Raw genomic sequence first — 54,436 nt, 5'->3', positions numbered from 1 at the left:
CGCAGCCGGATGTTTTTCGCCTCCGCCAGGGGCTCGTACTGAAGCTGCAGGTCGCGCACCACATCGGCGATCTGCACCGGCTCGACCGACAGCTGGACCTTGCCGCTGTCGAGCACCGACAGGTCGAACAGCGAATCGAACAGGTGGCTCACAGCGGCCGTGGCCTTGGCGATCTTGGGCGCCAGTTCGGCATGTGTCTCCGGGTTCTCCTTCAGGAAGTCGGCATAGAGCGCCAGGGCCGACACCGGCTGGCGCAGGTCGTGGGTCGCGGCGGCAAGAAAACGGTTCTTGGTGCTGACCGCCTCGGTCGCCTGGCGCTCCCTGAGGGCGAGGTCGTATTGAAGACCGAAGTGCTCTTCCTGGTTGGCGTGGATCGCCCTGCCGAGGCCGAGGATCACGACCCAGTGCAACAAGGTGAGCCCCACGAACCAGTAGTTGAGCGATCCCTGCATCGGCCCGAGGAACACGCCATACAGCACGCAAGCCAGCATCACGACGAAGAATCCGTTCATCGACCAGTAGAGCAGGAAGGGCACCAGCGCCAGGCGGGTGATCGGGCCGTAGACCACCAGTGTCAGGACCAGCCAGCAGCCGAACTGGTTCGCCTCAGGAATGCGAGCGAAGAACAGCAGCACCGAGACGCCCCAGAACGGGGCCTCGAGGATGAAGACCGGCGCCGCCCGGGCGAGAAAGAGATTGAGCGATTCGGAACTGGCGCCCTGGTGCTTGCCGGCATGGAGGCTCACCACGCGACGGCGCATGGCGGAGATCAGCAAGCCGACCGCCAGCCAGGCCGACACGGCCAGATGGCTGCCGCTGCCCCAGCACAGTGCGGCCATGGTCAGGATCAGCAGCAGCCCCAGCGGCTGGCGCACGCGCGATTGGCGCAAGAAGCTGCGCGTCAGCTGGCCCTGGATCCAGCGGGCGCGCAGGCCGGGCGCATCGTCCTCGATGTCACCGGGGGCCGGGTCGTGACCGGATCGGGCGTGCGCGGAGACTTGGGCGCGTGCGAATGCCGGGCTTGGGTGGAGCGACGCCTCGGAGGCCATCCCGGAGTCCAGAGTTTGAGAGTCTTGAAGACTCCCTGTTTGTCAACGACATCGCAACTCGGGATCACCCCGGGTTGTGTGCGTTATTGCCGCAATCGCCGGCCGAGCGAAGGTGATTCGATGGCCGCCTGCGCCGTCGAATCGCCACCGCGAAAAATCTGCCGCACATGAGGGCTTGTTCCTCTCGCGCTGGCGCCTGTTCGCGGGAATAATTTGATCGCCATGGGACAAGCGCTTTCTGACCACGAGACCGTTGCCGGCGTGCTGATGATGCTGGTTCGCCAACGGGCGGCCGCGTCGGGGGGCGGCAAGACCTCGCGCACCGGCCTGCAGGCCAGCGTGCCTGTCAACGAGCGGCCCGGCGTGCGACGCGGACTCGATGCCCTGATCGAGCACGGACTGCTCGTCATGAGCGGCGAAGATATCGGCCTGACCGCCAGGGGCAAGCTCTTCCTGGCCCATGTGCAGCGGGCGCGCGGCGAGACCCCGACCGCCTACGAGCACGACGACAAGAACCCCGCCTTGTTGTCGGCGACCCTGCAAGCGATCAATGCCGAGGAACGCCTCGGCCCGCAGGGGCCGATCGAAGACCTGCGCACCCTCCCCGCCCGGCTCGAAGGCTATCGCTCCGAACGTGCCTCTCGCTTCTCCAAGGCCAAGGGCCTGCTGGTGCTCGGTGGCTTGGCGGCCGCGGTGGCTGCCTTCAGGCTGCTGCGCTGACGCCTGGCTGTCGCACCGGGGCCTTCCCCCCGCCGAGTGTCATCCAATTGCCCGAGTTGCATTCGCGTCTTTCCTACGCGGAGTCGGGCTGTCGGCAGACGCGAGCCGGCCGCATCGGCCCGCATGCTCCCCCGACACCATCATTCGAGGAGCAAAAAATGATCAAGATCGGAATCGTGGACGACCATGCCATCGTTCGTTCGGGCCTGCGCGACTTCTTTTCGCAGCACGTGGACCTGCGCGTGGTCGGCGAAGCCGCCAGCGGGCGCGAAGCCATCGATCTGGTGCGCAATCACGAGATTGATGTCCTGGTGATGGATCTCTCGATGCCGGGCCAGAGCGGCATCGACGCCATCGCGATGGTGCGGGCGAAAGCGCCCGACACTGGCATCCTGATTCTGAGCGGCTATCCCGAGGAACACTACGCCATGAGCCTGATCCGCCAGGGCGCGAGTGGCTACCTCAACAAGGAATGCGACCCGAAGGAAATCGTCGAAGCGATCCGCACGATTTCGCTCGGTCGTCGCTACATCACGCCGGGCGTGGCCGAACTGCTGGCCCGCCAGCTCGACCGCAACACCGACACCGCGCCGCATGAGCAGCTCTCGGAGCGCGAGTTCCAGGTCTTCCTGAAGCTCGCCACCGGCGAGACCGCGGGCAGCATCGCCGAGCACCTGTCGCTGTCGGTCAAGACCGTGAGCACCTACCGCAGCCGGCTGATGGAGAAGATGAACCTGGCCTCTAACAGCGACCTCACCTACTACGCGCTCAAGAACCAGCTGATCAGCTGAGGCATCGGCGGCCGCCGGCTGCCTGGCAATCAAGCAAGACTTGTCTTAGTATCTGAATACCAAGACAAGTCTTTTCATTTTTGCGATGCAGCCTTCCTCTCCCGACGCGGCGCAATGCGCGCACCGCCTGCGCGGAGCCGTCACTCTGCTGTCCCGGCGGCTGCGGCCGGCCCTGCAGGATGCCGGCTTGAGCGTGGCCAAACTGAGCGTCATCGGCCGTCTCTACCGTACCGGCCCGATGACACCGACCGAGCTCGCCCAGCGCGAAGGCGTCATGCCCCAGTCGCTGACCCGCCTGCTGGCCGAACTCGAAGCCGATGGCTGGCTGGCCCGCAAGGCGGATGCCGCCGACGGGCGGCGATCGCTGCTGCGCCTGACCCGGTCGGGTGCCCGGCGACTGGTCACCGCGGTCCAGGCCGGTGAAGCTTCCCTGGCCGAGATCATCGACGCCCGCCTGAATCCGCAACAGCGTGCGCTGCTGCTCGAGGCCTGCGCCTTGCTCGACGACATCGCCGGCGTCCTCGACCCCGCGGCGGCCGCCGCACGGCGCGAATGAGCTTCACCGCGCTGGCCGCGCGCCTGCCCTTCGATGCCGAGCGGCGGCATCATGGGCTGCAACTGGCCGCGACGGTGCTGCTGGCCTCCGCGCTGTCGGCGCTGCTCGCCCTGCCCGAGCACCTGTGGGCCGTGATGAGCGCGCTGATCGTGCTGCGCCCGAGCAGCGGCGCGACCTGGGAGGCCAGTTGGGACCGCACGCGGGCCACGTTGATCGGTGCCGTGGCCGGCCTGCTCGGCGTCTTCCTGCAACACCATGGAAGCCATCCGCAGGCCACCTTGCTCGCCATCGTGGTCGGACTCGCCTTCGCGAGCGCCGCCAGCCCGGCCTTTCGAAGCGCGCCGGTGGCCGCCTTGATCATCCTGGCCGCCGGCGACCTCCCGGGCCATTCCGCCTTGCAGGTGGCGGCGCTGCGGGTGGCGCAGATCCTGATCGGCGTCGCGGTGGCCATGGCGGTCGCATTGGTTTCGTCGCGCTACCGCGCCGCCGATCGCTTCTGTGCCGGCTGCGCCGCGCTGCTGCGGCAGGTGGGGCGGCAATTCCAGCAGCCGCCGGCCGCCCGGACCGAGGCGCAGGCCGAGCAATCGGCCGCTGCCGTGCGCCATGCGCTCGCCCGGCTGAGCGTGCTGGCCGGCGGCGCCGACCATGAAGGACGCCCGTTCGGCCGCGCGCGCAACGCCCCCGGCGCCGATCGCCACCACCGCACGGCCGCGCTGACAGCCCGCATCGTGCAGGACGCGCTGCTGCTGAAGCGCCTGCTCCGCGCCGAGGCCGGTGCATCGCGCGACGCCGACAACCGCGAAGTGGCCCGCATCGCGGGTGCCGCGCTGGCGGCCATCGCCGCGCGCGTGGAGCGCCGTGGGCAGCCGGTCGACGACAGCGTCGCGGCGCCGACCCACGACGCGCCATCCGTCGCTGCCGGCTTGGCCGCCCCGCTGCGCCTGCTGCTCGACGACCTGCGGCAGCTCGATGACTTGTTCCGGCTTTCTGTGGATAACACTGTGTGAAGCGCCGGGACGGCCAGGCTCGAACCGTGGCCCCACGCGGGGTCCCGTCCCGTTGCCTGCAAAACAGGCAGCCCGCTGCGGCGCCCGGCGCCGGGCCGGATTGTTAAGCTCGGGGCCATGACGACCATCCAGTCCCGGCGCAAGCTCATCGTGATCATCCTCCTGTGCGTCGCCCTCGGAGGCGCGGCGATGCGGCAGCTCGCCGCGCCCGGCTCGACCCTGCGGGACATCGGCACCCTGCTGATGCTGTTGTGGGTGCCGATCATCGGCAACGTGATCTCGTGGCTGATCTCGCGCCTGCGCCGGCCGGCACCGATGGCGCCCTCCCCCTTCGACGAGCGGCCCGCCTTCGAGCCCCAGCTGCTGGTCGAACTCACGCTGCGTCCGCCGAAACTGCCGGCCGAAGACATCCCGGTGCCTGCCGGCGAGCATCGCTGCGCGCTGGTGGTCGGCAACGAGGCGTTCTCGGCCCGCTGGTGGGTTCCGGCGGACCGGTCGTTCCGGCGTGGCAGCCCGCAGGCGCTCGAAGTGGAGTTTCTGGCGCCCCAACTGGCGCTGCCCAAGTTTCAGGCCGAAGCCGGCTTCAGGATGCTGGTGGGCGAGTCGTTCATCGGCGATGGCCGCGTGCTGCGGCCGGTCGAGCCGGCCCGTCCCTAGCGCAGGTCGCGGCGCGCCAGCAGCACGTTGCCGCCGGTGGTGTTGAACGAAATGGTCGGCGCGCTGAAATCGCTGAGCGGCGCACCCAGGCCGATCTCGCCGCTGCCGTGCAGCACGCACTCGTCGCGCCGCAGCGCGATCTCGCCGCTGGCGCCGGCAGTGCCATGAAAGCGCACCCAGGTGCCGTAGGTGCTGACGTCGACCAGTACGCAACTGCCCTGGCGGGCCTCGATGCGCGCATGCAGCCGCGACACCCGCGGGTCGTTGACCACGAACTGGGCTTCGTCGACCCGGCCCAGATGGATCGGAAGTTCGTCGGCGCGGAACATCGAGCGGACGTCGAGCCAGGCCAGCTCGATCTGTCCGAAGGACGAATCGGGCCCGCGCGGCTGATGCACCAGCGAGGCCGGCATTGTGAGGAACTCGGACACCTCGTCCTGCCAGTCGACCCGGTGCACCACCGGCATCTCGTTCTTGCCGCGGATATTGATCGGCCCCAGGCTGCGGTGGCGGACCTCGCCGCCATGCAGCTGCTCGATCACCGACTCGGTCGCCCAGATCTGTCCCGGCCCGGCCAGGTCGCTCAGGCGCGAGGCCAGGTTGACCGCGTCGCCGTAACAATCGCCATCGACCTCCACCACTTCCCCGCTGGCGACGCCGATCTGCAGTTCCATACGCAGCGGCGCGGGCCACGTTTGCAGGCGCTTCTGGTGGTTGCGCTGCATTTCGAGCACGGCCCGGGTGGCGCTGATGCCTTCGGCGAATATCGCAAACACGCCATCGCCCAGCGATTTGACGACACGGCCCCCATGCGCTTCGCAGACGCCGCCGATCCACTGCGTCAGCCGCGTCACGGTTTCGGTGGCGCGCGCGTTCCCCATAGCCTCGAAGACTCTGGTACTTCCCGTCAGATCGGCAAATACGACAGTGGAATTGGCGCCCATGTTGTGCAGTTTTTGGTAGCTCTCGCCGTTCGATTATGGCAAAGCGGCGCCGAAACTCGGTCCCGGAAGCTCAAATCGGGCCGCTGGCGCACCAAGCTGTTGCTTTTTCATTTCGACACACGCTGTACGTTTCCTTTTCGCCTCGAAAGTAGAACTTAGGCATTAGTTCTTCAAGCGCTTCATGAGCAGTTTCGTGAAGTATGTTGTTTTTGAACATGAAATGTCGTGTCGATGCTTGTGCGGCTCCGGGGGCAGCCTTAACGTAGCACCTGTCCAGGTTTTGGCAATACGCCTTCCGTCCATGGTGTCACCCAGCAGTCTCCTTCGCTTTCTGAGCTTCCCCGGGTTCGGCTTTCGCCGTTCCGCGGATCGTCAGATGGGGCAGATCCGCACGGCGATGCTGTCATTGCTGCAGGTCCATGGCGGCCACACGATGCAGCGCGTGGCGCAGCGCGTGCGTTTCGCAGGCGACCTCGAAGCGCTCTGGTACCTGCGCCAGGACGTCCTGACCGCCCTCAGCGCGGTCGACGGCGAAGTCGCCGCCCGGCGCCAGATGCGCCAGATCAACCGCCTGTTCAAGGGCGGGCTTCCCGGCAGCATGGAGCCCCGGACCCACCACAGGGTCCACGGCTGACCCCCGCCATTGAGCGTGAGCGGCCCGCGCCAGCGGGCCCGCCCTGTTTTCAGTGAGGGTGAGGGTGCCGGTGGCCCCAGACCATGAAGACGTTCCGGCCGTCGGCGGCCACTTCCACCTTCGCGCCCACGGGCAGCAGCACCTTGGTCGGCACGTGCCCGAACGGCAGTCCGGTCAGCACCGGCGGTTTGATGAGGCCGCGCAGACGGGTGACGACCGCCTGCATGCCGAAGCCCCGATCGTGCGGAACCTTGCGGATTCCCGTGAACTGCCCCAGCACGATCGCCTTCTGGCGCCCCAGCACCCCCGCGTGACGCAACTGGTCGAGCATGCGCTCGACCCGGTAAGGATGTTCGTTGACGTCCTCCAGGAACAGCACGCCCTTGTCGATGGCGGGAAACCATGGCGTTGCGAGCAGGCTGGTCAGCACGCACAGGTTGCCGCCCCACAGCACCGCGTCGTGGATGGACCGGAACGCCGGCAGGTCGGCGCTGTCGCGCGCCGGCATGCGCCATCCGGTGCCCTCGCCCTGCCCGCCCAGCAGGTCGTCGAAGCAGGCTTCCATGATGTCGTCGGCACCGGCTTCGGCGCCGAAGTCCTCGCCGATCGCGGGCCCGGCCCAGGTGACGGCCCCGGTCTTGGCCAGCAGCGCGCTCTGGAAGGCAGTGAAGTCGCTGAGCCCGACGAACTCGGTGCCGCGATCGATCGCCTTGGCCACCGCCTTGTAGGGAATCTGGTCGAGGATGCGTGTGAGTCCGTAGCCGCCGCGCGAGATCAGCGCCACGTCGGCGCCGCTGGCCGCGGCGCGCGCAATGGCCGCCAGCCGCGTGGCGTCGTCGCCTGCGAAGCGCTGGTGGGTGGCAAGAACGGCCTCGTCGAGTTCGACCTCGTGGCCCAGGGCCTGGAGCCGCTTGACGCCGCGCTTGAAGGCGGCCTTGTCGCGCACGGCGCTGGAGGGCGAATAGATGTAGATGTGTTTTTTCACGGGCCGAAGTATCCCATTGCCTCGCGCACCCGCTGGGCCAGGGCGCTCGCCTGCGCCGGCGTCGGGCCGGAGGCGCGCTTCGGGATCGGGCCCAGGGCCCGCAGCGCGGCCTCGTGGCCGCGGTCGGGAAATGGAGCGTGCCAGGCGTCCGGCACCGGGGCGGCGCCGTCCGGCACGGCCATCACGGGCGCGAAGCGGGCTGGCAGGGTTTCGGCCAGCGATGCGGCCCAGGCGGCGGCGCCGGGGCTGTGCAGCAGCGCCAGCGGACCGGGCGGGAGCTGTTGCGTTCGTTCGAGCCACGCCAGCCATTCGGCCAGCAGGCGCCAGTGCCATTCGAGTTGGTGCACCGCTTCGCGCTTGGGCTTGTCGCTTTGTCCGAAGCCGATCAGGTCGGGCGCCAGCAGTCGCAATCCCGGTGCGCCCGTGAGGTGGCGGAAGAAGTAGCGCCACTCGCCCGGCCCGTGCAGGCAGAGACAGGTGCAGGGCGCATCCCGTGGGCCCTCGTCGAGGTAGCGCATCCGCCAGCCGCGCTGGCTCGGCAGCTCGCTCACCTGGCGCGGCGCGGGGCCCAGATCGGCCAGTCCGGCGAAGCGCTCGTCGGGCGTGCGCAAGGCGTCGTCGCGCAAGGGCTCGGCCGCCTCGCGCGCGGCGCAGCGACGGGCCTGGAAGAAGTTCTGGAGCAGCGCCTGCGATTCGGCGGCGAGCAATCCGCCCTGCACGGCCGTGCGGTGGTTGAGCCGGCTCTCGCGGAACAGGTCGATCACCGAGCCGGCGGCGCCGGTCTTGGGGTCGGCGGCGCCGAACACGACCCGCGCCAGCCGTGCATGCAGCATGGCGCCGGCGCACATCGCGCAGGGCTCCAGGGTCACGAACAACTCGCAGCCGTCGAGCCGGTAGTTGCCGAGCGCGGCCCCGCCGGCGCGCAGCGCATTGACCTCGGCATGCGCGCTCGGGTCGTGCAGCGCGATCGGCGCATTGCGTCCGCTGGCGACGAGCCGGCCGTCCTTGACCAGCACGGCGCCGATCGGCACTTCGCCGGCCTCCGCCGCCTGGCGCGCCTCGGCCAGCGCGAGCGCCATCCAGTCGGCGTCAGTTGTCATCGGGGACCGGCCGCGCCTGCATCGCGGCATCGAGCGACTGCTTGAACTGCTGCTGGATCTGCTGCGGGTTCGGCGCCCGTGCCTCACCCGCCCCAGCGCTGGCGGCCGGCAGCACCGGCGCGGCGACGCCGCCCAGTTGCTTCCTGGCCAGCAGCCCGACGACGACCAGCGCGACCAGCAATCCTGCCAACCCCAACATGCGCATCTCAGGCCTCCCCGGTGATGCCGAGCGTCCTCATCCAGTCCGCCAGCGCGCGCTCGTCGGGCGTGCCGTTGCGGTAGACCTCGTAGGTCGCGGCATGCGATTCCTTGCGATGCTGGTTGAGCTTGACCTTGCATTGCAGCGCGGTCACGGTCAGCTCGAAACCGACGATGCCGTTGAGCATCTTGTGCTGGAAGTCCTGGCCAAGGTCGCGCCATTGCTGCGCGTACGCGGGCTCGTGCTGGCCGATCAGGCGCTTGAGCAGCGCGTCCTTCTCGTCGGCGCCCTCGACCAGGCGCGCCTCGACCGTGCAGTGCACGGCCAGGTAGTTCCAGGTCGGCACCCGCGCCAGGTCGGGGTAGACCGAAGGCGACAGGTAGGCATGCGGGCCGAGAAAGCTCACCAGCGCCCGTGGCCGCGCCTGCAGGTAGCGCCACTGCGCATTGGGCTTGGCGCAGTGGCCCCAGAGCACGAAGTCGTCCGGGCCCCGTTCCTCCAGCACCAGCGGCAGGTGCGTGACGTAGGGCAGGCCCTGGTCGTCGTTCGAGATCAGGCTGGCGAATGGATGGTCGCGCATGAGCCGCGCGGCGATGGCGCGGTCGGTGACGTTGAATTGCGGAGGCATGTACATGGGGCTTGATCCTGCGATCCCTCAAAAGGACCGCCCGATTGTCCCCGAGCCGCCCCTATCTCGCGCCTGCGGCCCGCAGCTTTTCGACCATCGCGGTGTAGCCGCGCGCGGTCGCGAGCTGCAGCGGCGTATGGCCCTGGCGATCGGCCAGCTGCAGGTTGGTGCCGGCGTCGACCAGCGCAATGAGGGTGCGCTGGTGGCGCGGTCCGCCGTCGCCGAGCACGATGGCTTCGATCAGCGCGGTCCAGTGCAGGTTGTTGACATGGTCGAGCGGTGCGCCGGCCGCGATCAGCCGGCGCACCACCTCGTCGTGCCCGAGATGGGCCGCGGCGATCAGCGCCGTGCCGTCGTAGCGGCTGGTGGTCTGGCCGGGGTTGGCGCCGAGCGACAGCAGCAGCGCCAACGTGGGCACGTCGTCGGCGACCGCGGCGATGGTGACGGCGTCGTAGCGGTCGTTCTCGAACGCGTCGAGCCTGGCGCCGGCCCTGGCCAGCACGCCGATGGCCTCGCGTTGACGCGCGTAGGTGGCCACGTGGAGCGGCGTGCGGCCCATGGCGTCGCGCGCCTCGAGGTCGGCGCCGCCGGCGATCAGCGCCTTCAGCTGCGGCAGGTCGCCACGCCAGGCGGCGCGGTGCAGGCCCTGGTAGGCCTGCGCCTCGACGGCGGCCGGCGCCACCTGGGCCGCCGCCGGAGCGGCCAGCCCAGCGGCCAGCAGTGCCAGAGCGACAGCCACGGCCTTCATCGGAATCAACCCAGCTGGCCCTTGACCTTGTCGAGCGCCGCGTTGGCGCATTGCTCGTCGAGGTGGCCACCCGGCGCGCCGCCGACGCCGACGGCGCCGATGACCTCGTTGCCCGACTTGACCGGCACGCCGCCGCCCAGCAGCAGGAAGCCCGGGATGTTCACGAGGTTGGCGGCGGCGGGGTTCTTCTGGGCGTTTTCCATCATCGCCAGGGTCGGCGTCTTGGCCGAGGCCGAGGTCCAGGCCTTGCGCTCGCTGGCGCCGAGCGTGTGCGAGCCGGCGTTGTTGGCGCGCTGGACGGCACGCACGGTGCCGGCGCGATCGACCACGGTGGCCGCGACCGCGTAGCCGTTGGCCGCGCAAGCGGCCACCGCCGCACCGGCGATCTCGTTCGCCAGTTCGAGCGACATGTTCTTCTCGGCGCGCACGGCCGGGCTCGGCGCCGGTGCCGGCGTCGCGGTCTGGGCCTGGACGCCCAGGGCGGAAGCGGCGAGCAGGACGGCGAGGCTGCCGAGGCGAAGGGACGGGTTCATGGGGTTCTCCGGAAGGTTGGGATCGAATCGCGCCGGCACATCGCCGACGGTGGTGCAACTTTAGGAACTGCAGCCCCCGCCGCCCATTCGTACGGCTACCCTCGCCGCTCCGTAGAAATACGGAGCGGAACGATGACCGTTCAGCCAGTGGCTTCGACCAACCCCGCGTAGCGCCGGATCAGCTGCGCCAGCGAATCGCATTCGAGCTTGGCGAAGAGATTGGCCCGGTGGGTCTCGACGGTGCGCGGCGAAAGCGCCAGCGCGCGCGCGATCTCCTTGTTGGTGAGCCCGGCGACGATGAAACCCAGCACCTCGCGCTCGCGCTCGGACAGCTGCTGGTAGCGCTCGCGGGCGGCCTGGTCGGCTTGCGTGCGTTCGCGCGAATCGACGTGCCGGCGTACCGCCTGCTGCAGCGCTTCGAGCAATTGTTCGTCGTCGACCGGCTTCTCGAGGAACTCCGCCGCCCCGGCCTTGAAGGCGCGGCGGCACATCTCCACCGTGCCATGGCCGGTGAGCATGATCACCGGCTGGTCGACGCCCTGCCCGACCAGCGCATCGAGCAGGGCGAGCCCGCCGATGCCGGGCATGCGGACGTCGAGCACGATGGCGCCGATGCTCGCCCGGTCGAACTGGTCGAGGAAGGCTTGCGGATCGCCCCAGGTCTGGGTGCGCAGGCCGACCGTGCCGATCAGCAGCGCCAGGCTCTCGCGCACCGCGAGGTCGTCGTCGATCAGGTGGATCAGCGGGGACAAGGGTCCGCTCATCGATGCATCTCCTGGGCACTGCCGGCGGCGAGCGGCAGCCGCAGCGTGAAACGGGCGCCGCGCGGCTCGGCATGTGCCGCTTCGAGCGCGCCGCCCATTCCGCTCGCCAGTGTCTCGGACAGGCTCAGGCCGAGCCCGAGCCCGCCCTCGCGCGTGCTGAAGAAAGGCTCGAAGACGCGCGGCAGGGCCTCCGGCGACAACCCGGCGCCGTTGTCGCTGACGGCGAGCAGGCCGCGGCCGGCCTGGATGCCGATGGACAGCTGCAGGCGGCGCTCGCCGGCGGGCACCTCCTCGAGCGCCTGCAGCGCGTTCATCAGCAGGTTGTGGACGATCTGCTCGAGCGCGACCGGCTCGGCCAGCACCCAGACCGGCGCCGCCGTCGCGTCGTCGATGGACGGCGTCACGGTACGCCTGGCCATCTCGGGCGCCAGCAGGTGCAGCGCGCTGCGCAGCACCTCCTGCAGCGCCACGGGCCGCAGCTCGGCCTGCCGGTCGGGGCGCTCGATCACCCGCCGCAGACGGCCCACCACGTCGGCGGCCCGGCGCGCCTGTTCGGCCGCCTGCTTCATCGCCGAGCGCGCGGTCGCCAGTTCGGGCGGCTCCTCGGCCAGCAGCCGCTGGGCGGCCTGGGTGTTGGCCAGCACCGCGGTCAGCGGCTGGTTCAGCTCGTGGGCCATCCCGGCCGCCAGCTCGCCGAGCGCGTTGAGCCGCGCGACCTGCCCGAGCCGCAGCAGTTCCTCGGCGCGGCGCCGCGCGATGCGCTGGCGCCGCAGCGCGTAGGCGCCGCCCAGCGCGGCGGCCATGGCGAGCGACCATGCAGCCATCGCGGTCCAGGGCAGTCCGGTCCAGGGGACCCGCTGTTCGGCCAACAGCTCGAAGGCCTGGCTGTCCGAGGCGAGCACCTTGCGGAAGTCGAAATGCCAACCGCCCTCGGCGGCCGCGGCGCCCGGCTGGACCACGAAGCGCTGCCCCGCGTACTCGAGCGTCACCCGCACCGGGCTGGTCTTCGGGTCCATCGGCCAGTCGCGCCAGGGCACGGCCGTGGCGAGGTCGATGGCCAGCGCATAGCTGATCGGCAAGGCGCCGATCACGAGCCGGTAGCGCCCGCTCGCGAAGTCGTCGGCGACGAATTCGGGACGCTGCAACTGGCGCGAGCGGGCCTCGGCGGGGGCCAGCGACGGGTCCGGCCACGACCCGCCGGCCTCGCGCCGCTCGACATCGAGGATCGACGGGTAGACCGACGGCAGGCGACGCTCGGAGCGGGCCGCGCCCGGCGCCGGCTCCAGCAGCGCCAGCGTGGCCAGCACGGCGTCGTACTGCACCACCTGCTGGCTCATGAGCCGGTGGGCGATGCGGCCATTGACCTCGAAATCCTCGCGCAGCTGCCGGAGCTCGCCGCGCGCGAGCCAGACCGCGCCGGCGCCGGAGACCAGCAGCCATGCGAGCCACCAGCCCCCTTGCGTACGCAACCATTGCCTCATGGCGGGGGATTGTGCCCGGGCCCGCGGGGCCGGGTCCGGTGCTTGCGTCGGCTGCGGACCTGAGTCCACAATCCCAGGCGCCGTCCACCCTCCAGGCTCCGCATGTCAACACCTCCTCTACCCGCAGAACTGCCGGCGGCCCCGGAGACGCCGCAGCATTCGGCCACCCGGGTGGCCCGGCATGCCGCCCTGTCGCAGGGCCAGGACACCACGCGCCTGGTGCTGGGGCTGCTCAAGCCCTACCGCGGCTGGCTGGCGATCGTGCTGGTGGCGATGCTGGTCGAAATCGCGATGAGCCTGGCCGCACCCTGGCCGCTGAAGCTGGTGCTCGACGACGCGCTCGGCACGCACCACTTGCCGGCCTGGCTCGAATGGGCGCACGACTTGGGCATCGGCCGCCACACGCTCGGCGTCGCGCTGTTCGCGGGCATCGCGACGCTGGCGATCGCGGTCATCGGCGGCATCGCGACCTACATCGACAACTACTTCACGACCAGCATCGGGCAGTGGGTCGCCAACGACCTCCGGCTGCGCATCTACGAGCACCTGCACCGACTCTCGCTGGCTTTCTACGACACCGCCAAGACCGGCACCCTGATGTCGACCATCACCAGCGACGTGGCGACGGTACAGAGCTTCGCCTCGTCCTCGACGCTGTCGATCGTCGTCGACATCGTCACCATCGTCTTCATGCTGGGGCTGATGATCTGGCTCGACTGGGACTTCACGCTGATCGCGATCGCGGTGATGCCCTTCCTGCTGCTGTTCGTGTTCCGCTTCAAGAAGGCCGTGAAGGACGTGACGCGCGAGGTGCGCGTCAAGCAGAGCGAGATCGTCGCCGTGGTGCAGGAGGGCCTGGGCTCGGTGCGTGCGATCAAGGCCTTCGGCCGCCAGGATCTCGAGCTGACGCACATGACGGCGGCCAGCCACGCCAGCACCGAGGCCGCACTGAAGGCCCGGCGCATCAAGTCGCTGCTGTCGCCGGTGGTGGCGGTGGTGGTGGCGCTGTGCACCGGCATCGTGCTCTGGAAGGGCACCTCGCTGATCATCGCCGGCACCATGACGGCCGGCGCGCTGACCGTCTACCTCGCCTACCTGAGCAAGTTCTTCAAGCCGGTGAAGGACCTGGCCGGGATGGCCAGCACCATCGCGCAGACCACGGTGGCACTCGAGCGGATCCAGAAGATCCTCGGCGCCGACGACATCATCCGCGAGCATCCCGGCGCCACCGATCCGGGTCGCACGCGGGGCGAGATCAGTTTCGAGCACGTGGCCTTCGGCTACGGCAGCGAACCGCCGGTGCTGCGCGACGTCTCGTTCAACATCAAGCCGGGCCAGGTGGTCGGCATCGTCGGGCCCACGGGCAGCGGCAAGTCCACGGTCGTGAGCCTGATGCCGCGTTTCTACGATCCGAGCGGCGGCCGCGTGCTGATCGACGGCGTCGACATCGCGACCCACAAGCTCGCGGCGCTGCGCTCGCAGATCGGCTTCGTGCTGCAGGAGACGGTGCTGTTCCGAGGCACCATCGGGGAGAACATCGCCTACGGCAAACCCGGCGCGACCCGCGAGGAGATCGTCGCCGCAGCCAAGCTCGCCAACGCCGACGAGTTCATCGCCCGCATGCCGAACGGCTACGACTCGCTGGTCGGTGAGCGCGGCGACACGCTGTCGGGCGGTCAGCGCCAGCGCATCGGCATCGCGCGGGCGGTGATCCGCAACAGCCCGATCATGATCCTGGACGAACCTACGGCCGCCCTCGACACCGAATCCGAGCGCCTGGTGATCGAAGGCCTGGAGCGGCTGATGCAGGGCCGCACCGTGATCATGATCGCCCACCGCCTGAGCACCCTGCGCAACGCCGACAAGATCATCGTGCTGAAGGACGGCGTGGTGGTCGAGGAAGGCACCAACGACGAGCTGGTCGCCCTCGGCGGCGTCTATGCCGAGCTGCACCGCATCCAGTACGAAGACCCGGCGGCCCACGCGGCCGCCACCGCCTGAGGCCGCCATGTCCCACCGACTGATCGTTCTGCCCGACGACACCGCCAAGCCGATCCTGGACGCAATCAACGCGGCCAAGTCGGCGTTGAACATCCGGATGTTCCTGTTCACCGACGACACGCTGATCGGCGCGGTCATCGCCGCCAAGCAGCGCGGCGTCAAGGTGCGTGTAATGCTGAACCCGGCCCGCCGCAGCGGCGAGACCGAGAACGAGGCCGCGCGCCAGGCGCTTGTGGATGCGGGCATCGAGGTCCGCGACAGCAATCCGAAGTTCGACCTCACGCACCAGAAGTCGATGGTGGTCGACGACCAGGTGGGCTTCGTCGAATCGCTCAACTGGGAGCCCAAGGACCTGACCGAGACGCGCGACTACGCGGTCGTCACGACCCACGACCTCGAGACCCGCCAGATGGTCGACTGCTTCGACGCCGACTGGGCGCACGAAGACTTCACGCCGCATCCCGAGTCGCGCCTGATCTGGTGCCCCGACAACGGCCGCCAGCGCGTCGCCGCGTTCATCGATGGCGCCCGGGACTCGCTCTGGGTGCAGAACGAGCGCTACCAGGACATGGTCATCATCGAGCGGCTGGTGCGTGCGGCGAGCCGGGGCGTGAAGGTCCACATCCTGACCAAGCCGCCGCATTCGCTCAAGGCCGAGAAGCTGATCGAGGGCGTCGGCGGGCTGCGCATCCTGCAGGACGTCGGTGCCAAGGTGCACACCATGAAGCACCTCAAGCTCCACGCGAAGATGATGCTGGCCGACGGCCGGCGCGCCATCGTGGGCTCGATCAACCTGGCACCCGGCAGCTTCGACGGCCGGCGCGAACTGGCGATCGAGACCGACCACGAAGGCACCGTGCAGCGGCTGGCGGAGACCGCCCAGCGCGACTGGGCCGCCTCGCACAAGATCGACCTCAGCGATGCGGGCCTGCTGCACGACCTGCAGAAGCGGCGGCTGGATCCGAGCAAGCTGGTGCTCGACGGCGTCGACGAGCCGGCGCCGGACAAGCCGAAAAAGCACAAGTCGAAGGAGTGAGCGCACCATGAACAAGACCCTTGCTTCCGGCTGCGCAGCGGTGCTGGCCGCGCTGGCCATGCAGGCTGCGCAGGCGGCCGACACCTTCTCGGCGCCACCGACCTTGCAGCTGGCCGCCGCCCGATCGCAGATCGCAGCCAAGAACTGGCCGGCGGCGCTCGCCGAACTCGAGCGCGTCAAGGACACCCGCAGTGCCGACTGGAACAACCTCATGGGCTACACCGTGCGCAAGGGCCCCAACCCAGACTATGCGGCCGCCGGACGCTATTACGACGCCGCTCTGCGGATCGACCCGATGCACCGGGGCGCGCTCGAATACTCGGGTGAGCTGTTCCTGATCCTGGGCGACCTGCCGCGGGCCGAGGAGCGGCAGGCCAGACTGACCAAGATCTGCACCGTGCCCTGCGAGGAACTCGAAGACCTGCAGGCGGCGATCGCCCGCTACAAGGCGGCCGGCAACAAGTACGTGCCTCAGCCCTGACGCTGGGTGGCACTGGTCAAGCAGCAGCTTTCGGCCGCATAGTGCGCTGATGCTGTCTGTCTTCGACATCTTCAAGGTCGGCATCGGTCCGTCGAGTTCGCACACCGTCGGGCCGATGCGGGCAGCGCTGATGTTCGCCCGCGCGCTCGATGCCGAAGGACTGCTGGCGGCGACGGCCGGTGTGCGGGTCCGGCTCTACGGCTCGCTCGGTGCGACCGGGCACGGCCATGCGACGGACGTGGGCGCGATGCTCGGCTTGATGGGCGAGGCGCCGGACACCGTCGATCCGGCCACCGTCCGGCCGCGGCTCGATGCCATGCGCCGCAGCGGCCAGCTGACCCTGCTGGGCCGCCATCCGATCGGCTTCGAAGCGGGCCGCGACATCGCTTTCGTCGGCCGCGAATCGCTGGCCGAGCATCCCAACGGCATGCGGATGGTGGCGCTCGATGCCGCGGGCTCGGTGCTGGCCGACCGCTGCTATTTCTCGGTCGGCGGCGGCTTCGTGGTCGAAGGCGGGGTTGCCGTGGCGCCGGCCGATGCCTCGGCCGGCCTCGCATGGCCCCATCCATTCCGCACCGGCGACGAGCTCATCTCGCGCGCCAGCCAGCAGGGCCTGAGCGTGGCGCGGCTCATGCTGGAAAACGAAGGCACCTGGCGCGCCCCGGGCGAGGTCCGCGCCGGTATCCTGCGCATCTGGGAGGTCATGCAGCAGTGCGTGCGGCGCGGCCTCGGCATCGACAACGCCAGCGCTTCCGAGCGCCTGCCCGGCAACCTCAACATCCGCCGCCGGGCCCCGCAGCTTTACCGGGAACTGCTGGCGCGCGATGCGGGTGCCGCTGGCGCCGACCCGCTGGCCGCGATGGACTGGGTCAATGCCTTCGCGATGGCGGTCAACGAAGAAAACGCCGCCGGCGGCCGCGTGGTCACGGCGCCGACCAACGGCGCGGCGGGCGTGATTCCCGCGGTGCTGCACTACTACCGGAAGTTCTGCCCCGGCGCCTCGGACGATGGCGTGGTCGACTTCCTGCTCACCGCGGCCGCAATCGGCATGCTTTACAAGGCCAACGCGTCGATCTCGGGTGCCGAAGTCGGCTGCCAGGGCGAGGTCGGTGTCGCCTGTTCGATGGCCGCCGGGGCACTGGCGGCCGTGCTCGCCGGCACGCCGGCGCAAGTCGAGAACGCGGCCGAAATCGGCATGGAGCACAACCTGGGCCTGACCTGCGACCCGGTCGGCGGGCTGGTGCAGATCCCGTGCATCGAACGCAACGCCATGGGCGCGGTCAAGGCCATCAATGCGGCGCGGCTGGCGCTGCGCGGCGACGGCAGCCACTACGTGTCGCTCGACGCCGTCATCAAGACCATGATGCAGACCGGCGAGGACATGAAGTCGAAGTACAAGGAGACGTCGCTGGGGGGGCTGGCGGTGAACGTGGTGGAGTGCTGAGGTACGAAACCATCGTCGGAGATCACGATCCGAGCCCGCTCAGCCGAGCGGCCAGCAGGTCTGCTTGCTCGGCAAATTTCTTCGGATTAGTCTTCTGCAACTGCGCCAGGTTCTGCAGTTTCCACCGTACGCCCGGCAGGTGTTCGAGATTCGCGACGTCCAGCAACGCCCATTCGGGTGTGCCGGCCACCAGCGACAACAGGAAGCGCCGCTCACCTTCATCCAGTCCGCGCTGAACTTCCAGCAGCAGCCGCTCGCGTGCCGCGAGCAAGGATTCCAGCGGCACCGGCTCGGCCGTCATGCCCTGGAAGTTGTGCTCGAAGTCGTGCCGGATGTCGCGCAGCGGCGGAAACAAGACCTCGTTCACCGGCCGGTTGCTGCTGGCCAGGTAGACCACGAAGGCGCGCCGGATGCCAGGCGTGATCCCTTCGTGCGCGAACAGCTGCATCACGTCGAACAGGTCGCGCGGGTGCTGCCGATCCAGCGCCGCCACCGGCTTGCCGCCGTACACGTCCTCCAGCGACACCACGGGAATCTCCAGGTCGGCCATCAGCACGTCTCGCGCGGTCGGTGTGAGCGAGGCCTTGCGCACCGGCCGCACGGTGCCCCGCATCACGAAGTTCACTTCGACCTTCACCTGAACCGAGCCGCGGCGCACCAACAGCTTGGTCTCTCCCGCTGCCGCCATCGGCGCATGCGTCTGAAAGCCTCGCTTCTTCAGGCGCTCGGCCGACTGTCGGACGGCCTCGTTGATCCGCGCCAGCGCCGCGTCGCGCGGCAGCGTGTGGTCGGCAAAGACCAGATCGAGGTCCACCGACAAACGCGGCATGTCGCGCACGAAGAGATTGATCGCGGTTCCACCCTTCAGCGCGAACATGTCGTCCACGAACACCTGCGGCGCGACCGGGGTCAGCAGACGTGCGGTATCGAGGTAGATCTGGTTCATGCCTTGAGCACCAGCAAGCCATCGGCCGATCGGGACACCCAGGGCCGATCGCTGCCCGTCGGTAGCGTGGCCGAGTCGAGCTTGGCCACCCAGGGTAGCGATGCCTCGCGGCCGAGTTGCAGGCACAACCGCACGGTCTTGACGCTCGTGCAGCGCTGCAGCAGTTCACGCAGCACGTCGGCGCGCAGGTTGTAGGCGCTCTCCACGAGTTCGCGCGCTTCCTGCAGCGGCTGGCGCACGCCCACATCGCTCAGCAGTTCCAGCAGCGCGCGCTCCGGCGCCGATACCTGCGGTGCCCCGCTGCGCTTCTCGAAGGGCCCCGCATGCAGCAAGGCGTTGGGCTGCTCATCGAACAGCCGCTTGCGGTGGTATTCGGCCGGAAACCGCTCGGTGAACCACTCCGGCAGCTTGCCTGTCGTCCAGCCGTAGAGTCGGAGCACCCGCTGCTGCGCCAGGTACTGACGCACGCCGTACCAGTCCAGTGCCGATTTGCCGCCCACGTGCAGGCCTTCGAAGCGGCGCTGCAACAGAACCAGACTCGGATGCAAGGCCAGGATGTCATTGGGGCGGCAGAACACCCCGCGCGTCAAGCGCGTGAGCCAGCCTGCGCGCACGTAGTGCACGGCCAGATCCGCGGAGATGCCGAGACCTGCCAGGTCCTCCGAAGTGAGCGGAGCCCCTGGAGCCAGGCGGGTGTAGAGCATATTTAATTTGTTTGCTCCAGTCGTAATCATACTGCGATTCAACCATATTTTTCAAAATTTTGCGAGCTTGAAATAGACATTTGAATCGTAGCCAGGCTACGATAGAAATAACTTTTTCAAACTGCACAGTATGGCGCTTGGCTTGCTTCAACCGTTCAACGGCCAGCGCCCGAGCACCACATACTGCCCCTGGCCGACGAGGCTCTGGAGCAGGACGAATTCGCGGGCCTTCCAGGCCACGGGCCCCACCGACTGCTCAGGTACGGCACGCGCATCGCGAAGTAGCGTGAGGTGCGGGGTGAAGCTTCCAGTGTCGACATCCACCCCGTGCAGGGACAGCGCAACCCCCAGGGTGGACCGGAAATCCTGCAGCGGCTGCAGTGCTTCCCGGTTGAGCAGGACGAGCGGGCGCTTCTTCGCGCCGGACTTTAAGCTCGTGGCCATGTCGAAGCGAACTTCGAATGCCGGGCAGTCCAGGGTCGCGGCGGCACGCAGCGCGCGGGCCACGGTTTCTTCCCGCAGCGCGCCCAAGTGATGAAGCGTGACATGCAGTCGCTCCACGGCGGTCGCCGGGGTTTTCAGGCCATGGTCGACGCGCAGGCGTGCAGAAATATCCATGGCCCGGACAGCAGCAGGCGCGTCGGGCCGAAGCGCGAAGAAGAGGCTCGACGACATGAAGCATGCCCTGGGTATTGGCCCGCGTTCAATCTATCAAAGAGGGAACAACTTCTCGGCCATGAAGTCCACGAACCCGCGCAGCCGTGGTGACAAGTGGCGACTCGACGGCCACAGAATGCGGAAGGTCGTGCAGTCCTCGTTGAAGCCGTCGAGTACTGTCTCGAGAGAGCCGGCCTCGAGCTGGCGCCTGATGGCGATATCCGGGATGCACGCCACACCCAACCCCTGCTCCACGAAGGAGACGAGCGGATCGAGCGTGTTGGCCACCATGCCGAGGGCCAGTTCGGGCGCCCGTTCGCGTTGGCCTTGGCCAAGCGGCCAGTCATCCAGCTTCCCCGTGCTGGGATAACGATAGAGAAAGCAGGCATGCCGCTCGAGATCCTCCGGCTTGGAGGGGCGGCCGGTTCGTTCGAAGTAGTCCGGCGACCCGACGATCACGCGCCGATACGAACCGATGGCCCGAGCCATCAGCCTGGAGTCGGCCGGCGCGCCCGTGCGTATCACGGCATCGAATCCCTCTTCGATCACATCGACCAGCCGGTCGCTGCAATCGATGTCGAGCTCGACTTCGGGATACAGACGCTTGAATGCCGCCAGCGTGGGCAGGAAGAGCATGCCAACCGACGGAATGCTGACCCGAAGCCTCCCCCGAGGCGAACTCTGCGCCTGCGAGAGCTCGCCCTCCGCAGCCTCGATCTCGGCGAGTATCCGCCTGCAGCGCGCCAGGAAAAGGCCGCCCTCCGGCGTCAAGCTCACGGTGCGCGTCGACCGATGAAAGAGCCGCACGCCCAGCCGCTCCTCCAATCGAACGATGGCCTTGCTCACCGCCGATGATGAAATTCCAAGCTGCTGGCCGGCGATCGTGAAGCTACGGGCCTCGGATGCCCGCACAAAGACGTTCAACGCGCCCAATCTGTCCATTGCCACACCTCCATTGCTGACATGGCTGTCATCTGTGTTGTTCGCACCAGCCCATGGCCATGACCGGCGAATGCGGGAACCATGAATGCCCGCAACGCTGCGGAAGAAGAGTTCGCGCCAGTTGCAGCGCGAGCAGTCGAAACCGAACAAGGACACACACGCATGATTCACATCGCCAGCGACCGGGGCGCCAGCGCCCTTCCGATCGTCGCGCTCCTCGCACTCGCCATGACCGGATTCCTTGCGCTGCTCACTGAAACGATTCCCGCTGGCATGCTGTCACAGATCAGCCAGGGCATGAACGTCTCGGAGGCGCTTGCCGGCCAGTTCGTCACTCTCTATGCCATCGGCTCACTGGTGGCAGCGATCCCATTGATCGTCCTCACGCGCGGCTGGAAGCGCAGGCCACTACTGCTTGCGGCGTTGAGCGGCCTGCTCGTCTTCAATACCGTCACCGCAGTGACCTCCGACTATGCGATCGCATTGATCGCCCGCTGCCTGGCCGGCATGGCGGGCGGCCTCATCTGGGGAATGCTCGTGGGCTATGTGCGGCGGATGGTTCCGCCAGAACTCAAGGGACGCGCATTGGCGTTGGCCAGCATAGGCGCACCACTTGCGCTGTCATTGGGCGTTCCGGCCGGATCTTTCCTGGGAAGTCTCCTGGGTTGGCGCAGCACTTTCGGATTAATCTCTGTGCTGACCCTCGGCGTCATGATCCTGGTCCTGCGCCGAGTCCCCGACCAGTCCGGGCAAGAACCGGACAAGCGCCTTCCCATCCGGGCGGTTCTTGCGACTCCCGGGGTTCGCCCGGTCCTCGGCGTGCTGATCCTCTGGATACTTGCCCACAGCATCCTCTATACCTATATTGTCCCTTTCCTTGCACCTGCTGGCCTCTCCGACCGGGCCGATCTGGTACTGCTCGTCTTTGGCCTTTCGTCCCTGGCGGGCATTTGGATCACCGGCTTGCTGATCGACCGGAACCTGCGGCTCCTGGTGCTGACAAGCTTGGGATTCTTCGCCCTCGCATCACTCGCGCTCGGCATCGGCGGCAAGGAGATCGCGACCATCTACCTCGCTGTGATCGTGTGGGGCGTGACCTTCGGCGGATCGGCCGCGCAATTGCAGACCGCCACCGCCGATGCGGCCGGGTCCGGAGCCGATGTCGCGCAGTCCATCCTCGTGACGGTATGGAACATCGCCATTGCGGCCGGCGCCATCATCGGCGGGGTTCTGCTGGAGACCGTCGGGGTGGCCTCCTTCGCATGGGTCCTGTTCGCGTTGCTCGACGCCGCGGTCCTGATCACATGGGCTTCAAGGGAGCATGGGTTCCCCGGCATCACCCGGAAAGTCCCGACCTGACGCTGCAAGTGGCGCAAGGCCCGTTCGGCCATCACTCCCACTCGATGGTCGCCGGCGGCTTGCTGCTCACGTCGTAGGTCACGCGGTTGATCCCGCGCACCTCGTTGATGATCCGCCCCGACACCTTCTTCAGCAGCGCATAGGGCAGCTCGGCCCAGTCGGCGGTCATGAAGTCGCTGGTCTGCACCGCGCGCAGCGCCACCACGTAGTCGTAGGTGCGGCCATCGCCCATCACGCCGACGCTCTTCACCGGCAGGAACACCGTGAAGGCCTGGCTCGTGAGGTCGTACCAGCTCTTGCCGCTCGCCGGGTCGATGAAGTTGTGCAGTTCCTCGATGAAGATCGCGTCGGCGCGGCGCAGCAGGTCGGCGTATTCCTTCTTGACCTCGCCGAGGATGCGCACGCCCAGGCCCGGGCCCGGGAACGGATGGCGATACACCATGCCGGGCGGCAGGCCCAGTGCCACGCCGAGCTCGCGCACCTCGTCCTTGAACAGGTCGCGCAGCGGCTCCAGCAGCTTCAGGCCCAATTGCTCGGGCAAGCCGCCGACGTTGTGGTGGCTCTTGATCGTCACCGCCTTCTTGCTCTTGGCGCCGCCCGACTCGATCACGTCCGGATAGATGGTGCCCTGCGCCAGCCATTTCGCGCCCTTGGCGCCAGCGCTCGTGAGCTTGGCCGCCTCCTGCTTGAACACCGTGACGAACTCGCCGCCGATGATCTTGCGCTTGGCTTCGGGGTCGCTCACGCCGGCCAGCTTGCCGAGGAACAGCTCGCTGGCATCGACGCGGATCACCTTGGCATGCAACTGGCCGACGAACATGTCCATCACCATGTCGCCCTCGTTCAGCCGCAGCAGGCCGTGGTCGACGAAGACGCAGGTCAGCTGGTCGCCGATGGCGCGATGGATCAGCGCCGCGGCCACCGACGAGTCGACGCCGCCCGAGAGGCCGAGGATCACCTCCTCGTCGCCCACTTGGTGGCGGATCGACTCCACCGCCTCGGCGATGTGGTCGCGCATCACCCAGTCGCGCCGCGCCGCGCAGATGTCGACCACGAAGCGGTCGAGGATCGCCTTGCCCTGCTGCGTGTGCGTGACTTCGGGGTGGAACTGCACCGCATAGAAGTGCCGCGCCTCGTCGGCCATGCCGGCGATCGGGCAGCTCTCGGTCGACGCCATCAGCTTGAAGCCAGGCGGCAATTCGGTGACCTTGTCGCCGTGGCTCATCCAGACGTTGAGCATGCCGTGCCCGTCCTCGGTCGTGAAGTCGGCAATGTCGCGCAGCAGCTCGGTGTGGCCGCGCGCACGCACCGCCGCGAAACCGAACTCGCGCTTGTGGCCGCCCTCGACCTTGCCGCCCAGCTGGTGCGCCATGGTCTGCATGCCGTAGCAGATGCCGAGCACCGGCACGCCGAGCTCGAACACCGCCTGCGGCGCCTTGTCGGTGGTCTCCTCGTACACACTCGCATGGCTGCCCGAGAGGATCACGCCCTTCAGCGTGCCGTCCTTGGCGAACTCGCGCACCCATTCGTCGGTCACGTCGCAGGGATGGACTTCAGAGAACACATGCGCCTCGCGCACGCGGCGCGCGATCAGCTGGGTGACTTGCGAGCCGAAATCGAGGATGAGGATCTTGTCGTGTTGCATGGCGATGACTCAGAGCATTGAAATGTCGAAGAGGCGGACACCCGCTTGCGGCGCCGCCTGGATGAGTTGCGGGTCGAAGGTGGCGAGCGGAAGGTCGAGCGATCGGGCCAGCCAGAGATAGCCCGCATCGTATTGCGAGACACCGGCGTCGATGGCCACGGCGAGCACCGCCTTGTGCTGGGCCGGCGCCAGGTCATGGAGCTCGACGCGGTGCCGGATGGCGTCGAGGACGCTCCACAGCCCTTCGACCGCCGACGACGGGATGCGTCCGCTGCGCACGCCGTTGGCGAGGATGTTGGCGCACTCCCACTGCCAGACATTGGGCGCCTGCGGCTCGACCTCGTCGCGGCGGATCGCGGCGTAGAGCTTGCGGGTGTGTTCGCTGGCCTGGTCGGGCAGCAGCCAGGCCGCGGTGACCGATGCGTCCATGACGAAGGCCGTCATGACTGTCGCCCTTCATCGCGCAGGGCCCGGACCGCGGTGCCAGGCTTGATGGTGGCGTGCAGCGCATCGATCTGCCCCAGTTCGCGGGCGATCTGCTCGTCGGTGATGACCGGCTTGCGCCGCACCGGCAGCATGCGCACGACTTCCTTGCCGTGGCGCGTGATGCGCACTTCCTCGCCCTTCTCGACCAGGTCGATCAGGGCCGAGAAGTTGTTCTTGGCTTCGGAGATACCGAGGGATTGCATCGGGGCCAGAAAAAATAATCTGGCCCGAATTCTAGCGCGATCTGGCCCGATTTTCAGATTCGGGCCAGATTAGCCTCATTCGGCCCGGTAGTTCGGGGCTTCCTTGGTGATCTGCACGTCGTGAACATGGCTCTCGCGAATGCCCGCCGTGGTGATCTCGACGAACTCCGCCTTGTTCTTCATGTCGTCGATCGTCGCGCAGCCGCAGTAGCCCATGCTGGCGCGCAGGCCGCCGGACATCTGGTAGACGATCGAGACCATCGAGCCCTTGTACGGCACGCGGCCCTCGATGCCCTCGGGCACCAGCTTGTCGGCATTCGGATTGCCGGTGCTCGACTCCTGGAAGTAGCGGTCGGCGCTGCCCTGCTGCATCGCGCCGATCGAGCCCATGCCGCGGTAGCTCTTGTAGCTGCGGCCCTGGAACAGCACGATCTCGCCCGGCGCTTCTTCGGTGCCGGCGAACATGCCGCCCATCATCACGGTGCTGGCGCCGGCCGCGATCGCCTTGGCGATGTCGCCCGAATAGCGCACGCCGCCGTCGGCGATCAGCGGCACGCCCGTGCCCTGCAGTGCGGTGGCGACGTTGTCGATCGCCATGATCTGCGGCACGCCCACGCCGGCCACGATGCGGGTGGTGCAGATCGAGCCCGGGCCGATGCCGACCTTGACCGCGTCGGCGCCAGCATCGGCCAGCGCCCGGGCGGCGTCGCCGGTGGCGATGTTGCCGCCGATGACGTCGACCTGCGGATAGTTCTGCTTGACCCAGCGCACGCGCTCGATGACGCCGGCGCTGTGGCCGTGCGCGGTGTCGACCACGATGGCATCGACGCCGGCCCTGACCAGCGCCTCGACGCGCTCCTCGGTGCCCTCGCCCACGCCCACCGCCGCGCCCACGCGCAGGCGGCCGCTGGCGTCGCGCGCCGCGTTCGGGAAGCTGGTCTGCTTGGTGATGTCCTTGACGGTGATCAGGCCCTTGAGCTCCCAGGCCTCGTTGATGACCAGCAGCCGCTCGAGCTTGTGCTTGTTGAGCAGCGCCTTGGCATCGGCCAGCGTGGTGCCGTCGGGCACCGTGATGAGCCGGTCGCGCCGGGTCATGATCTCGCTCACCGGGACGTCGTAGCGGCTCTCGAAACGCAGGTCGCGGCCGGTGACGATGCCGACCACCTTGCCGGCGTCGCAGACCGGGAAACCCGAGATGCCCAATTGGTCGGACAGCGCCATCACCTGCCGCACGGTGTGGGTGGGGGTGATCACGACCGGATCGCGCAGCACGCCCGATTCGTAGCGCTTCACCTTGGCCACCTGCGCCGCCTGCTCGGTCGGCGTGAGGTTCTTGTGGACGATGCCGATGCCGCCTTCCTGTGCGATGGCGATCGCGAGGCGTGCCTCGGTCACGGTGTCCATCGCTGCCGACACGAGCGGCAGGTTGAGCGTGATGTTGCGGGAGAGCCGGGTGGCGAGGGAGGTGTCCTTGGGAAGGACCTGGGAGAACGCTGGCACCAGCAACACGTCGTCGAAGGTGAGCGCTTTGCCGAGAAGGCGCATGGGTGAAGCTCCAAAAGACGGATTGTAACGATGGCTCGGCGTCCGGGCAGGCGAAGGGACATGCCGTTTCCGCCACCCCCGACGCTCCGGGTGCGGCCAAATGCCGCGCAAGCGTTGCAAATACGCCAGCAAGCACGTTGCAAAACGTAAGGCGGCGCTAAACTTGGCGCATGAAGCTCGCGCAGTTGCTCGTCATCGGGTCGATTTTCCTGTTGCCCCTGGGTGCACACGCCCAGTGGCAATGGCTCGACAAGGACAACAAGAAGGTCTTCAGCGACCAGGCGCCACCACCGGACATCCCCGAAAAGAACATCCTGCGCCGGCCCAGCCCGCCGCCCAAGCGGCTGAACTTCAGCGCGCCGTCGGCAGCGGGCGACGCGACCGACACTGCGGCGGCCACGCCGCCAGCCGCCCCTGCGCCCGTCCCGGCTGGCCCGGCCAAGGGCGCCGGTGTCGACAAGGAGCTCGAAGAAAAGGCCCGCAAGGCCGAGGAGGCCGAGAAGGCCAAGCAGGCCGCCGAGGCGCAGAAGCTCGCCCAGGCCAAGGCCGAGAACTGCAGCCGGGCGCGCCAGGGCAAGGCGACCATGGACAGCGGCATCCGGGTCGCCCGCGTGAACGCCCAGGGCGAGCGCATCATCATGGACGACGAGGCGCGCGCCAGCGAGCAGAAGCGCCTCGATTCCGTCATCGCCGCCGACTGCAAGTAGCGGGCACTGCCCGGGGCGGCCGTTTCAGTACCCGGCCTTGCCGCCCTTGCGGCGGTTCGCGAAAAGCCCGGTGCCGCGCACGCCCTGCTGGCGAAAGCGCTCGCGGCGCGCCACTTTGGGGTCGACCGTGAGCGGGCGGCACAGCTCGACCCGGTCCAGGTCGCGCACGGCCTGATCCCATGCCACCGCGCGGCCCCAGATGCCCGGCGACAGCGAGGCCCAGTCGAGACCCGGCAGCGCCTGCGCCAGGCCGCTGGCCATGACGGCATCGCGCACGGTCGCGCCCGGCGCGACATCGAGGACCTGCTCGAAAACCTCGCGCGCTGCCGGCGAACAGGCCACCGTGACCCGCGGCATCACACGTCCCCGTAGACCTGCTCGGCGCGCTTCACGAAGGCCTCCACCAGGTTCGAGGCGACCTTGTCGAACACCGGGCCGACCAGCGCCTGCAGCGCGAAATTGCTGAAGCCGTAGCTCAGGTTGAGCTCGACCCGGCAGGCGCGTTCGCCCTCCTCGCCGACCGGCGTGAAGGTCCAGACGCCGTCGAGGCTGGAGAAGGGGCCGTCGACCAGCTTCAGGTGCACCTCGCGGCCCGGCACGTGGGTGTTGCGGGTCGTGAAGCTCTGGTGAAAACCGCTGAACGCGAGGCCGACCTCGGCCGTCATGCCGAGCTCGCTCTGCTCGATGACCTTGGAGCGGTCGCACCACGGCAGGAACTCGGGATACCTCGCCACGTCGGTGACGAGCGCGTACATCTCCTCGGCGCTGTACCAGATTAGAACGGACTTGTGGACTGTTTTCATAGAATCGGCACAGCGTGCGCGACGGATTGTATTGAAGCCATGCAGCCCTCACCTGAAACACCATGGCCACCAAAAAGAAGCAAGACCCCTCCTCCCGCATCGCCGACAACAAGAAGGCCGCGTACAACTACTTCTTCGAAGAGCGCTTCGAGGCCGGCATGGTGCTCGAAGGCTGGGAGGTCAAGTCGCTGCGCGAAGGCAAGGTGCAGCTGACCGACGGCTACGTCGTGATCCGCGAAGGCGAGCTCTACGTGATCGGCTGCCAGATCAATCCGCTCAAGTCGGCTTCGACCCACATCAATCCCGACTCGGTGCGCACCAAGAAGCTGCTGCTGCACAAGGAGCAGATCCGCCGCCTGATCGGAAAGGTCGAGCAGAAGGGCTACACGCTGGTGCCGCTCAACCTCCACTGGAAGGCCGGCAAGGTCAAGTGCGAGATCGCCCTGGCCAAGGGCAAGGCCGAGCACGACAAGCGCGACACCATCAAAGACCGCGAAGGCAAGCGCGAGGTCGAGCGCGCCATGAAGAGCCGCAGCCGTTGACGAAGAAGTTTTTTTCGCGGCCGGTGGAATAAACGGCGGCCCGGCGGCGTTCGTGCATCAGGTACACCCGACATGGATCCACGCGCCCTCGTCCCCCACATCCCGAGCCTGCGGCGCTACGCCCGCGCGCTGACCGGCGACGCCTGGGCGGCCGACGACCTGGTGCAGGACACGCTGGAGCGCGCCTGCAGCAAATGGCGGCTCTGGAGCCTGGGGACCGACCTGCGGGCCTGGCTGTTCACGGTCATGCACAACCAGTTCGCCAGCCAGATGCGGCGGGCGCCGCCGCGCGCCATGGTCGACATCGACGAGGCCGCGCATGAACTGCGCGCGGCAGACGGGCAACGCGACCAGGCGATCGACCTGCAGCGCTGCCTGCTGCTGCTGCCCGAAGACCAGCGCGCGGTGCTGCTCCTGGTCGCGCTCGAGGACCTGTCCTACGCCCAGGTGGCGAAGGTCCTCGGCATCCCGGCCGGAACAGTGATGTCGCGGCTGTCGCGGGCGCGCACCCGCCTGCAGGCCCTGATGGACGAGGCGCCGCCGGTTGCCGGCCGCACGGCCCTGCGCCGCCTCAAGTAACCGGCTGCTCGCCATGAATACCCCGCCTCCACCCCTCGACGACGATCCGAACGCCTGGCTGGCCCAGCGCGACGCCCTGCGCCACCTGCATCGCGAGGTGCTCGACGAGCCCGTGCCCGCGAACCTGCTGGCGGCAGCGGGCGCCGGGGGCGGGCCGCGACGCGCCGACGCCCCATGGCTGCGCTGGGGAGGCATGGCGGCTGCCGTGCTGATCGCCTTCGGCGCCGGCTGGATCGCCAATTCGCAGTGGCTGCGCGCCACCGGCAACAGCGCTCGGCTGGCCCGTGCCGTGCCGGCCGCGCAGGAGTTCGTGCACGCGGCAACGGTCGCGCATGCGGTCTACACGCCCGAGAAGCGGCATCCGGTGGAGGTCGCCGCGGCCGAGCAGCAGCACCTGCTCCAGTGGCTCTCCCGGCGGCTCGACCGGCCCTTGAGACTGCCCGATCTGTCGGCCCAGGGCTACACGCTCGTCGGCGGCCGCCTGCTGCCGGGCAGCCAGGGGCCCAGGGCACAGTTCATGTTCGAAGGTGCCGGCGGCGAACGCGTGACGCTGTACCTCGGCAGCCTCGACGGCGCTGCGGCGTCGGGGTCGGACGAAACCGCCTTCCGCTTCGCCACCGAGGGCCCGGTGCCGAGCTTCTACTGGGTCGATCGCGGCTTCGGCTACGCTCTGGCGGGCGCGCTTCCGCGCGATGCCTTGCTGGCCCTGGCGACCGCCGTGTACCGTCAACTCGAAAGTACCGGCGGCTAGACTGTCCGGGCTGCATTCCGATTTTTTTAACCGAAGGAGAAAACTTCATGAAACTGCTCAGCGCCTCGATTCTTGCCGCTGCCCTGCTCGCCGGTTGCGGCAGCATGTCCAGCAAGGCGCCGGACACTCCGACCCGCACCGCCGACGGCGTGCTGATCGGCCCCACCGGCATGACGCTCTACACCTTCGACCGCGACGTCGTCGGCAGCGGCAAGTCCGCCTGCAACGGCCCCTGCATCACCGCCTGGCCGGCACTCAAGGTGGCCGACACGGCCAAGCCGATGGGTGCCTACACCATCATCACGCGCGAGGACGGCACCAAGCAATGGGCCTACAAGGGCGCGCCGCTGTACTACTGGTCGAAGGACACCAAGACCGGCGACAAGACCGGCGACGGCTTCAACGGCGTCTGGAAGGTGGCCCGGCCCTGAGGCCGAAGACGCGCCTGAACGGCGTGTCGATGAAGAATGCCGGCGCTGGACGCCGGCATTTTTTTGCGCGTCATCGCGCCGCAGTCAGCGCCTGGCGCGAGGCGTCCCGCCGCTCCCTCAGACCCAGCAGTTCGTTGAAGACCAGGGCGCCGATGACCAGCGCGCCGCCCGTCAGCACGCTCGGCTCGGGCTCCTCGCCGGCGCCGATCCAGGCCAGCGCGATGCCGAAGATCACTTCTAGCAGCGCCAGCAGCGCCACTTCGGGCGCCTTCAGCACGCGCGCGCACAACACCGAGAGAACGCAGGGAATCGCCAGCTGGAACAGGCCCAGGAAGGCCAGCAGTCCGAGGTCGTGCGCATTGGCCTGGAACGGCCAGGCCAGCGGCAGCGTGACCAGCGTCGAGATCGCGGCCCCGATCAGCACGGCCGGCACCAGGTCGATGTCGTGCCCCTTGGCATGCGCATGCTGGACCACGGTCCAGTTGCAGGCGCCGGCCAGCGGCACGCAGAGCGCCACCAGGGTGCCGAGCAGTTGACCTTCGCCGAGCTGGGTGCCGTACATCCAGCCGATGCCGAGGCCCGCCACCACGATCGCCGCCCAGGTCCGCGCCGGCAGCTTGTGGCCGATGAAGATCCGGGCGCCGAGCGCCGTCAGCAATGGACCGAGCGCCATCGTGACCAGCACGTTGGCGACGCTGGTCAGGGTGAGCGCGACCATGAAGGCCGTGAACATCACGCTCCAGCAAACGCCGGAGATCCACAGTTCGCGCCCGCCCTGGCGAAGCTTCGCGAACACCGCGCGGCCCTGCCAGAGCGGCAGGATCACGACCAGCGAAACCAGCGTGAAGAAGCTGCGCCAGAACGTCACCTCGAAGCTGCGCGCGTGCTCCAGATGCCGCGTGACGACTCCGGCCGTGGCCCACATCAAGGTGACGCAGACCATCAGCCAGACGGCACGCCCGTGGGTCAGACCACGTCCGCTCATGGCCTTGTGGCGCTTACTCGCGCGAAGCGCGCTTGCGCTCGTGTTCCTTCAGGTAGCGCTTGCGCAGGCGCACGCTCTTGGGCGTGATCTCGACCAGTTCGTCGTCCTCGATGAACTCGACGCCGTATTCGAGCGTGAGCTCGATCGGGGGCGTGATCTTGATCGCGTCTTCCTTGCCCGAGACACGGAAGTTGGTCAGCTGCTTGGTGCGCGTGGCGTTGACCACCAGGTCGTTGTCGCGGCTGTGGATGCCGACGATCATGCCTTCGTACACCGGATCGTTGGCACGCACGAACATGCGGCCGCGGTCGTCCAGCTTGCCCAGCGCGTAGGTGAAGATCTCGCCGTCGTCCATCGAGATCAGCACGCCGTTCTTGCGGCTGCCGATCTCGCCCTTGAAGGGTTCGTAGCGGTCGAAGATGTTCGAGATCAGGCCCGAGCCGCGCGTCAGGTTCAGGAATTCGTTGGTGAAGCCGATCAGGCCGCGCGCCGGAATCCGGTACTCGAGGCGCACGCGGCCGCGGCCGTCCGGTTCCATGTTGACGAGTTCGCCCTTGCGCTCGCCCAGCGCCTGCATCACGCCGCCCTGGTGCTGGTCCTCGATGTCGGCCGTGACGAGCTCGATCGGCTCGTGCTTCTCGCCGTTGATCTCGCGGAACACCACGCGCGGCTTGGACACGGCCATTTCGAAGCCCTCGCGGCGCATGTTCTCCAGCAGGATGGTCAGGTGCAGTTCACCGCGGCCCATCACTTCGAAGATGCCTTCCTCGTCGGTCTCGCTCACGCGCAACGCCACGTTGTGCTGCAGTTCCTTTTGCAGGCGGTCCCAGATCTGGCGGCTGGTGACGTACTTGCCTTCGCGGCCGGCCAGCGGACTGGTGTTGACGCAGAAGTTCATGGTCAGGGTCGGCTCGTCGACCTTGAGCATCGGCAGCGGCGCCGGGTTCGTCGGGTCGGTCACGGTGACGCCGATGCCGATGTCGGAGATGCCGTTGATCAGCACGATCTCGCCCGGGCCGGCCTCGGTGGCCTGCACGCGCTCCAGGCCCTGGAAGGTCAGCACCTGGTTGACGCGGCCCTTGACGGTCTTGCCGTCCGGGCCTTCCATGACGACCACGTCCATCATGGGCTTGATGGTGCCCTGGCTGATGCGGCCCACGCCGATGCGGCCGACGAAGGTCGAGAAGTCGAGCGCCGAGATCTGCAGCTGCAGCGGCGCCTTCGGGTCGCCCTTCTGGGCCGGCACGTGCTTCAGGATGGTGTTGAACAGGGCCGACATGTCGGGGCCCCACTGCTCGCCCTGGCCGCCTTCTTCGAGCGACGACCAGCCGTTGATGCCCGAGGCATAGACCACCGGGAAGTCGAGCTGCTCGTCGGTTGCGCCGAGCTTGTCGAACAGGTCGAAGGCTGCGTTCACCACGTAGTCGGGACGCGCGCCCGGCTTGTCGACCTTGTTCACCACCAGGATCGGCTTCAGGCCCAGGGCCAGCGCCTTCTTGGTCACGAAGCGGGTCTGGGGCATCGGGCCTTCCTGGGCGTCGATCAGCAGCACCACACCGTCCACCATGCTCAGCGCACGCTCGACCTCGCCGCCGAAGTCCGCGTGGCCGGGGGTGTCGACGATGTTGATGTGCGTGCCTTCCCAGGTCACGGCGCAGTTCTTGGCCAGGATCGTGATGCCGCGCTCTTTTTCGATCGCGTTGTTGTCCATCACGGTGTCTACCACCTTCTCGTGCTCGGCGAAGGTGCCGGACTGGCGCAGCAGCTGGTCGACCATGGTGGTCTTGCCATGGTCCACGTGGGCGATGATGGCGATGTTGCGAATCTGTTGGGTCATGGTGTCGCTTCGGTCAAAAGTAATGTCTGCTGGATTTCGATGGGGCTCAGCAGCCGCCCCGGTATCAGTTCGCCGGCCTTCACGTGGGCCGTGCCAAGGAAGGCTTCGGGCTCGTTGCCGAACACCGCCACGGCGGGCGCGTCGGGCCAGGGGCCGCGCCGGCGCAGGCCGGAAAGGAAGCGCCCGGCATCTTCGGCGCCGAGCGTGACGCGCGTGTGATCGGCCACCAAGGCTTCGGTCGGCAGCAGGCAGGCCAGCCGCTCGTCCTCGGACATGGCTTCGAGGGCCTCGAGCGTGATGCACTGCGAGACATCGAAACCGCCGGTGGCGGTGCGGCGCAGCGAAGTGAGGTGGGCGCCGCAGCCGAGGGCCTCGCCGATGTCCTCGCCGAGCGTCCGGATGTAGGTGCCCTTGCTGACGGACGCCTCGATGCGGATGTCGATGTCCGAGAGCGCCGCCAGCGCGAGCTTGTAGATCACGACGTCGCGCGGCGCGCGCTCGACCTCGATGCCCTCGCGGGCGTATTCGTAGAGCGCCTTGCCGTCCTTCTTGAGCGCGCTGTGCATCGGCGGCACCTGGCGGATCGGGCCGGTGAACTGCGACTGCACGCGCGCCAGGTCGTCGGCGGCGACGGCCACCGGCCGTTCGGCGATCACATCGCCCTCGGCATCGCCGGTGGCGGTCTTCACGCCCAGGCGGGCGCGCGCCTCATAGGTCTTGTCGGCGTCGAGGTGGAGCTGGCTGAACTTGGTGGCCGAGCCGAAGCACAACGGCAGCACGCCGGTCGCGAGCGGATCGAGCGTGCCGGTGTGGCCGGCTTTTTCGGCGCGCAGCAACCACTTGGCCTTCTGCAAGGCCTGGTTGCTGGAGAGACCCAGCGGTTTGTCGAGCAGCAACACCCCATGCACAGGGCGCCGCTGCACCCTTGTGCGTGGCGCGTTCATCTTCAGTCGTCTTTCGAGCGAGAAGCGACGGCCTGCGCGATCAGCGCATTCATGTCGGCCGCACGCTCGGTGGTGCGGTCGAACTGGAAATGCAGGGTCGGCACGGTGTGGATGTGCAGGCGCTTGAACAGGCCGTTGCGCAGGAAGCCCGCGGCCTGGTTCAAGGCTTCGGTGGTCTCGACCGGATCGCCCACGAGCAGGCTGAAGAAGACCTTCGCATGCGCGTAGTCGGGCGTGACCTCGACCGCCTGGATCGTGACCATGCCCACCCGCGGGTCCTTGAGTTCGCGCGCGATCAATTCCGTCAGATCGCGCTGGATCTGGTCGGCGACCTTGAAGGCGCGGTTCGGGGCTGCGGCTTTGCGTTTGGGCATGGCGGGGGTCGCTTCGGTCGCTTACAGCGTCCGGGCGATTTCCTTGATCTCGAAGAACTCCAGCTGATCACCTTCTTTGATGTCGTTGTAGTTCTTGAGCTTGATACCGCACTCGAAGCCTTCGCGGACTTCGCGGACGTCGTCCTTGAGGCGCTTGATCGAGTCGACTTCGCCGGTATAGATCACCACGTTGTCGCGCAGCAGGCGGAAATGCGCGCTGCGGTTGACCGAGCCGGCGGTGACCATACAACCCGCGACCGTACCGATCTTGGAGGCCACGAACACGGTGCGGATCTCGGCCGAGCCGATGATCTCTTCGCGCCGCTCGGGAGCCAGCATGCCGGACATGGCGACCTTGATGTCGTCCACAGCGTCGTAGATGATGCTGTAGTAGTGCAGCTGGACGCCGTTGCTTTCGGCCAGCTTGCGCGCACCGGCATCGGCCCGCACGTTGAAGCCGATCACGATGGCCTTCGAGGCGATCGCCAGGTTGATGTCGCTTTCGCTGATGCCGCCGACCCCGGCGTACACCATCTGCACCTTGACTTCCTCGGTCGCCAGCTTGAGCAGCGACTGCGCCAGTGCTTCCTGCGAGCCCTGGACGTCGGCCTTGATGATGATCCGCAGCGTCTGGACTTCGCCGGCCGAGAGGTCGGTGAACATGTTCTGCAGGTTCGCCGCCTGGGCCTTCGCCAACTTGGTGTTGCGGAACTTGCCGGCACGGTAGGTGGCGATCTCGCGCGCCCGGCGCTCGTCGGCCATCACCATGAACTCGTCGCCCGCTTGCGGCACTTCGGTCAGGCCCTGGATCTCGACCGGGATCGACGGACCCGCGGACTTGATGGTCTTGCCGTCCTCGTCGATCATGGCGCGCACGCGGCCATAGGTCGAGCCGGCCAGCACCACGTCGCCGGTCTTGAGCGTGCCGGACTGCACCAGCACCGTCGCCACCGGGCCGCGGCCCTTGTCGAGCTGGGCTTCGATGACCAGGCCCTTGGCGGCGGCATCGACCGGCGCCTTGAGTTCCAGCACTTCGGCCTGCAGCAGCACTTGTTCGAGCAGGTCGTCGACGCCCTGCCCCGTCTTGGCCGAGACCGGCACGAACGGCACGTCGCCGCCGTACTCTTCGGGCACGACTTCTTCCGCCACCAGTTCCTGCTTGACGCGGTCGAGGTTGGCATCGGGCTTGTCGATCTTGTTGATCGCGACCACGATCGGCACACCCGCCGCCTTCGCGTGCTTGATGGCTTCCTTGGTCTGCGGCATGACGCCGTCATCGGCCGCCACCACCAGGATCACGATGTCGGTGGCCTGCGCACCGCGGGCCCGCATGGCGGTGAACGCCTCGTGGCCCGGGGTGTCCAGGAAGGACACCATGCCGCGAGCGGTCTGGACGTGGTACGCCCCGATGTGCTGCGTGATGCCGCCGGCTTCGCCCGCGGCGACCTTGGCGCGGCGGATGTAGTCCAGCAGCGAGGTCTTGCCGTGGTCGACGTGGCCCATGACGGTCACGACCGGTGCGCGCGGCAGCGCTTCGGCCTGCGTCGCCGAGACGTCGTCGTCGGTGAAGGCTTCCGGATCGTCCAGCGCGGCGACCACGGCCGTGTGGCCCATGTCTTCCACGATGATCATCGCGGTGTCCTGGTCGAGCGACTGGTTGATGGTCGCCATCTGGCCGAGCTTCATCAGTTGCTTGATGACTTCCGACGCCTTGACAGCCATCTTGTGCGCGAGCTCCGCCACCGTGATGGTCTCGGGCACGTGCACTTCGAGCACGCGCGCCTCGACCGGTGCCGCCGGCATGCGCTCCTCGTGGCCGCCACGGTCGTTGCCACGGCGCCCACGCGGGCCTCCGCGCCAGTTGCCGCGGCCGACACCCCCGCTGGCATCGCCGCGGGTCTTGATTTCCTTCTTCTTGGCCGTGTCGCCAGCCCAGCTCGACGAGAGCTTGGCCGACTTGACTTCCTTGCCGGCGCCGGGAGCGGCCGCGGCGCCTGGCGCAGCGGGCGCACCGGGGCGCGCCGGCGGTGCGGTCGGCTTGTGCAGCGTGCCCTTGACCGCCGCCTTTTCGGGCGCCGGCTTCTCGGGCGCCTTGTGCGGCACCAGCACGCGGGCCGGCGCGTTCATCATGGCGCGGATGGCTTCGGCTTCGGCCAGCGCCTTGCGGCGGCGCTCGTCGAGGTCCTTGGCGCGGGCGGCTTCCTCGTCGGCGCGGGCCTTCGATTCGGCGGCGGCCTTGGCCTTGGCATCGTCCTTGGCTTGCGCCGCGGCGGCTTCGGCGGCGACCTTGCGGTCGGTCACGGCCGGGGCTTCCTCGGGCGCTTCGGGCGCGCCTTCGGTCACCGGGGTCGCGGCTTCGGCGGCCTTCTTGCGGGCGGCCTTGGCCTCCTTCTCGGCCTGCTCGGCCTGCTCGGCGCGCTCAGCCTTCTCGCGTTCGCGGGCTTCGGCTTCTTCGCGCAGGCGGCGCTTCTCGACCAGTTCTTCTTCCTGGCGGCGGATCAGCTCGGCCTGGCGGCGTGCGTCCTCCTCGCGGCGGGCGAGTTCGGCCTCGTCGATCCGGGGCGCTGCGGGCGCGGCGGCGGCAACCGGTGCCTCGGCCTCGGCGGCGGCGGTCGCCTCGGACACGGCGGGATGGCCTTCATCACGCTGGATGAAGGTGCGCTTCTTGCGCACCTCGACCTGGATGGTGCGGGCGCGGCCGGTGGCGTCGGCCTGCTTGATCTCGCTGGTCGACTTCTTCGTCAGCGTGATCTTCTTGCGCTCGGGCTCGACCGTGCCGTGGCTGGCTTTGAGGAAGCCGAGCAGGCGCTGCTTGTCGGCCTCGCTCAGCGCATCGGTGACGGCCTGCTTGGGCACGCCTGCGCTCTTGAGCTGGTCAAGCAAGGTTTCGGGAGTCTTCTTGAGTTCGTTCGCGAACTCGGCGACAGTGGTACTGGACATATTGGTTTCGTGCCTCCATGACCGTCACTCTTGGCCGGCGAACCAATGTTCGCGGGCTTTCAAGATCAGGTTCTTGGCCTCATCGGCGCTCTGGCCGGTGATTTCGGTGAGTTCATCGACCGCGAGGTCGGCCAGGTCGTCACGGGTATGCACACCCGCCTCGGCCAATTTGGGAATCAGGGCCGGGTCGAGGCCGGCGAGGTCGCGCAGATCCTGCGAAACGCTCTCGACGTCCTCTTCACGGGCGATCTCCGCCGTCAACAACGCATCCTTGGCGCGCGAACGCAACTCGTTGATGGTGTCTTCGTCGAAGCTCTCGATCTCGAGCAGCTCGGAGATCGGCACGTAGGCCACTTCCTCGAGGCTGGTGAAACCCTCGGAGATCAGGATATCGGCGATTTCCTCGTCGACGTCGAGCTTCTCCATGAACAGCTTGCGGCTGGCGTCGGTTTCGGTCGCCTGCTTCTGGGCCGACTCGTTGGCGTCCATGATATTGATCTTCCAGCCGGTCAGGTCGGAGGCGAGCCTCACGTTCTGGCCGCCACGGCCGATCGCGATCGCGAGGTTTTCCTCGTCGACCACCACGTCCATTGCATGCTTTTCTTCGTCGACCACGATCGACGACACATTGGCCGGCGCCAGGGCGCCGATCACGAACTGGGCCGGGTCCTCGCTCCACAGCACGATGTCGACGCGCTCGCCGGCGAGTTCGTTGGTGACCGCGTTGACCCGGGTGCCGCGCACGCCGACGCAGGTGCCGATCGGATCGACCCGCTTGTCGTGCGACAGCACCGCGATCTTGGCGCGCGAACCGGGGTCGCGGGCGCAGCTCTTGATTTCGAGCAGGCCCTGCTCGATCTCGGGCACTTCCTGGCGGAACAGCTCGATCATGAACTCCGGGGCCGAGCGCGAGAGGATGATCGGCGCCCCGCGCAGCGTGAGGTCGACCTCCATGATCATGGCCCGCACGCGGTCGCCGTTGCGCAGGTTTTCCTTGGCGATCATCTCGCTGCGGCGCAGGCGGCCTTCGACCCGGCCCGCTTCCACGATGATGTCGCCCTTGTCCAGGCGCTTGACGGTGCCGGTGAAGATCTTCTCGCCACGCGACATGAAGTCGTTGAGCAGCATCTCGCGCTCGGCGTCGCGGATCTTCTGCAGGATCACCTGCTTGGCGGCCATGGCGCCGATGCGGCCGATCGGCACCGAGTCCACCGCTTCCTCGATGTACTCGTCGACCTCGATGTCGGGCATTTCTTCCTTGGCCTCGAACAGCAGGATTTCCTGGTCGGGCAGCTGCAGGCCGGCTTCGTCCGGAACGACATGCCAGCGGCGGAAGGTCTCGTAGTCGCCGCTGTCGCGGTCGACGGCGACGCGAATGTCCACGTCGCCCTGATAGAGCTTCTTGGTGGCTTGCGCCAGGGCGGATTCGACTGCGCCGAAGACGACGTCGCGTTCGACGTTCTTCTCGCGCGAGATCGCATCCACCAACATCAACATTTCGCGATTCATGCCACCACTCTCCTCATTCAGTCCGACACCGCGGTGCCGGGTTTTGGCCTGCGCCCATTGAAATCCACTATCGGGGCCAGCCGCGCCTCGCGCAGCTCGTCCAATGCAAAACCGAGTGCCTGCAGGGGGGCAGGCACGCGCTTCTTGCTGATCTTCTGGCCGGGCTTCGCGGCCGGCTCCTCGCTCCAGACGATCTGCCATCCGGGCTTACCGTCTGCGTCTGCGACACGCTCCAGCGTGCCGCGAAATTTCTTGCGGTTGGCGGACACCTGGCCCGCCGCGGCCGCGCCCATCGGGGCCTTCAGCGTGATGTCGATCACCTCGCCGGCAAAACGCTCGAAATCCTGTTGGTTGCGCAACGGCCGATCGATGCCCGGCGATGACACCTCGAGCCGCTTGTACTCGGCGCCGTCGACCTCCAGCGCGAACTGCAGCTGGCGCGTGACCTTTTCGCAATCCTCGACCGTGATGAAGGGCTCGGGCGCCCCGGCGGCGGCAGCTTCTGAGTTGGGGCCGGTCCAGGGCAAATCAATCGTGACGCGCAGCAGTCCTCCGGCCGAGCGTTCAATCTCGACCAGGTCGTAGCCGAGGCCGGCCACGGTTTGTTCCACTGTCTGCTGCAATGCCACGTGTCTTTGTTCGCCTTTGAGTTCACACGATGCCGCCGGGTTTCCCACTCGCCCTGGGGCGCCGGCCGCATCGAAAATGCTTCGACCAATAAAAAACGGGCGGTTGGTACCCGCCCGTTTGGTCGTGAGCCTCGAATTATATGCCAAATGCGTTACAGAAACAGGGGTTTCTACGGCTTTTGGACCGCTTTGGCCCTTGCCGAGCGCCACCAAACCATTGCAAAAAGCAACGCTCCCGCCGTCAGGACCGCCGCGGCGACCCACAGGGGCACCGCGAACGATCCCGTGCGCTGCGCCAGCGGCGCCGCAAACAAGGGGCCAAGGATCTGGCCGACGCCGTAAGAAGCGGTCGCGTAGCCGATCAGGCCCGCCGATGCGTTCCCGCGCAGCCGGCGCGCATCCCGCATTGCAAAAAGGGTGATGGCGGTGAAAGGCATGCCCAGCAGCAGGCTGCCGAGGCCGAAACCCCAGATCGTCGGCCAGGCCACCGAGAGCACGACGCCGACGGCCTGCAGCGCATAGGCGCCGGCCAGCAGCAGCCGGTTGTCCCAGTGGGGCGGCGCCCGGGCGCCGATCAGCGCGCCCGGCACGATGGCCAACCCGAACAGCGGCCAGAAGAAGTCCGGCCAGGGCGAACCCGGCAGCGCCTGGCGGGCGATCACCGGCAGGAAAGTCGCGGTGATGATGTAGCCGAAGCCCGCCAGCCCGTAGAGCCCGACCAGCCAGCGCGCGTCGCTGCGCGCGGCCGCCGATGCGCTGGCCGACGGCGGGGCCGCCGCGGGCGCCAGGGCCCCGGCGTCGGCGTGTTCGCCGTCGCCGAAGATGCGCCAGATGGCTGCGATCAGCACCAGCGACAGCAATCCGAAGCCGATCCAGCCGGCCTCGGAGCCCCAGCGTCCGAGTGCACCGCCCAGCAGGCCGGTGGCGGCGATGCCGATGCCGGGGCCGGTGTAAATCACGCCGGCGAGCGCCGGCGCGCCGGTCTCCGCCAGCCGCCGCAGGCCCCAGCCGGAGGCGAAGACGAAGGTCCAGGCACTCATCACGCCGGCCGCGGTCCGCAGCACGCCCCAGGCGCTGAAGCCCTGCAGCAGGCCCATGCCGAGCAGCAGCACGGCGGTGGCCACCAGGCCGCCGCGCACCATGTGCGCGGGCTTGGCCCGGATCGCGGCGCAGCTCAGCGCGCCCAGGAAATAACCGAGGTAGTTGAGCGAAGCCAGCACGCCGCCGGCCTGCAGGTCGAGCTTGCCCTCGTGCAGCATGACCGGCAGCATCGGCGTGAAGGCGAAACGCCCCAGGCCCATGGCCACCGCCAGCGTCACCATGCAGGCCAGCGCCGCGCGCCAGGCCGCGCGCCTGTCGTAGATAGACATGACGATTTTTTCTAGTCAGTTGGGGACAGAGCAAGAACTGCTGCGCAGTTTCTTGGTCTGTCCCGCAAGGTTTCAGGTTGCAGCTGCCGCCACCAGCTTCTGCGTATAGGGATGGACGGGCGCATCGAGCACGCGTCCGACCGGACCCGATTCGAGGATCGCGCCGTCCTTCATGACGATGACCTGGTGCGCCATGGCGCGGATCACCTCGACGTCGTGGGTGATCAGCAGGTAGCTCAGCCCGCGCTCGCGCTGCAGCCGCTGCAGCAGGCCCAGCACCTGCTTCTGGATCGTGACGTCGAGGGCGCTGGTCGGCTCGTCGAGCACCAGCAGCTTGGGCTCGACGATCAAGGCCCGCGCGATCGCCAGGCGCTGCCGCTGGCCGCCGGAGAATTCGTGCGGATAGCGCTCGAGCAGGGCCGGGAACTGGTCCTCGGTCAGGCCGACGTCGGCCAGCGCCGCGAGCGAGCGCGCGCGGCGCGCGCGGACGTCGAGTTCAGGCGCGTGCACCGTCAGGCCTTCGCCGACGATCTGCTCGACCGTCATGCGCGGCGACAGGGACGAGAACGGGTCCTGGAAGACGACCTGCATCAGGCGCCGCAGGCCACGGTCGCTAGCCCCGCCCGCGGCCCATTGCCGGCCGGCGACGTCGAGTTGCCCCTGGTGCTTCAGCAGCCCGAGCGCCGCCAGCGCCAGCGTCGACTTGCCCGAGCCGGACTCGCCGACCACGCCCAGGGTCTGGCCCGGTGCGATGCGGAAGTCGGCGCCCTGGACCGCGACGAACTCGCCCTTGGTGAACCATCCCTTGATGCCGGGCCGCGGCACCGGGTAGATCACGCGCAGCCCGCTGGCCGCGACCACCGGCAGCGCCGCCGGATCGACCGGCACGGGCGCCACGTCGCGCGTCGGGCGGCTGTCGATCAGCCGGCGCGTGTAGGGATGCCGCGGTGCGCCGAAGACCGTCGCCACGGGGCCGTGCTCGACCAGATGGCCGTTCTCCATCACCGCCACCCGGTCGGCGAATCGCCGCACCAGGTTCAGGTCGTGGGTGATCAGCAGCACCGCCATGCCGTGCTGGCGCTGGAGGTCGGCCAGCAGGTCGAGGATCTGCCCGCGCACCGTGACGTCGAGCGCGGTGGTCGGCTCGTCGGCCAGCAGCAGCCGCGGCTTGCAGGCCAGGGCCATCGCGATCATCGCGCGCTGGCGCTGGCCGCCCGAGAGCTGGTGCGGGAACGCCCTCGCCCGCCGCGCCGGTTCCGGAATGCCGGTGTCGGCCAGCAGTTGCACCGCTGCCTCGTGCGCCGCCTGCGCCGACAAGCCCTGGTGCAGCTCGAGCACTTCCGCGATCTGGTCGCCGACCGCGTAGAGCGCATTGAGCGCGGTCATGGGCTCCTGGAAGATCATCGCGATCTCCTTGCCGCGGATGCCGCGCAGCGTGCGTTCGGGCAGCGACAGCAGATCGCGCGCCGCCGCGCCCGCTTTGTCGTGCTCGAAGCGCGCCGTGCCGGAGATGTCGGCGTTCTGCACCAGCCGCAGCAGGCTCAGCGCGGTGACTGTCTTGCCCGAGCCCGACTCGCCGACCAGCGCCAGCTTCTCGCCTGGCGCGATGTCGAAGTCGATGCCGTGCACGACTTCCTTGTCGCCGAAGGCGACGCGCAGGCCCTGGACTTTCAGCAATGCCGGGGTCATTGAGGTGCCCCTGGCCCTGCCAACGATCCACTCTTGTGCGGAGATTTTTTCGTTACTACAATAAATTCTTGTTCACCGTCGTCGAGACCCCCACGTTCCGACGCCTCGCGGACGAAATATGGGACGAGGAAGAGCGGATGGACTTCGTCACATGGATAGCCGCAAATGCCGAGGCCGGTGACGTCATCAAGGGAGCCGGCGGCCTGCGGAAAGTGCGCTGGACGTGTTCTGGGATGGGCAAGCGTGGCGGAGCCCGCGTGATCTATTTCGTCCGCAATGACAAAGGAGATCTTGTTCTGCTGCTCGTCTACGTGAAGGCAAAGTTCGACAACATCCCTATCGATACTCTCAGGAAGCTCAAGGAGGCCATCGGTGCCTAAGGCCAAAGTTCCGGAAGCGGCGCAGTTCGAACGCGATCTGCTCCAGTCCATCGAAGAAATGAAGCGCGGCGAGTCGGCCGCGATCCATACGCCCGCGCAGATCGCAGCGCGCAAGCGGGGTCGCCCTGCCGGCAGCGTGAAGCCGAATGCAAAGGTGTCGACCACCATCCGGCTGTCACCCGAAGTGCTGGCGTTCTTTCGCGCAGCGGGCGATGGCTGGCAATCGCGCGTGGATGGAGCGCTCAAGGAGTATGTAGCGCAGCACTCGCGCAAGTAATTCATTGGTCGGCCTTCCGCGGATCGAGCGCATCGCGCAAGGCATCGCCCATGAAGGTCAGCAGCATCAAGGTGACCACCAGCACGCCGAAGGTCGACATCGAGATCCACCAGGCGTCGATGTTGGCCTTGCCCTGGCTCAGCAGTTCGCCGAGCGAAGGCGTGCCCGGCGGCACGCCGAGGCCGAGGAAGTCGAGCGAGGTCAGCGCCAGGATGGCGGCGCTCATGCGAAACGGCAGGAAGGTGACGACCGGCGTCATGCTGTTGGGGAGGATGTGCTTCCACATGATCTGCAGGTTGCCGACGCCGAGGGCGCGCGCGGCGCGCACGTAGTCCATCTGCCGGTTGCGCAGGAACTCGGCCCGCACGTAGTCCGACAGGCCCATCCAGCCGAACAGGCTGAGCAGGATCAGCAGCAGCGCGACGCTGGGCGCGAAGACGGCACTGAAGATGATCAGCAGGTACAGCTCGGGCATCGAGCCCCAGATCTCGATGAAGCGCTGGAAGGCCAGGTCGGTCTTGCCGGCGAAGAAGCCCTGGACCGCGCCCGTGACGATGCCCAGCACGGTGCCGATCGCCGTCAGCGCCAGCGCGAACAGCACGCTGACCCGGAAACCGTAGATCAGCTGCGCCAGCAGGTCCCGGCCACGGTCGTCGCTGCCCAGCAGGTTCTGGGCCGAAGGCGCCGCCGGATTGGGGGACTTGGCGAAGTAGTTGAGCGTCTTGGGCCCGTAGGGATTCGGCGCGTAGACCGCCCAGTTGCCGCCCGAGGTGATCCGCTCGCGGATGAACGGGTCGAGGTAGTCGGCCGGGGTCTCGAAGTCGCCGCCGAAAGTTTTCTCGGAATAGTCGCGCAGCACCGGAAAGTAGGTCTGGCCGTCGTAGCGCACCACCAGCGGCTTGTCGGTGGAGAGCAGCTCGGCGAACAGGCTGAGCACCACCAGCAGCGTGAACAGGACGAGGCTCCAGTAGCCGATGCGGTTGCGCCTGAAGCGCAGCCAGGCGCGGCGCCCGGGCGACACGGTGACGCCGCCGCTAGTCAAACTTAACCCTCGGATCCACCATCACGTAGCAGAGATCGCTGATCAGCTTGGTCAGCAGGCCGATCAATGTGAACAAATAGAGCGTGCCCAGCACCACCGGATAGTCGCGGCGGATCACGCTCTCGTAGCTCAGCAGGCCCAGGCCGTCGAGCGAGAACAAGGTCTCGATCAGCAGCGAGCCCGTGAAGAAGGCGCCGATGAAGGCCGCCGGGAAACCGGTGACGATCGGGATCAGCGCGTTGCGGAAGACGTGCTTCCACAGCACGTCGCGTTCGCTCAGCCCCTTGGCGCGCGCGGTCAGCACGTACTGCTTGCGGATCTCCTCGAGGAAGGAGTTCTTGGTCAGCATGGCCGTGACCGCGAAGCTGCCGAGCACCATCGCCGTCACCGGCAGCGCGATGTGCCAGAGGTAGTCGACGATCCGCGCGCCCCACCCCATCGATTCCCAATTCGGCGAGGTCAGGCCGCGCAGCGGGAACCACTGCAGCTGGCCGCCGAAGATCACGAGCAGCGCGACGCCGAGCACGAAGCCAGGGATCGCATAGCCGACCAACACCACCAGCGTGGTCAGGAAGTCGAAGCGGGTGCCGGCCCGCACCGCCTTCGCGACGCCCAGAGGCACGGCGATCAGGTAGCTGATGAAGAAGGTCCAGAGCCCGAGGCTGATCGACACCGGCATCTTTTCCTTGACCAGGTCCCAGACCGCCTTGCGCTGGTAGAAGCTGGTGCCGAGGTCGAAGCGCGCATAGGACTTCAGCATCTGCCAGAAGCGCGCCAACGGCGGCTTGTCGAAGCCGTAGAGCTGCTTGATCTCCTCGATGCGCTGCGGATCGAGCCCTTGCCGGCCACGGTAGCCCGCACCGCTCGTGGCCGCGCGCTCGCCGCCGGAATCGCGCCCCTGCAGCTGGGACACCATCTGCTCGACCGGGCCGCCCGGCACGAACTGGATCACGACGAAAGTCAGCAGCAGCACGCCGAACAGCGTGGGCACCATCAGCAGCAGGCGTTTGAGGATGTAGCTGGCCATGGCCTTCCTATTTGTTGGCGGGCGATGCCCACCAGGTGCTCATGGCCCAGCCATCCGCATCGTAGTAGGGCGGAATCACGTCGGGCAGGACGAAGGGCTTCGGACGGTAGCCGATCAGGAACGCACCGCCGTAGTACTGCGGGATCGAGTAGTAGCCATGCGACAGCACGCGGTCCAGGGCCCGCATCGCGGCACTGAGCTCGGGCCGGGTCGTGGCGCTCACGACCTTCTGCACCAGCGCGTCGACGGCGGGGTCGGAAATGCCCCAGATGTTGCGCGACCCCGGCGTGGTGGCCGCCTCGGAGCCGAACAACTCGAGCAGTTCGCCGCCGGGCGCCGTACTGCCCGGCAGCCGCACGGTCGTCATCTCGAAATCGAAGTTGTCCATGCGCTGCTGGGCGAGCGAAAAATCGACCGTGCGGAAGGTCATCTGGATGCCGAGCTTCTGCAGCGCGGTCTGGAACGGCGTCGCGACGCGGATCAGCGACGGCTGGTCGTTCAGGAACTCGATCGTAAACGGTTCGCCCTTGTCGTTGCGCAAGGCGCCGTCGCGGTAGGTCCATCCGGCCTGCGCGAGCAAGTCGCGTGCCTTTCGCAGGTTGTCGCGCAGGCTGCCCGGCGGCGCCGTGCTCGGCGACACCACGGCCGGACCGAAGACCTCGGGCCGCAGCTTGTCGCGCAAGGGTTCGAGGAGCGCCAGTTCTTCGGGCGACGGCAGGCCTTCGGCATGGAACTCGCTGTTCGGGAAATAGCCCTCGACCCGCTTGTACAGCCCATAGAACAGCTGCCGGTTGAGCCATTCGAAGTCCACCGCCAGCCCGATCGCCTGGCGCACCCGGATGTCCTTGAACTTCGGATTGCGCGCATTGAACACGTAGCCCTGGAAATCGCCAGGATTCTTGTTCTCGAAGGCCCGCTTCACGATCTCGCCCGAATCGAACTGCTTGCCCTTGTACTGCCGCGCCCAGTTGCGCGAAGTGAACTCGCGCATGTAGTCGAACTCGCCGGCCTTGAGTCCTTCGAACTTGGCGGTCTCGTCCAGGTAGATGCGGTAGGTCACACGATCGAAATTGAAGAAGCCCTTGCGCACCGGCAGGTCGGCGCCCCAGTAGTTCGGATCGCGGGTGTAGGTGATGTCCCGTCCCATGCGCGGGTTGACCAGCTTGTAGGGGCCCGAGCCGATCGGCACGTCGGTGGTGATCTGGTCGAAAGGCTTGCCGCCGCCCCAGGCCCGGCTGAACACCGGCATGCCGCCGACCACCAGCGGCAACTCGGGGTTGGGGTTCTTGAAATCGAAGCGCACGGTGCGTTCGCCGACCGCCGTGACGCCTTTGACTTCGGCGTAGATCGTCTTGAACTGGGGGGCCGCCAGCTTGCCGGTGAGCGTCGTGAACGAATGGACCACGTCGGCCGCCAGCACCGGGCTGCCGTCGTTGAAGCGGGCCTTGGGGTTGATCCTGAAGGTGGCCGATTTCTTGTCGGCAGCCACCTCGACATCGTCGGCGAGGAGGCCGTAGGCCGTCGTCGGCTCCTCCGAATTGCCAGTCAGCAGGCTCTCGAACATCAGGCCGCCGATGCCGAACGGCGCCGTGCCCTTGAGCGTGAAAGGATTGAACTTGTCGAAGTTGGTCGGCCGCGTCGGCGGCACCATGCGGATCTCCCCGCCCTTGGGGGCCTGGGGATTGACGTAGTCGAAATGGGTGAAGCCCGGCGGGTACTTGATGTCGCCGAACTGGGCGTAGGCATGCGCCGCCCAGGTGGGACCGACCCACAACGCCAACACGAAAAGAAGCCAGGCTCGCATGCGAGAATTCTGCCCAAGATTTACACGAGGTCGTCCCATGGGCTTTCTTTCCGGCAAAAAACTTCTGATCACGGGCGTTCTGAGCAACCGCTCGATCGCCTACGGCATCGCCAGGGCCTGTCACGCGCAAGGCGCTGAACTGGCCTTCAGCTACGTGGGCGAGCGCTTCAAGGACCGGATCACCGAGTTCGCGGCCGATTTCGGCTCCAAGCTGGTGTTCGACTGCGATGTCGGCGACGACGCCCAGATCGAGAAGCTGTTCGCCGACCTGGCGCAGACCTGGCCCACCTTCGACGGCTTCGTCCACAGCATCGGCTTCGCGCCGCGCGAGGCCATCGCCGGCGACTTCCTCGAGGGCCTGTCGCGCGAAGGCTTCAAGATCGCGCACGACATCAGCGCCTACAGCTTTCCGGCGATGGCCAAGGCGGCCCTGCCCTATCTCAACGACAAGTCGGCCCTTCTCACGCTGACCTACCTGGGCGCCATCCGTGCGCTGCCCAACTACAACACCATGGGCCTGGCCAAGGCCTCGCTCGAGGCCTCGGTGCGCTACCTGGCCGAGTCGCTGGGCCCCAAGGGCATGCGCGTCAACGGCATCAGCGCCGGCCCGATCAAGACGCTGGCGGCCAGCGGCATCAAGGACTTCGGCAAGCTCTTGTCGGCGATCTCCAAGGTGGCGCCGATGCGCCGCAACGTGACCATCGACGAGGTCGGCAACGTGGCCGCCTTCCTGCTGAGCGACCTGGCCAGCGGCGTGACCGCCGAGATCACCTACGTCGACGGCGGCTTCAGCCAGGTCGTGGGCGGCGTGTCGGAAGGCTAGCGGGAGTTCGGGCCCGGAGACGCAAGATGGATCGACGGGCTTTCGTTCTCGCGGCGCTGGCTTTGCTGGCGCCCGCGGCAATGGCCGGCAAGGCGCCGCCGTTGATGCTGGCCGAGGTGTACCGCCGCGGCTTGCCGCTGGCGGACTACTGGGTCAGCGAGAAATACGACGGTGTCCGTGGCTACTGGGACGGCAAGCAGCTGTGGACCCGCGGCGGCGAGCGGATCGCGGCCCCGGCCTGGTTCACCGCGGCACTGCCGGCAATCCCGATGGATGGCGAGCTGTGGGCGGGTCGTGGCCGCTTCGCCCACGCGGTCTCGACCGCGCGCAGCGACAAGCCGGTCGATGCCGCCTGGCGCGAGATGCGCTTCATGGTGTTCGACCTGCCCGCGTCGCCCGGCGACTTCACGACCCGGCTCGCGGCCTTGCGCAAGCTGCTGCCGATCACCGAGGCGCCCTGGATCGTGGCGGTACCGCAACTGCGCGCGACCACCGACGAAGACCTGCAGGCGCTGCTCGACAAGACGGTGCGCATGGGCGGCGAAGGCCTGATGCTGCACCGCGGCGGGTCGCTCTACCGCGCCGAACGCAACAACGACCTGGTCAAGGTCAAGCCCTTCGAGGACGCCGATGCGCGGGTCGTTTCCTATGTGCCGGGCCGCGGCAAGCATGCGGGCCGGATGGGCGCGATGTGGGTCGAGACCGAGGACGGCAAGCGCTTCAAGCTCGGCACCGGCTTCAGCGACGCCGAACGCGAGAAGCCGCCGGCGATCGGCAGTTGGGTGAGCTACCGCTACAACGGCACCAACCCGAGCGGGCTGCCGCGCTTCGCGCGTTTCTTGCGCGAGCGCCCGGACCTGGGCGACTGAGCTCAGGGCGAGAGGCCCTGTCCCAGCCTGGCTTCGATGGCGTCCAGCACTGGCAGCAGGTCGGCCACGCTGTCGACCACGTAGTGCGCGCCCGAGGCCTTCAGCCTGGCCGTGGCCGCGGCACGCAGTTCCTGCTGCCGGCCGGGGTCGAGGGCCTGCCAGTCGGCCAGCGGCAGGCCGACCGCGTTGCCGCTGACGGCCAGCCCGACGGTCCAGGTGCCGGCGTTCACGCCCTCTTCGATGCCGACGCCGGTGTCGTCCACCTTGACGACCGTGGACGGCGGCCAGACGCCGAGATCGGCGAAGGTGCGATACATCATCAACGGGCTCGGCCGGCCCGCGGCGAGGTCGCCGGCGCACACCAGGTTGTCAGGCACGTAGCCGCCGGCGGCCGCGATCGGGGTCACGATGTCCATGATCGGGCGGTTGTAGCCGGTGGTCGAACCGATCCTCAGGCCGCGCGCGCGCAGGGTGTCGACCACCTCGACGGCGCCCGGGATGAAGTCGGCGAAGTCGGCCACGATGGCCGCATTCATCGGCGTGAAGATCTCGTAGAGCCGGTCGACGTCGGCATCGCTGAAAGGCTTGCCGTGGCGTTCGGCCCATTGGGCCGCGACATGCGGCAGCGAACCCAGCGCCTTGATGTGGTCCCACTTGGCGACGCCCATCGGCCCGCGTGCATCCTCGATCGTGATCGCGATGTCGAACTGGCTGAACAGTTTCACGAAGGCGCCCATCGGGGCGCAGGAGCCGAAATCGATGATGGTGCCGGCCCAGTCGAAGACGACGGCGCGGAGGCTGGATGCGGAAGAAGTCATGGTCTCTTTTGTTTCGGCGAATGGCCTACCAGCGCGCGAACACGTCCTCGGCGATGCCGAAGGCGGTACTGGCGCCGGTGCCGCTGGTGACCAGCACCAGCCGCGTGGCATCGTCAGGGGCGTCGATCAGGCAATCGGTGCTGGCCGACGAGGGATAGAGTCCGACCCAGCGTTCGCTCACGCGGGCCTGCCGGAGCTGCAGCGCGCGATGCAGGTGTTCGAGGATCAGCTCGTCGACACGCTGGTCGGCAAAGGGTCCGGGCGCGGCGCCATAGTGGTGCGAATCGCCGACCACCAGCGAGCCGTCGGCGCTCTGCACCACGATCAGGTGGATGCCGCTGGCGAGCGACTCGGCCTCCTCCCGGCGAAACTGCTCGAGCAGGGCGGCCGCGGCCGGCAGCTTGCTGTAGCCGTGATAGCGCACCAGGCTCAGGTCGGCCATCACCGAGCCGGGCAGCCTGAAGCCCGGCTCGGGCTGCACCCGCAGCATGTGCAACTGGCACAGCTGCAGCCCGTGCGGCGCCAATCGCTCGGCGAACAGGCCGTTGAGATCGGTGTTGGTGCAGACTGCGACCCGCTCGCCGTGCAGCACGGCGCGCGCGGTGCGAACGCGCGGCGCCGCCACTTCCAGGACGGCCTCGCCGAAACGGAACACCACGCCCATGGCCTCGGCCAGCCAGCGCGCCATCAGCCCGATCGCGGTGCGCGACTCGACCCGCATCTCGTGCGGGCTATAGAGCACGCCGTGGGCGCCGTCGAGGCGCAGCACCGGCGCCCGCAAGGCCGCCTCGGCGACCTCGAGCAGCTCGCAGCCCTCGCCCATCGGCGTGGCCATGAACTCCTTCAGGACTTCCAGCGCCTGCGGCCGGAAGGCCGTCAGCCAGAGCCCGTGGTGCAGGGCCTCGATGCCCGCAGCAGGGGCGATCTCGCCCCAGATCTCGCGCGCCCGCCGGGCCCGGCGCCAGGTGTCGCCGGCGCCCTGCCCGGTCACGGTGATGAAGCCGAAATTGCGAATCGAGGCGCCGACGCAGGCCGCGTCGCGCTCGACCACGCAGACCTTGAGTCCGCGCCGCGCGGCGGTGTAGGCGTGGGCCAGGCCGACGATGCCGGCGCCGACGACCACGAGGTCGAAATGGGTGGAGGTGTCTGTCATGGAGCCTTCGTGGATGCGCTCAGCGCGCAGGCGCGCGCCAAGCCTGGGTGCGCCGATCGACGAGTCTGCCAAGCGCGAAATACAGCAATGTGACAAGCGTCGACGCGGCGGTCGGAGATCTGGAATCCGATATTGCAAATCGTAGACAATCTGCAAGGTGTGACCTACGATCGAAGCATGTCCCCGACGCTCTCGACCCGGGATGCCATCGCACAACTGCGGGGCAACTCGCTCGCCAACCTGGTGCAGGCCGAGATCGAACGCATGATCCTGGACGGCGAGATCGGCCCCGGTGAAAAGCTCACCGAAGCCGCGTTGGCCGACCCGCTCGGGGTTTCTCGCGGGCCCGTGCGCGAGGCCTTCCGGATGCTCGAGGAGGCCGGGCTGGTGCGCACCGAGAAGAACCGCGGCGTCTTCGTGCGCGACGTACCGATCGAGGAAGCACTCGAGATCTTCGAGGTCCGTGCCGCCATGGACCTGTATGTCGGGCGCAAGCTCGCCCAGACTCTCCGGCCGGCCGAGGTGCGCGAGCTGCGCCAGCTTGCCGATGCGATGGACCGCTCGGCCAAGGCCGGCAACGCGCCCGACTACCATCGGGTCAACCTGCAGTTCCACGATCGGCTGCTGGCCCTGGCGGGCAATGCCAAGCTGGTCGCCACCTACCGCAAGTTGATCAAGGAGCTGTCGCTGTTCCGGCGCAAGAACCTCACCGGCGAATCGATGATCGTCTCTGCACGCGAGCACCGCCAGATCGTCAAGGCGATCGCCGCGGGCGATGCCGAGGCCGCGGGCCGGGCGATGTACCAGCACGTGATGAACAGCCGCGAACGCACCCTGCGCAACCACGAGAAGAGCAAGATCCCAGCTTGAGGAAACCCTGTGGCATTGAACCTGGAAGATATCGAGACCCTGTTCGCGCGCCGTGGCGGCGAGCAGTACAGCGGCGAGCCGGTCACCCAGCTCGAGCATGCGCTGCAGACCGCGCTGCGTGCCGAACGCGACGGCGCCGACGACGAACTGGTCACGGCGGCGCTGCTGCACGACCTTGGCCACCTGCTCAACGAGCAGGGTGAATCGCCCAGCCTGCGCGGCATCGACGACCTGCACCAGTACTACGCCCTGCCCTTCCTGCGCGGCGTGTTCAGCGACCGGGTGCTGACGCCGATCCAGTGGCACGTGGATGCCAAGCGCTACCTCTGCGCCACCCGCGAGCACTACTGGGCCGGCCTGTCGGCCGACTCGAAGCGCAGCCTCGAACTGCAGGGCGGCGTCTTCTCCGCCGACCAGGCCGAGCGCTTCATCGGCCAGCCCCATGCCGCCGAGGCGGTCCGGCTGCGCTTGTGGGACGACCTCGCCAAGGAAGCCGACTGCCCCACGCCGCCGCTCGCGCACTTCCTGGCGCGCGCGCAGCGCTGCATGCTCAAGTGACGCTGGGCGCCTCGATCGTCGGCGCCGTGCTGTTCGGCGCGCTGCTGCATGCGGGCTGGAACGCGCTCATCAAGTCGGGCGGCGACAAGTCGCTCGACACCGCGCTGATCCATAGCCTGGGCTTCTTCATCTCCGTTCCGCTGCTGTATCACACCGGCCTGCCGGCGCCGGCCGCCTGGCCCTACATGGCGGCCTCGCTGGTGATCCATCTCGGCTACTACATCGCGCTCGCCGGAGCCTACAAGCACGGCGACCTCGGGCTCACCTATCCGGTGATGCGCGGCTGCGCGCCGCTGCTGGTGGCGATGGGCAGCCTGCCCTTCATCGGTGAAGGCATCTCGCTGGCGGGCTGGGCCGGCGTGGTCGTGATCTGCGCCGGCGTGGTGACCTTGGGCCTGTCGCGCTCGGCGCTGCGCGACAGCGACGAAAGGCAGCGCCGCAAGGCGCTCGGCTTCGCGCTGGCGAACGCCGCGATCATCGCGCTCTACACCGTGGTCGACGGCATCGGCGTGCGCGCCTCGGGCGACGCCCTCGCCTACGTGGCCGGCCTGTTCGTGTTCGACGGCCTGCCCTACCTGCTGCTGGTGCTGTGGCGGCGCCCGGGCCGGCGGCGCGCCGCGCTGGCCTACATGGCGGGGCGCTGGAAGATCGCGCTGGTCGGCACGGCGGCGTCGCTGGGCAGCTACGGCATCGCGCTGTGGGCGATGACCCAGGCGCCGGTCGCCGTCGTCGCGGCGCTGCGCGAGACCTCGGTGCTGTTCGCCGCGGTCATCGGCACCCTCTTCCTGCGCGAGCCCTTCGGCTGGCAGCGTGCCATCGGCACCGTGGTCATCGTCGCGGGCGTGATGACTTTGCGGCTGGCTTGACGCTGGCCACCACCACCGGCGGCTCGGCCCGCACGCAGTCGGCGTAGTAGCGCTTCTTGCCGGTCGTCTCGTCGATGCGCCCGACCAGCCCGTGGATGTCGGTCTCGAAGCCCGGGCATTCGGTGTTGAACTCGCGCGCGAACTTGAGGTAGTCGACGATCTTCTTGTTGAAGACCTCGCCCGGGATCAGCAACGGAATGCCCGGCGGGTACGGCGTGATCAGGCTGGTCGTGATGCGGCCTTCGAGATGGTCGATCTCGACCCGCTCGGTCTTGCGGTGCGCGATGTGGGCGAAGGCATCGCTCGGCTTCATCGCCGGCGTCAGGTCGCTCAGGTACATCTCGGTGGTCAGGCGCGCGACGTCGAAGCGCGCATAGAGCTCGTGGATGTGGTGGCACAGGTCGCGCAGGCCGAGACGCTCGTACTTGGGATGCGCCTGGCAGAACTCCGGCATGATCCGCCACATCGGCTGGTTGCGCGCGTAGTCGTCCTTGAACTGCTGCAGCGCCGTCAACAGCGTGTTCCAGCGGCCCTTGGTGATGCCGATCGTGAACATGATGAAGAAGCTGTAGAGCCCGGTCTTCTCGACGATCACGCCGTGCTCGGCCAGGAACTTGGTGACGATGCTGGCCGGGATGCCGGTCTTGGCGAACTTGCCGTTGAGATCGAGCCCCGGAGTCACGATGGTCGACTTGATCGGGTCGAGCATGTTGAAGCCGTCCGCCAGCTTGCCGAAGCCGTGCCACTTGGCGGTGCGCGACTCGCCCTTGATGATCCAGTCGTCGGCGCGGCCGATGCCCTCGTCGACCAGCTTCTCGGGGCCCCAGACCTTGAACCACCACTCGTCCTTGCCGAACTCGGCCTCGACCTTGCGCATGGCGCGGCGGAAGTCGAGCGCCTCGAGGATGCTCTCCTCGACCAGCGCGGTGCCGCCGGGCGGCTCCATCATCGCGGCGGCGACGTCGCAGCTGGCGATGATCGCGTACTGCGGGCTGGTCGACGAATGCATCAGGTAGGCCTCGTTGAACAGGTCGCGGTCGAGCGCCCGGTTCTGCGAATCCTGGACCAGCACGTGGCTGGCCTGGCTGATGCCGGCCAAGAGCTTGTGCGTCGACTGGGTCGCGAACACCAGCGAGTCCCGCGGCCGGACCCGGCGCTTGCCCATCGCGTGGTAGGCGCCGTAGAACGGGTGGAAGGCCGCGTGCGGCAGCCAGGCCTCGTCGAAGTGCAGCGTGTCGACGTAGCCGTCGAGCATGTTCTTGATGGTCTCGGTGTTGTAGATCACGCCGTCGTAGGTCGACTGCGTGAGCGTCATCACGCGCGGCTTGACCTTGTTGGCGTCGACGTGCGAGAGCAGCGGGTTGGCTGCGATCTTGGCCTTGATCGCCGCCGGCTCGAACTCGCTCTTCGGGATCGGGCCGATGATGCCGAAGTGGTTGCGCGTCGGCTTCATGAAGACCGGAATCGCGCCGGTCATGATGATCGCGTGCAGGATCGACTTGTGGCAGTTGCGGTCGACCACCACCACGTCGTCCGGCGCCACGGTGTGGTGCCAGACCATCTTGTTGCTGGTGCTGGTGCCGTTGGTGACGAAGAAGCAGTGGTCGGCGTTGA

General features: G+C 67.9%; 58 protein-coding genes (2 of these 58 running past the window's edge). 23 read left to right on the top strand and 35 right to left on the bottom strand.

The window, feature by feature from the left end; genetic code table 11:
* Window positions 1-1,049 carry the 5' portion of a sensor histidine kinase gene (locus tag QZH52_RS21860; protein WP_301812685.1) on the bottom strand. It extends 400 nt beyond the left edge of the window, so 1,049 of the gene's 1,449 nt are visible here — the first part of the coding sequence; it begins with the start codon at window positions 1,047-1,049; its stop codon lies beyond the left edge, outside the window.
* A gap of 222 nt (window positions 1,050-1,271) precedes the next feature.
* Between QZH52_RS21860 and QZH52_RS21855 the strand changes: the two genes are divergently transcribed.
* The 5 genes from QZH52_RS21855 (at window position 1,272) to QZH52_RS21835 (ending at window position 4,780) form a co-directional block, all read left to right on the top strand.
* Window positions 1,272-1,769: a hypothetical protein gene (locus tag QZH52_RS21855; protein ID WP_301812684.1), complete on the top strand. Its 498-nt coding sequence runs from the start codon at window positions 1,272-1,274 to the stop codon at window positions 1,767-1,769.
* A 158-nt stretch (window positions 1,770-1,927) separates the two neighbouring features.
* Window positions 1,928-2,560: a response regulator gene (locus tag QZH52_RS21850; protein ID WP_286504479.1), complete on the top strand. Its 633-nt coding sequence runs from the start codon at window positions 1,928-1,930 to the stop codon at window positions 2,558-2,560.
* Between the two features lie 193 nt (window positions 2,561-2,753).
* On the top strand, window positions 2,754-3,116 hold the full coding sequence (locus tag QZH52_RS21845; protein WP_301812706.1) for a MarR family transcriptional regulator: 363 nt from the start codon (window positions 2,754-2,756) through the stop codon (window positions 3,114-3,116).
* Window positions 3,113-4,123: an FUSC family protein gene (locus tag QZH52_RS21840; RefSeq protein WP_301812683.1), complete on the top strand. Its 1,011-nt coding sequence runs from the start codon at window positions 3,113-3,115 to the stop codon at window positions 4,121-4,123. The genes QZH52_RS21845 and QZH52_RS21840 overlap by 4 nt, the downstream gene beginning before the upstream one ends.
* 117 nt (window positions 4,124-4,240) lie before the next feature.
* Window positions 4,241-4,780 carry a hypothetical protein gene (locus tag QZH52_RS21835; RefSeq protein ID WP_301812682.1) on the top strand — a complete coding sequence of 180 codons (540 nt, stop codon included), beginning with the start codon at window positions 4,241-4,243 and terminating at the stop codon, window positions 4,778-4,780.
* Here QZH52_RS21835 and QZH52_RS21830 read toward each other — a convergent pair.
* Window positions 4,777-5,724, bottom strand: coding sequence for an adenylate/guanylate cyclase domain-containing protein (locus QZH52_RS21830; RefSeq protein WP_301812681.1), 948 nt, complete (start codon window positions 5,722-5,724; stop codon window positions 4,777-4,779). The genes QZH52_RS21835 and QZH52_RS21830 overlap by 4 nt on opposite strands.
* Window positions 5,725-6,100: 376 nt before the next feature.
* On the opposite strand from QZH52_RS21830, the gene QZH52_RS21825 reads away from it, so the two are divergent.
* Window positions 6,101-6,358 carry a hypothetical protein gene (locus QZH52_RS21825; RefSeq protein WP_286504476.1) on the top strand — a complete coding sequence of 86 codons (258 nt, stop codon included), beginning with the start codon at window positions 6,101-6,103 and terminating at the stop codon, window positions 6,356-6,358.
* Window positions 6,359-6,407: 49 nt separating this feature from the next.
* On the opposite strand, the gene QZH52_RS21820 is transcribed toward QZH52_RS21825, so the two are convergent.
* From QZH52_RS21820 to QZH52_RS21785, 8 genes are all read right to left on the bottom strand, one after another.
* Entirely contained in the window at window positions 6,408-7,343 is a 936-nt protein-coding gene (locus QZH52_RS21820) for an LD-carboxypeptidase (RefSeq protein WP_301812680.1), read from the bottom strand.
* Window positions 7,340-8,443 carry a tRNA adenosine(34) deaminase TadA gene (tadA, locus tag QZH52_RS21815; RefSeq protein WP_301812679.1) on the bottom strand — a complete coding sequence of 368 codons (1,104 nt, stop codon included), beginning with the start codon at window positions 8,441-8,443 and terminating at the stop codon, window positions 7,340-7,342. Before tadA ends, QZH52_RS21820 begins: the two co-directional genes overlap by 4 nt.
* Window positions 8,433-8,642 carry a hypothetical protein gene (locus QZH52_RS21810; protein ID WP_436411617.1) on the bottom strand — a complete coding sequence of 70 codons (210 nt, stop codon included), beginning with the start codon at window positions 8,640-8,642 and terminating at the stop codon, window positions 8,433-8,435. The genes tadA and QZH52_RS21810 overlap by 11 nt, the downstream gene beginning before the upstream one ends.
* Before the next feature lie 7 nt (window positions 8,643-8,649).
* Window positions 8,650-9,276: an FMN-binding negative transcriptional regulator gene (locus QZH52_RS21805; protein ID WP_301812678.1), complete on the bottom strand. Its 627-nt coding sequence runs from the start codon at window positions 9,274-9,276 to the stop codon at window positions 8,650-8,652.
* 55 nt (window positions 9,277-9,331) lie between these two features.
* Window positions 9,332-10,018 (bottom strand): ankyrin repeat domain-containing protein, encoded by a 687-nt coding sequence (locus tag QZH52_RS21800; RefSeq protein ID WP_301812677.1) that lies wholly within the window; start codon window positions 10,016-10,018, stop codon window positions 9,332-9,334.
* Between the two features lie 5 nt (window positions 10,019-10,023).
* Entirely contained in the window at window positions 10,024-10,551 is a 528-nt protein-coding gene (locus tag QZH52_RS21795; RefSeq protein WP_286528996.1) for a GlcG/HbpS family heme-binding protein, read from the bottom strand.
* Window positions 10,552-10,691: 140 nt separating this feature from the next.
* Complete coding sequence (locus QZH52_RS21790; RefSeq protein ID WP_286531849.1) at window positions 10,692-11,315, bottom strand: response regulator transcription factor; 624 nt, start codon at window positions 11,313-11,315, stop codon at window positions 10,692-10,694.
* Complete coding sequence (locus QZH52_RS21785) at window positions 11,312-12,796, bottom strand: sensor histidine kinase (protein ID WP_301812676.1); 1,485 nt, start codon at window positions 12,794-12,796, stop codon at window positions 11,312-11,314. The genes QZH52_RS21790 and QZH52_RS21785 overlap by 4 nt, the downstream gene beginning before the upstream one ends.
* 102 nt (window positions 12,797-12,898) lie before the next feature.
* Here QZH52_RS21785 and QZH52_RS21780 point away from each other — a divergent pair, with 102 nt between their 5' ends.
* From QZH52_RS21780 to QZH52_RS21765, 4 genes are read left to right on the top strand one after another with little or no spacing between them, the layout of a single operon-like run.
* Window positions 12,899-14,797 carry an ABC transporter ATP-binding protein gene (locus QZH52_RS21780; protein WP_301812675.1) on the top strand — a complete coding sequence of 633 codons (1,899 nt, stop codon included), beginning with the start codon at window positions 12,899-12,901 and terminating at the stop codon, window positions 14,795-14,797.
* A 7-nt stretch (window positions 14,798-14,804) separates the two neighbouring features.
* Entirely contained in the window at window positions 14,805-15,833 is a 1,029-nt protein-coding gene (locus QZH52_RS21775) for a phospholipase D-like domain-containing protein (protein WP_301812674.1), read from the top strand.
* Window positions 15,834-15,840: 7 nt separating this feature from the next.
* Window positions 15,841-16,314 carry a tetratricopeptide repeat protein gene (locus tag QZH52_RS21770; protein ID WP_301812673.1) on the top strand — a complete coding sequence of 158 codons (474 nt, stop codon included), beginning with the start codon at window positions 15,841-15,843 and terminating at the stop codon, window positions 16,312-16,314.
* A 46-nt stretch (window positions 16,315-16,360) separates the two neighbouring features.
* Window positions 16,361-17,758 carry an L-serine ammonia-lyase gene (locus QZH52_RS21765; RefSeq protein ID WP_301812705.1) on the top strand — a complete coding sequence of 466 codons (1,398 nt, stop codon included), beginning with the start codon at window positions 16,361-16,363 and terminating at the stop codon, window positions 17,756-17,758.
* Window positions 17,759-17,780: 22 nt separating this feature from the next.
* On the opposite strand, the gene QZH52_RS21760 is transcribed toward QZH52_RS21765, so the two are convergent.
* The 4 genes from QZH52_RS21760 to QZH52_RS21745 form a co-directional block, all read right to left on the bottom strand.
* Window positions 17,781-18,704 (bottom strand): nucleotidyl transferase AbiEii/AbiGii toxin family protein, encoded by a 924-nt coding sequence (locus tag QZH52_RS21760; protein ID WP_301812672.1) that lies wholly within the window; start codon window positions 18,702-18,704, stop codon window positions 17,781-17,783.
* A complete protein-coding gene (locus tag QZH52_RS21755; RefSeq protein WP_301812671.1) occupies window positions 18,701-19,438 on the bottom strand; it encodes a type IV toxin-antitoxin system AbiEi family antitoxin in 738 nt (245 codons plus the stop codon). Before QZH52_RS21755 ends, QZH52_RS21760 begins: the two co-directional genes overlap by 4 nt.
* A 117-nt stretch (window positions 19,439-19,555) precedes the next feature.
* Complete coding sequence (locus tag QZH52_RS21750) at window positions 19,556-20,083, bottom strand: 2'-5' RNA ligase family protein (protein WP_301812670.1); 528 nt, start codon at window positions 20,081-20,083, stop codon at window positions 19,556-19,558.
* A gap of 36 nt (window positions 20,084-20,119) precedes the next feature.
* Complete coding sequence (locus QZH52_RS21745) at window positions 20,120-21,007, bottom strand: LysR family transcriptional regulator (protein ID WP_301812669.1); 888 nt, start codon at window positions 21,005-21,007, stop codon at window positions 20,120-20,122.
* A 162-nt stretch (window positions 21,008-21,169) separates the two neighbouring features.
* On the opposite strand from QZH52_RS21745, the gene QZH52_RS21740 reads away from it, so the two are divergent.
* Entirely contained in the window at window positions 21,170-22,366 is a 1,197-nt protein-coding gene (locus QZH52_RS21740; RefSeq protein ID WP_301812704.1) for an MFS transporter, read from the top strand.
* A 31-nt stretch (window positions 22,367-22,397) separates the two neighbouring features.
* On the opposite strand, the gene guaA is transcribed toward QZH52_RS21740, so the two are convergent.
* The 4 genes from guaA to guaB all read right to left on the bottom strand — a co-directional run bounded on the left by guaA (window position 22,398) and on the right by guaB (window position 26,245).
* Entirely contained in the window at window positions 22,398-24,011 is a 1,614-nt protein-coding gene (guaA, locus tag QZH52_RS21735; protein WP_301812668.1) for a glutamine-hydrolyzing GMP synthase, read from the bottom strand.
* 9 nt (window positions 24,012-24,020) lie between these two features.
* On the bottom strand, window positions 24,021-24,455 hold the full coding sequence (locus tag QZH52_RS21730) for a type II toxin-antitoxin system VapC family toxin (RefSeq protein WP_301812667.1): 435 nt from the start codon (window positions 24,453-24,455) through the stop codon (window positions 24,021-24,023).
* Entirely contained in the window at window positions 24,452-24,700 is a 249-nt protein-coding gene (locus tag QZH52_RS21725) for a type II toxin-antitoxin system Phd/YefM family antitoxin (protein ID WP_286531838.1), read from the bottom strand. Before QZH52_RS21725 ends, QZH52_RS21730 begins: the two co-directional genes overlap by 4 nt.
* 75 nt (window positions 24,701-24,775) lie before the next feature.
* Window positions 24,776-26,245 (bottom strand): IMP dehydrogenase, encoded by a 1,470-nt coding sequence (gene guaB, locus QZH52_RS21720; protein WP_301812666.1) that lies wholly within the window; start codon window positions 26,243-26,245, stop codon window positions 24,776-24,778.
* Between the two features lie 170 nt (window positions 26,246-26,415).
* Here guaB and QZH52_RS21715 point away from each other — a divergent pair, with 170 nt between their 5' ends.
* The gene (locus tag QZH52_RS21715; protein WP_301812665.1) at window positions 26,416-26,952 is read left to right on the top strand and encodes a DUF4124 domain-containing protein; all 537 of its coding nucleotides are present in this window, start codon (window positions 26,416-26,418) and stop codon (window positions 26,950-26,952) included.
* A gap of 24 nt (window positions 26,953-26,976) precedes the next feature.
* Here QZH52_RS21715 and QZH52_RS21710 read toward each other — a convergent pair whose 3' ends face one another.
* The gene (locus QZH52_RS21710; protein ID WP_301812664.1) at window positions 26,977-27,309 is read right to left on the bottom strand and encodes an RnfH family protein; all 333 of its coding nucleotides are present in this window, start codon (window positions 27,307-27,309) and stop codon (window positions 26,977-26,979) included.
* Window positions 27,309-27,755 carry a type II toxin-antitoxin system RatA family toxin gene (locus tag QZH52_RS21705; RefSeq protein WP_301812663.1) on the bottom strand — a complete coding sequence of 149 codons (447 nt, stop codon included), beginning with the start codon at window positions 27,753-27,755 and terminating at the stop codon, window positions 27,309-27,311. The genes QZH52_RS21710 and QZH52_RS21705 overlap by 1 nt, the downstream gene beginning before the upstream one ends.
* Before the next feature lie 62 nt (window positions 27,756-27,817).
* Here QZH52_RS21705 and smpB point away from each other — a divergent pair, with 62 nt between their 5' ends.
* From smpB to QZH52_RS21685, 4 genes are all read left to right on the top strand, one after another.
* Window positions 27,818-28,297: an SsrA-binding protein SmpB gene (smpB, locus tag QZH52_RS21700; protein ID WP_286504454.1), complete on the top strand. Its 480-nt coding sequence runs from the start codon at window positions 27,818-27,820 to the stop codon at window positions 28,295-28,297.
* A 72-nt stretch (window positions 28,298-28,369) separates the two neighbouring features.
* The gene (locus tag QZH52_RS21695) at window positions 28,370-28,876 is read left to right on the top strand and encodes an RNA polymerase sigma factor (protein ID WP_301812662.1); all 507 of its coding nucleotides are present in this window, start codon (window positions 28,370-28,372) and stop codon (window positions 28,874-28,876) included.
* A 13-nt stretch (window positions 28,877-28,889) separates the two neighbouring features.
* Window positions 28,890-29,627, top strand: a complete 738-nt coding sequence (locus tag QZH52_RS21690) for an anti-sigma factor family protein (protein WP_301812661.1) — start codon at window positions 28,890-28,892, stop codon at window positions 29,625-29,627.
* Between the two features lie 47 nt (window positions 29,628-29,674).
* Entirely contained in the window at window positions 29,675-30,058 is a 384-nt protein-coding gene (locus QZH52_RS21685; RefSeq protein ID WP_286531832.1) for a COG4315 family predicted lipoprotein, read from the top strand.
* Between the two features lie 70 nt (window positions 30,059-30,128).
* Here QZH52_RS21685 and QZH52_RS21680 read toward each other — a convergent pair whose 3' ends face one another.
* From QZH52_RS21680 to QZH52_RS21640, 9 genes are all read right to left on the bottom strand, one after another.
* A complete protein-coding gene (locus QZH52_RS21680; RefSeq protein WP_301812660.1) occupies window positions 30,129-31,043 on the bottom strand; it encodes a DMT family transporter in 915 nt (304 codons plus the stop codon).
* Window positions 31,044-31,056: 13 nt separating this feature from the next.
* The gene (gene typA / locus QZH52_RS21675) at window positions 31,057-32,880 is read right to left on the bottom strand and encodes a translational GTPase TypA (protein WP_286531830.1); all 1,824 of its coding nucleotides are present in this window, start codon (window positions 32,878-32,880) and stop codon (window positions 31,057-31,059) included.
* Complete coding sequence (gene truB / locus QZH52_RS21670; RefSeq protein ID WP_301812659.1) at window positions 32,877-33,824, bottom strand: tRNA pseudouridine(55) synthase TruB; 948 nt, start codon at window positions 33,822-33,824, stop codon at window positions 32,877-32,879. Before truB ends, typA begins: the two co-directional genes overlap by 4 nt.
* Window positions 33,825-33,826: 2 nt before the next feature.
* On the bottom strand, window positions 33,827-34,198 hold the full coding sequence (rbfA, locus tag QZH52_RS21665; RefSeq protein ID WP_093107543.1) for a 30S ribosome-binding factor RbfA: 372 nt from the start codon (window positions 34,196-34,198) through the stop codon (window positions 33,827-33,829).
* A gap of 21 nt (window positions 34,199-34,219) precedes the next feature.
* Entirely contained in the window at window positions 34,220-37,138 is a 2,919-nt protein-coding gene (gene infB / locus QZH52_RS21660) for a translation initiation factor IF-2 (protein WP_301812658.1), read from the bottom strand.
* A gap of 24 nt (window positions 37,139-37,162) precedes the next feature.
* Window positions 37,163-38,647 carry a transcription termination factor NusA gene (nusA, locus tag QZH52_RS21655; protein ID WP_286529049.1) on the bottom strand — a complete coding sequence of 495 codons (1,485 nt, stop codon included), beginning with the start codon at window positions 38,645-38,647 and terminating at the stop codon, window positions 37,163-37,165.
* A gap of 17 nt (window positions 38,648-38,664) precedes the next feature.
* Window positions 38,665-39,276: a ribosome maturation factor RimP gene (gene rimP / locus QZH52_RS21650; protein ID WP_301812657.1), complete on the bottom strand. Its 612-nt coding sequence runs from the start codon at window positions 39,274-39,276 to the stop codon at window positions 38,665-38,667.
* 170 nt (window positions 39,277-39,446) lie between these two features.
* Window positions 39,447-40,646 (bottom strand): YbfB/YjiJ family MFS transporter, encoded by a 1,200-nt coding sequence (locus QZH52_RS21645; RefSeq protein WP_301812656.1) that lies wholly within the window; start codon window positions 40,644-40,646, stop codon window positions 39,447-39,449.
* 72 nt (window positions 40,647-40,718) lie between these two features.
* A complete protein-coding gene (locus tag QZH52_RS21640; RefSeq protein WP_301812655.1) occupies window positions 40,719-42,335 on the bottom strand; it encodes an ABC transporter ATP-binding protein in 1,617 nt (538 codons plus the stop codon).
* Window positions 42,336-42,403: 68 nt separating this feature from the next.
* Here QZH52_RS21640 and QZH52_RS21635 point away from each other — a divergent pair, with 68 nt between their 5' ends.
* Together QZH52_RS21635 and QZH52_RS21630 are read left to right on the top strand one after the other, a co-directional pair.
* Window positions 42,404-42,715: a transcriptional regulator gene (locus QZH52_RS21635; protein WP_301812654.1), complete on the top strand. Its 312-nt coding sequence runs from the start codon at window positions 42,404-42,406 to the stop codon at window positions 42,713-42,715.
* Window positions 42,708-42,992, top strand: coding sequence for a BrnA antitoxin family protein (locus QZH52_RS21630; RefSeq protein WP_301812653.1), 285 nt, complete (start codon window positions 42,708-42,710; stop codon window positions 42,990-42,992). The genes QZH52_RS21635 and QZH52_RS21630 overlap by 8 nt, the downstream gene beginning before the upstream one ends.
* Window position 42,993: 1 nt before the next feature.
* Here QZH52_RS21630 and QZH52_RS21625 read toward each other — a convergent pair whose 3' ends face one another.
* Genes QZH52_RS21625 through QZH52_RS21615 form a run of 3 tightly spaced genes read right to left on the bottom strand, consistent with a single transcriptional unit; the run spans window position 42,994 to window position 46,865 of the window.
* On the bottom strand, window positions 42,994-44,034 hold the full coding sequence (locus QZH52_RS21625) for an ABC transporter permease (protein ID WP_286529057.1): 1,041 nt from the start codon (window positions 44,032-44,034) through the stop codon (window positions 42,994-42,996).
* Window positions 44,027-45,061, bottom strand: coding sequence for a microcin C ABC transporter permease YejB (locus QZH52_RS21620; RefSeq protein ID WP_286531824.1), 1,035 nt, complete (start codon window positions 45,059-45,061; stop codon window positions 44,027-44,029). The genes QZH52_RS21625 and QZH52_RS21620 overlap by 8 nt, the downstream gene beginning before the upstream one ends.
* A 7-nt stretch (window positions 45,062-45,068) precedes the next feature.
* Entirely contained in the window at window positions 45,069-46,865 is a 1,797-nt protein-coding gene (locus QZH52_RS21615; RefSeq protein ID WP_301812652.1) for an extracellular solute-binding protein, read from the bottom strand.
* 37 nt (window positions 46,866-46,902) lie between these two features.
* Between QZH52_RS21615 and fabI the strand changes: the two genes are divergently transcribed.
* Complete coding sequence (fabI, locus tag QZH52_RS21610; protein ID WP_301812651.1) at window positions 46,903-47,688, top strand: enoyl-ACP reductase FabI; 786 nt, start codon at window positions 46,903-46,905, stop codon at window positions 47,686-47,688.
* A 26-nt stretch (window positions 47,689-47,714) separates the two neighbouring features.
* On the top strand, window positions 47,715-48,557 hold the full coding sequence (locus QZH52_RS21605) for a DNA ligase (protein ID WP_301812650.1): 843 nt from the start codon (window positions 47,715-47,717) through the stop codon (window positions 48,555-48,557).
* A gap of 2 nt (window positions 48,558-48,559) precedes the next feature.
* Here QZH52_RS21605 and phnX read toward each other — a convergent pair whose 3' ends face one another.
* The gene (phnX, locus tag QZH52_RS21600) at window positions 48,560-49,375 is read right to left on the bottom strand and encodes a phosphonoacetaldehyde hydrolase (RefSeq protein ID WP_301812649.1); all 816 of its coding nucleotides are present in this window, start codon (window positions 49,373-49,375) and stop codon (window positions 48,560-48,562) included.
* 25 nt (window positions 49,376-49,400) lie between these two features.
* Window positions 49,401-50,528: a TIGR03364 family FAD-dependent oxidoreductase gene (locus QZH52_RS21595; RefSeq protein WP_301812648.1), complete on the bottom strand. Its 1,128-nt coding sequence runs from the start codon at window positions 50,526-50,528 to the stop codon at window positions 49,401-49,403.
* A gap of 177 nt (window positions 50,529-50,705) precedes the next feature.
* On the opposite strand from QZH52_RS21595, the gene QZH52_RS21590 reads away from it, so the two are divergent.
* Genes QZH52_RS21590 through QZH52_RS21580 form a run of 3 tightly spaced genes read left to right on the top strand, consistent with a single transcriptional unit; the run spans window position 50,706 to window position 52,822 of the window.
* A complete protein-coding gene (locus QZH52_RS21590; protein WP_301812647.1) occupies window positions 50,706-51,398 on the top strand; it encodes a phosphonate utilization associated transcriptional regulator in 693 nt (230 codons plus the stop codon).
* Between the two features lie 9 nt (window positions 51,399-51,407).
* A complete protein-coding gene (locus QZH52_RS21585) occupies window positions 51,408-51,956 on the top strand; it encodes a phosphonate degradation HD-domain oxygenase (RefSeq protein ID WP_301812646.1) in 549 nt (182 codons plus the stop codon).
* Window positions 51,953-52,822, top strand: a complete 870-nt coding sequence (locus tag QZH52_RS21580) for an EamA family transporter (protein ID WP_301812645.1) — start codon at window positions 51,953-51,955, stop codon at window positions 52,820-52,822. The genes QZH52_RS21585 and QZH52_RS21580 overlap by 4 nt, the downstream gene beginning before the upstream one ends.
* On the opposite strand, the gene QZH52_RS21575 is transcribed toward QZH52_RS21580, so the two are convergent.
* A protein-coding gene (locus tag QZH52_RS21575) for an arginine/lysine/ornithine decarboxylase (RefSeq protein ID WP_286531817.1) crosses the window boundary here: on the bottom strand, window positions 52,785-54,436 show its 3' portion. 679 nt of this gene lie beyond the right edge of the window; 1,652 of the gene's 2,331 nt are visible here — the last part of the coding sequence; the start codon falls outside the window, past its right edge; the stop codon is at window positions 52,785-52,787. The two genes, QZH52_RS21580 and QZH52_RS21575, sit on opposite strands and share 38 nt — an antisense overlap.

This window comes from Variovorax ginsengisoli, from assembly GCF_030486595.1.
GTDB classification, from domain to species: Bacteria; Pseudomonadota; Gammaproteobacteria; order Burkholderiales; family Burkholderiaceae_C; genus Variovorax; species Variovorax ginsengisoli_B.
Note: the sequence above shows the minus strand (reverse complement) of the source record. Positions and strands in the feature narration are given on the sequence as shown.

Excerpts from the sequence above, each read along its gene's own strand:
- QZH52_RS21855 (WP_301812684.1), top strand. The coding sequence starts at position 1,272 with ATGGGACAAGCGCTTTCTGACCACGAGACCGTTGCCGGCGTGCTGATG.
- QZH52_RS21850 (WP_286504479.1), top strand. The coding sequence starts at position 1,928 with ATGATCAAGATCGGAATCGTGGACGACCATGCCATCGTTCGTTCGGGC.
- QZH52_RS21840 (WP_301812683.1), top strand. The coding sequence starts at position 3,113 with ATGAGCTTCACCGCGCTGGCCGCGCGCCTGCCCTTCGATGCCGAGCGG.
- QZH52_RS21835 (WP_301812682.1), top strand. The coding sequence starts at position 4,241 with ATGACGACCATCCAGTCCCGGCGCAAGCTCATCGTGATCATCCTCCTG.
- QZH52_RS21830 (WP_301812681.1), bottom strand. The coding sequence starts at position 5,724 with ATGGGCGCCAATTCCACTGTCGTATTTGCCGATCTGACGGGAAGTACC.
- QZH52_RS21825 (WP_286504476.1), top strand. The coding sequence starts at position 6,101 with ATGGGGCAGATCCGCACGGCGATGCTGTCATTGCTGCAGGTCCATGGC.
- tadA (WP_301812679.1), bottom strand. The coding sequence starts at position 8,443 with ATGACAACTGACGCCGACTGGATGGCGCTCGCGCTGGCCGAGGCGCGC.
- QZH52_RS21810 (WP_436411617.1), bottom strand. The coding sequence starts at position 8,642 with ATGTTGGGGTTGGCAGGATTGCTGGTCGCGCTGGTCGTCGTCGGGCTG.
- QZH52_RS21805 (WP_301812678.1), bottom strand. The coding sequence starts at position 9,276 with ATGTACATGCCTCCGCAATTCAACGTCACCGACCGCGCCATCGCCGCG.
- QZH52_RS21800 (WP_301812677.1), bottom strand. The coding sequence starts at position 10,018 with ATGAAGGCCGTGGCTGTCGCTCTGGCACTGCTGGCCGCTGGGCTGGCC.
- QZH52_RS21795 (WP_286528996.1), bottom strand. The coding sequence starts at position 10,551 with ATGAACCCGTCCCTTCGCCTCGGCAGCCTCGCCGTCCTGCTCGCCGCT.
- QZH52_RS21790 (WP_286531849.1), bottom strand. The coding sequence starts at position 11,315 with ATGAGCGGACCCTTGTCCCCGCTGATCCACCTGATCGACGACGACCTC.
- QZH52_RS21785 (WP_301812676.1), bottom strand. The coding sequence starts at position 12,796 with ATGAGGCAATGGTTGCGTACGCAAGGGGGCTGGTGGCTCGCATGGCTG.
- QZH52_RS21780 (WP_301812675.1), top strand. The coding sequence starts at position 12,899 with ATGTCAACACCTCCTCTACCCGCAGAACTGCCGGCGGCCCCGGAGACG.
- QZH52_RS21775 (WP_301812674.1), top strand. The coding sequence starts at position 14,805 with ATGTCCCACCGACTGATCGTTCTGCCCGACGACACCGCCAAGCCGATC.
- QZH52_RS21770 (WP_301812673.1), top strand. The coding sequence starts at position 15,841 with ATGAACAAGACCCTTGCTTCCGGCTGCGCAGCGGTGCTGGCCGCGCTG.
- QZH52_RS21760 (WP_301812672.1), bottom strand. The coding sequence starts at position 18,704 with ATGAACCAGATCTACCTCGATACCGCACGTCTGCTGACCCCGGTCGCG.
- QZH52_RS21755 (WP_301812671.1), bottom strand. The coding sequence starts at position 19,438 with ATGATTACGACTGGAGCAAACAAATTAAATATGCTCTACACCCGCCTG.
- QZH52_RS21750 (WP_301812670.1), bottom strand. The coding sequence starts at position 20,083 with ATGTCGTCGAGCCTCTTCTTCGCGCTTCGGCCCGACGCGCCTGCTGCT.
- QZH52_RS21745 (WP_301812669.1), bottom strand. The coding sequence starts at position 21,007 with ATGGACAGATTGGGCGCGTTGAACGTCTTTGTGCGGGCATCCGAGGCC.
- QZH52_RS21740 (WP_301812704.1), top strand. The coding sequence starts at position 21,170 with ATGATTCACATCGCCAGCGACCGGGGCGCCAGCGCCCTTCCGATCGTC.
- guaA (WP_301812668.1), bottom strand. The coding sequence starts at position 24,011 with ATGCAACACGACAAGATCCTCATCCTCGATTTCGGCTCGCAAGTCACC.
- QZH52_RS21730 (WP_301812667.1), bottom strand. The coding sequence starts at position 24,455 with ATGACGGCCTTCGTCATGGACGCATCGGTCACCGCGGCCTGGCTGCTG.
- QZH52_RS21725 (WP_286531838.1), bottom strand. The coding sequence starts at position 24,700 with ATGCAATCCCTCGGTATCTCCGAAGCCAAGAACAACTTCTCGGCCCTG.
- guaB (WP_301812666.1), bottom strand. The coding sequence starts at position 26,245 with ATGCGCCTTCTCGGCAAAGCGCTCACCTTCGACGACGTGTTGCTGGTG.
- QZH52_RS21715 (WP_301812665.1), top strand. The coding sequence starts at position 26,416 with ATGAAGCTCGCGCAGTTGCTCGTCATCGGGTCGATTTTCCTGTTGCCC.
- QZH52_RS21710 (WP_301812664.1), bottom strand. The coding sequence starts at position 27,309 with ATGCCGCGGGTCACGGTGGCCTGTTCGCCGGCAGCGCGCGAGGTTTTC.
- QZH52_RS21705 (WP_301812663.1), bottom strand. The coding sequence starts at position 27,755 with ATGAAAACAGTCCACAAGTCCGTTCTAATCTGGTACAGCGCCGAGGAG.
- smpB (WP_286504454.1), top strand. The coding sequence starts at position 27,818 with ATGGCCACCAAAAAGAAGCAAGACCCCTCCTCCCGCATCGCCGACAAC.
- QZH52_RS21695 (WP_301812662.1), top strand. The coding sequence starts at position 28,370 with ATGGATCCACGCGCCCTCGTCCCCCACATCCCGAGCCTGCGGCGCTAC.
- QZH52_RS21690 (WP_301812661.1), top strand. The coding sequence starts at position 28,890 with ATGAATACCCCGCCTCCACCCCTCGACGACGATCCGAACGCCTGGCTG.
- QZH52_RS21685 (WP_286531832.1), top strand. The coding sequence starts at position 29,675 with ATGAAACTGCTCAGCGCCTCGATTCTTGCCGCTGCCCTGCTCGCCGGT.
- QZH52_RS21680 (WP_301812660.1), bottom strand. The coding sequence starts at position 31,043 with ATGAGCGGACGTGGTCTGACCCACGGGCGTGCCGTCTGGCTGATGGTC.
- typA (WP_286531830.1), bottom strand. The coding sequence starts at position 32,880 with ATGACCCAACAGATTCGCAACATCGCCATCATCGCCCACGTGGACCAT.
- truB (WP_301812659.1), bottom strand. The coding sequence starts at position 33,824 with ATGAACGCGCCACGCACAAGGGTGCAGCGGCGCCCTGTGCATGGGGTG.
- rbfA (WP_093107543.1), bottom strand. The coding sequence starts at position 34,198 with ATGCCCAAACGCAAAGCCGCAGCCCCGAACCGCGCCTTCAAGGTCGCC.
- infB (WP_301812658.1), bottom strand. The coding sequence starts at position 37,138 with ATGTCCAGTACCACTGTCGCCGAGTTCGCGAACGAACTCAAGAAGACT.
- nusA (WP_286529049.1), bottom strand. The coding sequence starts at position 38,647 with ATGAATCGCGAAATGTTGATGTTGGTGGATGCGATCTCGCGCGAGAAG.
- QZH52_RS21645 (WP_301812656.1), bottom strand. The coding sequence starts at position 40,646 with ATGTCTATCTACGACAGGCGCGCGGCCTGGCGCGCGGCGCTGGCCTGC.
- QZH52_RS21640 (WP_301812655.1), bottom strand. The coding sequence starts at position 42,335 with ATGACCCCGGCATTGCTGAAAGTCCAGGGCCTGCGCGTCGCCTTCGGC.
- QZH52_RS21620 (WP_286531824.1), bottom strand. The coding sequence starts at position 45,061 with ATGGCCAGCTACATCCTCAAACGCCTGCTGCTGATGGTGCCCACGCTG.
- QZH52_RS21615 (WP_301812652.1), bottom strand. The coding sequence starts at position 46,865 with ATGCGAGCCTGGCTTCTTTTCGTGTTGGCGTTGTGGGTCGGTCCCACC.
- fabI (WP_301812651.1), top strand. The coding sequence starts at position 46,903 with ATGGGCTTTCTTTCCGGCAAAAAACTTCTGATCACGGGCGTTCTGAGC.
- QZH52_RS21605 (WP_301812650.1), top strand. The coding sequence starts at position 47,715 with ATGGATCGACGGGCTTTCGTTCTCGCGGCGCTGGCTTTGCTGGCGCCC.
- phnX (WP_301812649.1), bottom strand. The coding sequence starts at position 49,375 with ATGACTTCTTCCGCATCCAGCCTCCGCGCCGTCGTCTTCGACTGGGCC.
- QZH52_RS21595 (WP_301812648.1), bottom strand. The coding sequence starts at position 50,528 with ATGACAGACACCTCCACCCATTTCGACCTCGTGGTCGTCGGCGCCGGC.
- QZH52_RS21590 (WP_301812647.1), top strand. The coding sequence starts at position 50,706 with ATGTCCCCGACGCTCTCGACCCGGGATGCCATCGCACAACTGCGGGGC.